Here is a 57,671-nt window from a genome sequence, read left to right as displayed (position 1 = left end):
TAGGCGCTTTTAAAAATCGAAACGGTAGACTTTGTTACAGAAGCTGCTTATTGCTAATAAAACCTTTCTTTTGAAACATTTTTAATTTTAAAAGTCTATCTTTATGGTTACTTGCCAAATAGGATCTTAGTAGGTTGCTGAAGATTAAATTTCAAGCCACACCTGCTTGTAACCTCTATTTTTCAGAGTTTTGTTTTCTCTCCCGGTATTATTCAAAATAGCTGTAAGCTTTAACGGGCAAAACTTATGAAGGGATTAATCTGAAAGCAAACCCGTTTAAATAGGCATCATTTGGAACCTTCAACCAGTCGCTTTCCTTCAGATACAGAGGGGCGCAAGAGAAGGGGTGAGGTTCTCCTAGAATACTGAGTAATTAGCAAGATTTATATGAGTAAATTATTCACCATTTTGTAAAAAAAAACTGGCGCATTTGATACATTTTTAAAATCTTAATCAGTTTGTCTAGTTGAAGATTCTTGAGCGCTGCCTTATCGGGTCAAAATCCTCAAAATCCTTGAAGCGGAGACATTAAGAATTTTTAAAATTTCAGCCTTTCCTGGAATATATAACAGTCTTCTTTAATTTGGGAAAAACGAACCGCAGAGGACGCAGAGAGCGCAGAGGAAGAGAAGAGAGGAGCTTATCGAGGAAATAGACTCGGTAAACGACCTACACTGCATCAAGCTCGTAAATCGCTACTAGCTCTTCCTTGCCTTTCACCCGAACAAACTTATCGACTAAGCGCAGGGGGAAAGTGTCGGGGTGGCGCAGCGCTTCGACGATTGGCTTGGTGACGAGGATGGTGCTGTCGTAGTTTTTGGTGAGGCTTTCGACACGAGCGGCTACGTTTACGGCATCCCCAACAACTGTAGACTCGATACGGGAGCTAAATCCAACGGTACCCATGACGACCTCGCCTCGATGAATGCCAATACCGATGTCGATGGTTGGCAAACCTTGATGCGATCGCTCTTCATTCAATAGTTTAAGTCGCTGTCGCATTGCTAACGCTGCGTGCAGAGCGTTGTCCGTCGCTTCATCATCGAAGAGCGCCATAATCGCGTCGCCGATATACTTGTCTATGAAACCGCCGGACTTGTCAATCACTTGTCCCATGCAGGCGAGGTAGTCATTCAAAAATGAAAAGGTTTCTAAGGGCGTCATTTGTTCTGACATTGCCGTGTAGCCCCGAATATCGGCAAATAGGATCGTAATCGTGCGCGTCGAGGCAAAGCCGACTTGGATGTTCTCGATGCCGTCGGGTGCAATCACCAGAAGAAATTTCTCTGGTACGAATCGATGAAAAGACTCGATAGTTTTCTGTAGTCGGCTAAACAAACCTTGTAGCGCCGCCGACATATCATTGAACGCGATCGCTAAAGCGCCGATTTCATCTTTGCGGTAAATTTCAGCCCGATGGTGTAAATCGCCTGCGGCAATTTTGGCAGCACTCACTTGCAACCGCCGCACAGGACTACTGAGTTCTGTTGCCAACAGGTAGGAACCGAAAAGACCCAAGGAGAGAGCAAAAACCCCCACAAACAGCGCTTTTTCGACAGCGATCGCGACCGCTTGATTGACCTGCCGCAGTGACATCCCAATCCGCAACGTCCCAATTTTTTGCCCCGAAGAGTTGCGAATCGCGGCGGCAACTTCGATGGCAGTTTCACCTTGGCGTGCCCGCACTTTGCGGTTGAAAGTAATGTCGCGTAGGAGGAATGTCTCAACAACACGGGTATCGTCATATACTGCCAGCGCCGAGTCCGTTACCCACACAGGCACAATATCGGGAACATACTGTTCCTGAAGTTCGCTTTCGCTGGCGGCGACGATTTGATTTGACAAGCGCACATCGGAGATCAGAATGTAAACAAAATCTGGGTTGCGCTTCAGTAGGAGATTGAAACCGAGCCGAATCTGACCCCAATTTTGGTCTTCAAGTTCGTTCGTCCAGGTATTGGATAAGGCGATCGCTAGCTGCTGGACTTCACGCCGTTTCTGTTCGCGGTAAAGTTGTCTCTCGTTCTTTGCCCACAGCCACACTACAGAACCAACAATCGCCACAATCAAGAGTGTCGTGGCGGTCATAATTCGTGTATGAATTGAACGGAACGCGGCAACTTTCATCAGGGTTAATTGGTAATGGTTACTTGGTAATTTCTAAAAAGTTTGAAATTTTAAATTTTTAGTTTTGAACGAAAAAATCTTCTTGAAACTCAAAACTCTCAAAAGTTAAAACTTTTGAATAAAATAATTTTCTTGGAACTCAAAACTCAAAACTCAAAACTCAAAACTCAAAACTCAGATTAACCATTCGCCATTATTTACTAACCTCCAGTTGTTCCACAAAAGTGAGCCAGCGCTGATTCTCGGATCTCGCTTGACAATTGCTGGGGAAAGCCAGCGTTATCGGACCACCCATTTTGGCAGGAATCGGATTGCGTTCGTTACCCCAGTGCGTGGCAAACAAAATATCGCAGTCTCGCACCTCGTTAGCTGCCAAACGAATTGGATTCAGGGCATTGCGAGAGACGGGCGCTTTTCCCCGAATGATAACCATACGGTTTTCTGGCAGGGTAACACCGGCAGCCGCCAGAACGTCCCGCACGCGCACGCCCGTGAGCTTGACTTTACCAATCGGCCATCCAATCGGGTAGCCAACAGCTTCTTCGATGGTGACTTGTGGCAGTTGGCTGATGGTTTTGGCATCAAGCGGGGTTTCGCCAACGCGCAGTTGCACTGGCTCGGTACCGACAATCAAGTTGGTCACGTAAAATGCCCAAAAACGGTCGGGATACTTTTGCTCAAGCTGCGGGTACTCGGTGTAAGGAAATACCAGAGAAAGCGGGCCGCCTTCGCTGCGGGAAATGGGCATTCCATCGCGCTCTAAAGCAATGATAATCGGGTACGCACGCAAGTCTGCAATGCTGACGGTGGCACGGTAGGAATCGAAAGCGACAAGCGTTACTTCCTTACTATTAGTGATGCCGAACTTGTCGAGCAGTTTAGAGATAGCAACACCCCGAAAGTCAAAAATCCGATCGGGGTTGTTGCTGGTATTATGGGGCGATCGCGTCCGTATATGGGTGGTTGCGATCGCGTCTAGTTCTTGCATAGTCAACCGCACGGATTTTCCCGCCGCCGTTTTCCCCTGAATTTCTAGATTCCACTGTTGCCGCTGTCGATTGTTCGTATGAGCAGCAACCATTGCGGCGTTTTTTTGCATCGCCTCATTTCTCCACGCCTCCATCTCGGTATTCGTTGGTTTCTGATTTTGACATCCGCTCATGAAGGCAAGCAGGAAGAGGCAGCTGGAAAGAGGGAGCCGGGAAGGTTTCATATCATCTTTATAACCTTCAAGCTTGATTCTGCACCCTTCCACAAGTCTCTGTTGCTGCGATTAATGAGGAAAATATGTCGGTTCATTCCCCGGCTTCCACTTGATGTTGCAGCCGATGCTAGGCTTCTGGTCTGAGGGGATTGATTGACCGGCTAACACCGCATCAATTGCGGCTCGTAAATCGTTGCCGTTGACGGGTCGATCGTTACCAGGGCGACTATCATCTAATTGACCGCGATAAACCAAACTTTGGTTGGCATCAAAGAGGAAAAAGTCTGGGGTACAAGCAGCGGTATAAGCTTTAGCAGTTTCTTGAGTTTCGTCGTAGCACAAAGGAAAGGTGAATCCCAGCTCATTCGCCATTGCTTTGAGTGAGTTAGGGGCATCATCTGGATAGTTGCTGGCATCGTTGGCGCTAATTGCCACAATTCCAATTTCTTCTCCGACGTAATCTTTGCCAAGTTGCACGAGTTCTCCCTGGATGTGTTTCACAAAGGGGCAATGCTTGCAGATGAACATGACCAGTAATGCCTGCTTATCGGCAAAGGTGGCAAGGGAAACGGTTTGACCAGATACCACATCCGGCAATTGGAAATCTGGGGCTGTAGTGCCCAGCGCCAACATGGTTGAGGCGGTTCGCACCATTGTATGCACTCCTTAGGTTTTGGTAGACTGCGCTCCCACTTATATTGCTCTACCACTGAAAAAAAAACCAGAGTAAGTAGCGATCGCCTCCCGTTATAGTACAATTGTACTGATTGCGTCCGCATCCAAGTCGTTAGGTAGCCATCCAGCCATCGACATGACAAAACTGCAAGCCAGCCTCAAAGTAGTCCAGATGAAACGTGGCGAAGACCGCCAACCCGTAAAAGGTGATGCCAAACACAAGCGCGTTCCATCGCCAGCGATCGCCAATACTGAAAGACGACCTCGAAAGACAGGCGATTCCAGAAGGTTAATTCCGTCACTACGGGTGAAAACCTATCAGGAACTGCTACAGGAACATCTGAATGAAAAGTTAAAACACCTAGAGGCGCAAGCAACCCAAGTCAATCGGCTTTCAGCGGAGCTAGAGGCAGCAATACAGGAACTCAAGGCAATCTCAGCTCAAGTTAATACAGACTTGAAATCCCTTCGGGGTAAAGCTGACATTTGCGAGTATAAAGCAACCAGTCTCCCCTACGTCGGGCAAAAGCTTGATGGATCGTTAGTGCTGACGGCTCGATCCATCGATCTCTACAAAGCCGAACGGGAAGCTTCGTCGCTGGCACAGAAACTGCGGCGACGAACCGGAAAAAAACGCCGCTGAGAGCTTTAATCGTTTAAAGCAAATATAAGCCCCAGGCTTCCATCCTGGGGCTTATTTCAATGGCTATTGCATTTGCGATCGCTGATATTTCCCAAACCAGTTAAGAGCGATCGCGATAAACTCACGCGATCGCTCTTAACTGAAATTTAGGAAATCGTATTGCGGTTACTACAAATTCTTAGGCTTAGCGCTATTATTTGAATAATCGAAATATATCCTAAATAAATATTTAAGGATGGTTCTTCCTTATCAAAATTTATAATATTATAAGAACTTGAGTAAAGTCTAGATTTCAAGATAAAAAGTTTCTCTTTATCTTGAAGAGAGAACTTTGTTTACATTCTACTAATAAACATTTAGGGAAAAATCAACAAAGGTGTAGGTAAAGGAGTCATTATTTTATAATTAGAACTCCTAAAAAAATGCTAATTTTATTGTTAATCAGACCTTTTACGTGAAAAAAATAAACTAGAGTAAAGAAAGAAACTTTTATTCTTTTTTTCTGGCCTTATACCGAAAATCGTCAAAATTTATTAGTGAGTGACGCTGGTGAAAGAAAATAACTCAAAAGACACGCCGTTGCACGCAATGAATCCACTGAGCCGATTTTCCAACCGAGCAGAGGATTACGCCAAGTATCGACCGAACTATCCAGACGCCGCTATTGATATTATCCTGAAGGGATTAGGAAATCCTTCACAACTGGTCGCCGCAGATATTGGTGCAGGGACGGGAATTTCCTCGCGTTTGTTAGCTCAACGGGGAGTGAATGCGATCGCTATCGAGCCAAACGCCGCAATGAGAGAAGCTGCATCACCGCATTCCTTGGTAGAGTTTCGCGATGGGACAGCAGAAGTCACGAATTTACCCAACGCATCTGTTGATTTAGTGACTTGCTTCCAATCTTTCCATTGGTTTAATCCAGAACCAACATTGCTAGAATTCCGCCGCATTCTCAGGCCAAGGGGACGACTAGCGGTAGTATGGAACGATCGCGATCAAAACGATCAATTCACAGCAAATTACAGCCGCTTAGTTGAGATTGCATCAAACAATCATCCAGCAGAAAAGCGGATGGTTTCAGCTACTCCACTGCTAACCAGTCCGCATTTTCCTGATGTCCACTCCCATAGCTTTGAGTACTGGCAACAGTTAGATTTAGAGGGGCTAATTGGCAGGGTAAATAGTGTATCGTACATCCCTAAAGAAGGATCGGCATACGAGCAACTGGTGGCAGATTTGCAAGAACTGTATGCAAGCGCTTGCAATGAGCGCGGCTATGTATATTTAACCTATACCACGAATGTTTACCTTGCAGATAATGGGTAATCAGAAAGAGTAACTGTAAAGATGCGAAATTCCCTATCTTTGCAAGAATCACCCATTATCCATTACCCATTACCTATTACCCATTACCCATTACCCATTACCCATTACCCATTACCCATTACCCATTATTATCCTTTCGCCCAAGGTCCCCAAATAGCAAAAGTAATGCCAGGAGTTTGGATATTCACGAACATGGTCTGACCATCGGGCGAAAAACAGGCACCAGCGAACTCATTATCATTGATAGCATTCCGAGCAAATTGGTAGAGTTCGCCCTTTTGAGTGACGCCGACTACAAATTGCTCGTCGTCACCATCTTCACAGATGATCAAATCGCCAAAAGGAGCCACAACAATGTTATCAGGACTATCTAATACATTTACATCATTTGGTTCAACAAAAAGTTCAAGAGTGCCGCCTTCTTGTGCTGTTTTCCCAGGAACGTAGCGCCAAACTTGACCGAGTCCGGCAGCGCCACCATCTGTGCAACAAAAGTAAAATTCACCGTTGCCGTACCAGATGCCTTCCCCACGTGTAAATTGGGCTGCACCCTTACTAAAGCCTTCGACGCGGACAGTATCTGTATCCGGGTCGGGATTGTCGATGCGAACCCATTCAACTTGCATTGGTTGACGCACCGGGAAGTTAGTTTTAGTAATTGCTTGGGGCATTCCTTTAATTTTCAGAGCTTCCAAAACACCGCCTTCTACAAGTTTGCCCGGTTGATTTGGAATGAAGCGATAGAAGAGACCATTGCCTCTATCTTCAGTTTCATAAACAATTCCAGTTTTTGGATCGATTGCAACCGCTTCGTGGTTAAAACGCCCCATTGCTTTCAAAGGCACGGGAGTCACAGTTGTTTTTGCATTCGCCGGAACTTCAAAGTTATAACCGTGACGTTGGTTGACATTTCCCGTAATATTAACTGGATCGTTTGTAGCGGGAGTTGATGTATTTTCTTCAGAGCTAATCCACGAACCCCAAGGAGTCGTGCCACCTGCACAGTTGCGGTAGGTTCCTGCTAGGGAAGCAAAATGACTTTGTATTTGGCGATTCGCCCCTACAATTAGAGTTGTTGTGCCACCTTTACAGAGATTATCGTATTTGAGTCCGACAACTTGCGTGGTAGAATTCGGGCTTAATTCGTGATTGCGAATTAAGATAGTTGTGTTATTAGGACCGGGAAAAGCACCCATCCCATCGTGACCACCCGGTACTGGATTGCCATCGTTCATCATGTCTCCAGTCCGAGAGATAGCGCGATATTGAAATCCGCGTGGTAAATCCAATAAACCATTGGGATCTGGAATCAGTGGGCCATAACCTCCCCCATTTACTAATTGACCCCTGGCTGCTTTGGTATAGAGCGCTTCTAGAGGGGACATTAATACAGCACCCGCAGCACTCGCGCCTGCCAGGGTGAAGAATTGCCGCCGTGATAAAGACATGGTGTTCTCCGCGTTTATGCGTTGAACAGCTTAATTGGCGTTCATCAACCTTCGGCAAAGCTTTGATTAAGGCTTGGTTAATTTTTTATTCAGAAAATATTATTGCTTGCCTAGTTTATTCCGTTTTTACTAAAAAATTATGAACGTAGAAGTACGCTAAGAATATTCGCGAACCTTTGCGCTTAGCTTAGCGTAGCTTTGCGTTAAAACACTCATTCATCTTCAGGATTAATCGCAGAAAATAGCGCCGAATAATCCTCATCCGCTAAACCCATGTCCTGTGCCATTTCTAAAATTTGGCGAATACCTTCCAAACTGCTGACATTCAAGCCATTTAACTTAGCTTCATTGAGAAATAAGTTAGTATCTTTGAGCAGATGTTTAGTTGGGAAATTGGGATTTTCATAATTCCTATCTAACATCCGCTGCAATTTCTTATCAAAAGTGGGAGCAAAAAGGGCGCTTTCCCGTAAGATTTGCATAAACAGCTCAACGTCGGCACCTTGACGTTGAACAAAACCTAAACTAAGGGCAAAAGCACTGGTAAGGGAAGCGATTAATTGATTTAATGCTAATTTGACAGCAGCGGCAGCACCGACTGAGCCAATATGTAGAGGTTCAGAGCTAAAATGTTTTAGAAAATCCGACCACTGTTGAAATTGCTCATCGGAAGCACCTACCATGACAATTAATTTACCGGCTTCTGCTTCCGAAATACTGCCCAACACGGGTGCTTCAATATACTCTGCACCCGCTGCAACAATTTGGGAAGCGATCGCTTTACTTTCTGTGGGTGAGATCGTCCCCATTTGAATGACTGTGCGACCTTTTAACTCTTGTCGGGAAGCCTCTGACAACAAAATCTCATCAATTGCTGTAGCGTTTGTCAGCATCAAAATTACGCACTCAGACTCGCGAATTGCCTCTTGTGGAGAGTCGGCAATTTTAGCGCCAGCGTCCTGCAAAGGTGCTAACTTTGACTGAGTACGATTGTATGCAACTACTGGAATTTTAGCGTCTAACAGCCTTTTAGCCATCGGCTGTCCCATCAACCCAGTTCCTAAAAATCCTACTTTCACGATTGCTTTGACCTCTCTAATTCTTGTTGCTGAAGAACCTCACGCCGTCTGCAACACTCCTCAGCGTAAAGAGGGTTGGGAATGAGGCTCAGGAAAGATAACGGCGATTCAAGCGGATTTAAGAGGGATCAACCCAGGCTCGTTCGGCTGTCCAATGGCGATCGCTCGATCGATAAACTGTAACACCCTCCAAACCAGCTTGTTGCAAGAAGTCTTGCACTTCATCCAAGGTAAACGCAGCGTGGAGAGAGTCGTGAAATAACATCTTTTGATGTTTGTTGTAATTTGTACCGATACTTTCCACCAAATTATTCATTATTTCCTCGCTTGGAGGACGAATTAAATCTCGGATGAGAATAGCACCCTGCGGCTTTACCACTCGTTTCACTTCTTGCAAGAATGGCAGTGGATTGGGTAGGTGGTGAAACAGGCTATTGGAAATTACCATATCAAATTTTCCGTCTTGATAAGGTAACTTCTTGGCATCAACAAATTCCAGAATGATTTGTTTTTGCAACCCAGCTTTTTCTACATTTTCTCTACCAAGTTGCAGCATTGATTCTGCCATATCAATGCCGAAAATTTGCCATTCAGGGCGTTGCTGTGCAATTAAGATAGGAATTCGAGCGGTTCCGGTTCCGGCATCCAAAACAGTTGCATTTGTTGTTCCTAGCTCAATTGCCCGTTGAGCAAATGTCCCATTTATTTCTGTAAAGTCCATCGAGTCATATTCAACAGCTTCTTCCAAACTGTCCATGACTTCGGGTTCTAATACTCTTTGCATGGCTTAATGGCTAAGTAGATGGATCTCGTATTTGTCGGATAGATCGAGCAGACGCGGAGGCGCGTTCATGCCATAAGGCTTTATCCTTCTAGGGATAGTACCCCATCAAAGCGTTGTCAATGTTGGGTTTCGTTCCTGAATCTAAGCTACATCAAATGTTTAGGTTGATCGTGTCCACTCGCTGAATTGCTAATTGCGATCGCGCTTTCGTTTGCGTTCTTTTTCCTTCTTCTTTGCCTCGTCGAGAATTTTCTTCACTTTTGCCTTAATTTCGTTGTGTCGCGCTACTCCTTCATAGGCATAGCGGTTGTAGCCGTTAGTCTGAATTAAACTTTCTAAATAGCGAGTCCGCTCATCGGTGATCGGGTGCGTGGAAAGCCAACTGAAGATCGGGCGATCGCGATCTTGCTTGCTTAGCGTCACCATCAGATTCCGCATCCCATCCGCCGCATAGCCGGTAGCACTGAGAATACGAGTTCCGAGAATATCCGCCTGACGTTCCATGTCGCGGCTGTAGTCAAAAACAATCAGATTGGTGACGGTATTTCCAGCATAAGGAATAAATCCGGTCACGCTAGCCGTCAGATTTCCTTGCGTTACTAATTGAAACCCATGAGAGAGGACGGCATGAGATAATTCATGAGCTAATAAACCGGCTAATTCTGCCTCAGAATGGGTGCGAGCGATCGCCCCCGCATTGACAAAAACCTTCCCTCCTGGTAGAGCAAAAGCATTGAGATCGTCATCTAGAACCACAAAAAATTCATACTCAAAATCTTGGCGTCCCGCTACCGTTGCTAATTTATTTCCTATCTCCCGAACGTAATTCAACACCTCTTCATCTTCAACCAGTGGCAGTTCGCGTTTGGCTTGTTTTGCCACCGATCGACCAATCGCAGATTCTCCCCGCAGCATCAGTGCGGCGCTTTCAACGGCAGTCAGAGGGCCAAACAAACTGCCAGTGACAGCATAGGTTAAAGCACCCGTGATCGCATTAGCGATCGCATTCCCTCTCAATTCGGCGCGTAAATGCGATTGATAACGTTTTAGATTCTCTTCCGCTAGCGTTGCAAACTCCGCCGCTTCTGGATGATTCGGGTTAAGCAACGCAAATTGACGTGCTGACAGCGAAGCTTCCAACCATTTTTTATTTTGACCGTATGCTGCAATTTTTGCTTTGAGCAACATCGGTTCGGCGGGATAAAGAGTGCTTGCCCGTTCCAAAACTTGTAAAGATTTTTCTACCTGATTGTAATCTCGCAGCGCTTTTGCATACTCTACCTGACCGGGAATAAATTCAGGATACTGCTCTACTAAAAATTGCAGCGGCACAAAAATTTTGCTTTCCAGTTTTTGTTGTATACCCGCTTGAGCCTCGCGCCAATAAACTCTCCCCGCTGGTGCTAACTTATCCGCGTCAGTAATGGCTTCTTTTCGCTCAGTTTTCTCGGTTGCATTAGCAAAAGGAACTTTTGCCTCCCGGTAAAGCTTTTCAGCCGCAGCAAATTGTCCCCCCAGATAAAGCTTATCCGCTTCAATTATTTTCTCTTGCTGAGCAATTTCTTCTGGAGTTAGTTTCTCCTCCTCAGCTTTTTCGTCTGTATCGGATTCTGGTTTTGTTTCCGGCTTTTCACTTGCTTCCGGACTGGGTTCTGGTTTTGTTTCCTCAGCAGAGGGTTTGACTTCGGGGGTGCTGGTTTCTTCCGTCTTTGGCGTTGTCGGAACTGGAGTGACGATTACCGCCGGAGGTGAATCCTTTTGCGTGTTGGTATCCTCTGGTTGAGGCGTTGGGGTTTCAGTTTTCTTGGGAACTGGAGTCACGATCACCGTAGGAGGCGATGTCGGTTCTGCCAGCACTGCTGCGGGGGAGGCGGACAATAGCACAAGCGTAAAAGCCAAGGAATTCCAGACAGGTTTCATGGCAGAGGAAGATGGAAACTCTAGTTTTCTATATTATGTTTAGAGTTTACCCAACCCATCTCGCTACGACTAGAGGAGCAGTAAGGCGAGGTTGTACCATTTTACGCAGACTTATTTTAGAAACGCGATCGCATTTCCTGTATTTGCGTTTTCGTTAGCGCGATCGCATCCTAAAACAGTTCTGAGGAAATTTCGGTCATTGAGGCATAAAGTTCGTTTATCTAATTAATCTGCCGAGTTTGCGATCGCCTTGGTGCTGGCTATCTCTTGATAGAATGCCATGCTACCCATTCGTCCTCCGTTTTTCCAAATAAGCAGCAAATTCTCGACCTTTCGTCCCCAGTTCCTCGATATCCGTATCGAGCATATCTTCAACCAAATAACTAGCATCGTGGTTAACAAAGCTATTTGGTTCAAACATACTATCGGGCAAGCATTCAAATTGTGCTATCAGGGTATCGATTACAGCCGCAAAGCAATTAGAATTTTGAGAGATTATTCTTTCACCTGCATTATAGATGGATAGAAGTAAGTGTTGCCAGCGGTTAAAAGCTTGTGCATCTCCATTATTTTCGGAATTAACCAGCCAGCGCACAAAAGAAAACTGAAGTTCCCCCAAAAACGCTTCTTCATCGCCTTTATGAGTATCAAATAGAGCTAGTTCAAAGCGAGACTTGTGATGTTGTTCCATCCAGTCAGATAATTCTGCTATTGGCAGATTGACTGGTGGTTCGCTAACTATCTCTTGATGAAGTTGCGGCGGAAAATCGCTGGAATTAATATATTGGGTCAATTTCCTCCACTTTTCCCACTGTTCTTGGGGATAAGGAAAGAGTGCTGTTCCCATAGAACCGTTGATGGCTAATTGTTGATAGGTAGCGACAGATTCGGAATTGTCATCCACAAACTGTTGTAAAGTATAGTCAAAAACTTTAACAACTACCTCATCTGGATGCAGATAGCACCAAAATCCTGGATGTGTTGCCTCAGCCTGAACGCTTACATAATGAACTCCAGGCGGAACCAAAGAAAACCCCCGAAAACCTCCTTTAAGCGGATATTTAAATAAGTCAATCTGAGCAGACAACTTCGGCACATCGCGCAAGACAATTGCAGTGAAAAGACTAGCCATTAAATCCCCCACATCTGACGAGCTAGTTCGACCAAACCAGCAAATTTGTCTTCTGCTTGTTCAATATTTTGTTGCATTTCTGCCCCTACAGAATTATTGCTATCTGCTTTTGGTCGTTGAATTTCATCAAGATTAGGTTGTTCCTCGACTTTATTCTTCTCGGCTGCTTTTTTCGCTTCCTGGTTATTTTGATAGGTTTTTTCAACATCTACCCCAAACTGAAGGATCAGATTGCGGAAACCGGATACGCTATCTGCCATTACTCCAGCAACCGGATTGAGCCTACTCTGTTGCGTTTCACTATTTGCGCCTTCATCCTTGAGCGCGATCGCGATGCTACCTACCTCTGACAAATCATTAAACCGTGCCACTTGAGACGAACCTACTAAAGGAGCAGCAGATTTGAGCATACGGTCTATATATTTACCAGCTTTATATGCAGCTTTCCAAATTTCTGCTTCACTGTACTCGTGCAATACCTTAAGCGTGTCTCCTACTTGTTCTCGGAAGGAGTGGAGATATTCTTCGTCAGATAATTGAAGTTCGACTTTATTATATCTTTCACCTTTTTCATTTTTAATGTTTTTACCAATCTGCTGACCAATTACGGAGAAGTGAACTGCACCCTGAGTAAAATAGGCTTCATTGGCATAAACAATCGAGTGTGAAAGTGCTGTTTTAAGACGCACGGAGTATTGATCAATTTCTTTCTGAAGAGCTATAGTATTTTTGCTTTTGCTAGAATCTTTAAGGTCTTGCAAATACAGACGAATTGCTGCAACTTCATCCAGTTGTTCCTGGTAAATTAGGTTAGCTGCTGCCATCTTCTTCGTATCAGCAGCTTGATGCTTGGAGAGATACTGTTTACCAGCTTCGAGATTCTTCCGCAGGGTGACATAAACCTCATTAGTGCTGGTGTTTATTTGGAGAATCTTCTCCTGAAGTAAACACTGATACTCGTTGTAGTAACCTTCAGCTTCTGCAAAGCGTATACGGAGTTTTTGTTGCTTATGGTATGTTTCTACGTCCATCCCTTCTTGGTACTGAGCGCCTTCGTCGTATGGCTTTAAGCTATCTCCTACAATAGAGGTTTGATATTGTTCCCATTCTTCTTGGGTCATGTGGATTCGCATCTTTAAGATCGACCACATATCTTGATCGGCAGCAAACTTAGTAAAGACATCACCTTTTAGCTCGACTTCCTGTTGCGGAATAATTTTTGCGGTATTCTCGTTTTCGTTCTTATCAAGCGTGAATGGCTTCTTTTCCATGAAGTCTTGAGCATAGACGTTGACATCAAAGACTGTGCCAGGTTCGTTAGGCCATTTGAGTTCTGTCTTGAACAGTTGATTGAACAGCGTGACGGCTGCGATTGAGCCTGCACCTTTGAGATTGACATCAATGTCAGAAGTTAGTGTCTCGCTACCCGCACTCGACCACTTCAGGCGATCTTCCGGTTCTAAGTTCTCGAATTCACCAGTTGCGAGTTCATTATCTCGTATATGTGTTAGAAGCTTGTTAGTCTCCGTCTGACGCAGTTTGATGAAACTCTCCAGCATTAGCTTTTTGAACCAAGGCTGCTTTCTCGAAATCTCTGCTTTCTCCTTGCCTTTCCATTTACCCTCTACCAAGTAATCTCTCACAAGAAACCAGTTTGAGTAGAAATCATTCTTTAATATCTCTTTGGCTTTTTCCTGACTAATGTTAACGTCCTGCTCGCTATTCACCGCGTTCCAAAGGTCATCCGGCGTGCGCTGAATTAACCTACCTTGCACTGCTCCGAATAGCGTACCGCCACTCTGCTGTACCACATGAGTTAACTCGTGGGCAATTAACTCTTGTCCCTCCCGATTTCCAGGTTCGTAAGCTCCCTGACGAAAGAAGATATCTTGTCCTGTAGTAAAAGCTTTCGCTTGAATTGATTGATTGAGCTGGTCAGATTGAGAATCGGTGTGGACTTTAACGCTACTAAAATCAGCTCCAAACGCCCCTTCCATCGGTACACGGATGCTATCTGCCAGTGGCTGTCCGCTACCCCGCGCCCCTTGAATTGAGGCTTCCACATCTTGCGTAACCGTTCCTCCGCTGGCTTGCAGACGCTGCACCATTGGCTTCATCTGAAGTTCGTCTTCCTCAGGAGGCATCTCTTGCCGCTGGACTGGGTTACTCTGACCTGACGACTGAGGAGAGGGCGCATTTATCTGCTGCACTACCTGCGCTGCCATCTGGTCAGCTTCCTGCTCGTATTTATCTCCTGGCTGCCCTATCGTAAGCTTCGTCTGAACCGACAGTTTTTCCTCGCCTTCGTCTTCCAACTCTTGCTGGCGCTGGATAGCCTCCGCCTCGGCTGACATCTGGATATTGTCTTCAACAGTGGACTCAGACTCAGATTGTAGTGCTTCTGCCCGCTCCTGCATTGGCTCAGCCGAATTCAAACTTCTCATCAAAGGATGAACGTAGTCTGCTGGCAAGGGGGTGTAGCTGGGCATTTGCGACTCTGACTGATGCTCGTCAACAGGTTGTTTTGCCTGCACGGTCATTGGAGGTGGGGCAAAGCGAGAGGCTTTCGCCTGGGTTTGCGGAGTCCAAGAGGAAGATTTTTGCACTCTTTTGTAGGTCATATTGAGCCTCTCGTGCCAGCGTGGGAAATTTTTAAGCCTTTAGATCATATCTTTGCTTAAATCGTCAAGGACGCATGGGAATAAATTTTAATAAAATAGATACTCCTCTAGATAGATAAAATCTGTAAATTAGGCGATTTCGGGTAAAGGTGGAAAAATCAATGGATATAGCAGCCACTTCTAACTGGCACAAAGCCAACCCTCACTATGTGATGACCGCAGTGGCAGGGATACATCGAGCATTAGAGACCTAATAGTTACAGCTTCTTTCCATCTTTCCCGGAGAATTACTGAGAAGTATGAAAAAATAAAAATCGTAAATTTGCTGTTGTGCTTTGATAGCCAAGCTGGTTCTAAAAGCCTTTTTCCCTTATCCCGAAACTTTAGCCAAACGACTAAAGTCGCGACTATACAAACAAAGCCTGCCTACGCAGGCTGCTATGAAAAGGAGCGGAACCACACAAACAAAGCTTGCCTACGCGGGCTGTCATGAAAAGGGGCTTAGAATAACCGAATTTGCTACAAAATAAATTAATGATTTTTTAAGCTTAAATACTTAACTTTACGATTTTAATTTGCCACTAAATATATTCATCAATCCAGAGAAATTTGAAGGTGTTTAGTTCTAGAGGCTAAATCCGTAATTTCCTCATGGCGGTTTGAAGTCAGAAAACTAATGAATATCACAACCACCGACCGCTGGTATAAAAGCAATTCCCACTATCTGATGACCGCAGTAGCGGGAGTGCATCGGAAATTAGAGCAGTACATCGATCGCCAGCAGAATCGAGCCGTTGAAGCAGTTGCGGACGAGCAATTGAATTTAGATGCGATCGCTGCCTCTATGTCAACCCCCTCAGCATTAGAGCAACTCTGCACTACCTTCAACCTGTCTCCCTTCGAGCGCAATATTTTGCTGTTGTGCGTCGGTATGGCAATTTTTCCTAATTTCTCAGCCCTGTGCGCTAACGCTCAAGGAAATCGGGAAATGGCTTATCCGACCTTTGGTTTAGCTTTGGAAGTGTTTCCCCAAAGTCATTGGAGTGCTTTTACCCCCCAAGCACCTCTGCGTCACTGGCAATTACTGCAAGTCGGTACAGGTCAAGTCATTACCTTCTGTTCTTTGCAGATTGATGAGAGCGTGCTGCACTATCTCTTTGGCGAACCGTATCAGGACGATCGCCTGATGAGTCTAATTCAGCCCTTGCCTGTAGAAGCGTATTGCCATACACCCCTACAACCGTCCCACCAGCAGTTAGCAGACAGGCTAGCAGCTATCTTGTCTGAAGCGGGAAATTCTTCTACTTTCTCTATCCCGCAACTGTGTGGTTTAGACGTAGGCGACAAATGGGCAATCGCTGTCGCTGCCTGCGCCCTCATGGGGCATCCCTTAAAACTCATATCCGCCCATCGCTTACCAACCGATCCGGACGACCTGATTCATCTGTTCCGACGCTGGGAACGCGAAGTCGCTTTGACAGGTAGTGTTCTGTTGCTGGATTGCGATCGCTTCAATGCAGGTGATTCAGTCCGAGAAACCGCAATTTTGCAGCTCATTCAAGGCACCACGACCCCACTAATGATTACTACAGAAGAACGGCTGCATTCACCACAACGCCCCCTAATTGCCTTCGACGTTCCCAAACTTACCCGCAGCGAACAACTTGCTATCTGGAAAACTAATCTAGGCTCAGTCGCTGCTGAACTAAACGGACACGTAGAGGAGCTAGTCTCTCAATTCAATCTCAGCAGTCCCGCCATTCAATCTGCCTGCGAACAATTAAAAATTAAAAGTGAAAAATTAGAAATTGAAGTAGATTCTCCAATTCAAAATCAGTTATGGGATTTCTGTCGCGTCCAAGCACGTCCACGCCTAGATGATTTAGCTCAACGCATTGATTCAAATTCTACTTGGGACGACTTGGTGCTGCCAGAAGCACAACGCCAGATTCTGCGCGATATCTCCGCTCATCTTCGGCAACGTGCTAAAGTTTACGAAGTCTGGGGATTTGCTGGTAAGAGCAGTCGGGGTTTAGGTATCAGCGCCTTATTCGCAGGGGCTTCCGGTACAGGTAAAACAATGGCAGCAGATGTACTGGCGAAGGAATTGCGGTTAGACCTGTATCGCATCGACTTGAGTGCAGTCGTTAGTAAATATATTGGAGAAACCGAAAAGAACTTGCGGCGGATATTTGATACTGCTGAAGCAGGCGGTGCTATTTTGCTATTCGATGAAGCTGACGCTTTATTTGGGAAACGCACTGAGGTGAAAGATAGCCACGACCGCCACGCTAACGTCGAAGTTAGCTATTTGCTACAGCGGATGGAAGCTTATCAGGGTTTGGCGATTTTGACGACTAACTTGAAAGGTTCGTTAGACCAAGCTTTCCTACGCCGCATCCGATTTATTGTGCAGTTTCCCTTCCCCGATGCCAGCCAACGGGCAGAAATTTGGCAGCGTATCTTCCCCAAAAAGACCCCGACTGAAGGGCTAGATATGAGCAAGCTGGCAAAGCTGAATGTAGCGGGAGGAAATATCCGCAATATTTCCTTGAATGCCGCTTTTCTAGCAGCCAATGCCGGAGAGCCAGTGATGATGAAACATATTCTACAAGCGACCAAAAGTGAATATGTCAAGTTAGAGCGATCGCTCACTGATGTAGAAATTAAAGGTTGGCTCTGATCTGTTTAAGTTGAAGTGCCGATTCCTTACAGGTAGGAATGTCGATTGTGAATTTAGAAACCTGAGTTAAATCGGGACTCCAACGAGAGTGCTGGGAGGAGGTCAATGACTCAACCAAGCGATCGCACCTCGAATCCAATCTTCTGCATTCGTGCTTTTCGCTAACAGGGCATCTTGTCTGACAACTGCGATCGCCTGGGCAACTTCACTATTGCTATATCCCAAAGCCAGTAGTGTCATCTCCACATCTTCTAAAATCGCGGCGGAAGGGCCAGTAGTCGTGCTAGTTACCCCTGCCGAGTGACGCCATTCTGCCAGTTTAGTTTTCAGTTCCAGCGCCAGACGTTCGGCGGTTTTGCTACCAATGCCAGGAGTTTTCGCTAAGGTGCGAGTGTTGCCTGTAACGATTGCTTGAACTAAATCTGATAGCCCTAAGGTGTCTAAGAGGGCGATCGCGCCTCTGGCACCAATCCCGCTGACGCTGACGAGGGCGCGAAATAAATCCCGCTCCGCAGCGGAGCCAAAGCCATATAGGAGGACTTGATCTTCTCGAACTTGTTGGTGTGTAAAAACTTGCACCATTTCTCCCGCCGCCGGTAGCTCAGCCTCCAGGCGCGGCGGGATATGCAGTTCGTACCCAATCTGATTAACTTCCAGAATCAGGATGACGCGATTGGCGGTGCTTTTCTGGATGCCAGCTACCGTCCCTTTGAGATAGCCGATCATGCAAAGATGTTGAGGATGTAGGATAAGTTCATTCTAAAAAGCCGAAATGCTTCAGACCTTCTAGAATACCTCCAGCGCAATCCGCTTTTGCTAAATAGCGATTAATCGAAGGATTGGCGTAATGCCACTTTAGGAGTTCTGGCTGGGCATTCCCGACAATGATTCCTCGTTCCTCGCCGGACTGAAAGAAGGCGACATCGTTGCCAGAATCACCACAAACAACGGTTTGTTCGGGAGGCATCTGAAATTGCTGTCGCAGAAACGTGGTTGCAGTTCCTTTATTGCCACCGCGAGGTAGGATGTCCAAGTCTTTGCCACTGCTATAGACCAACTTGACATCTAGCTTGCGTTCTTCCAACAAATCTTCTAGCTGAGGGAGAACTTCAACGGCGGCTTCCTCGGCGAGGAAGTAGCTAACTTTAAAGGGGCGTTGTTCGGATGGCGGTTGGGGAACGAGGTCAGAAAAATGAGCGGTTGTGGCGACGATCAAATCGCGATCCCAGTTGTGAGAAAGTTGCTCTACCCAAGCTGGATCTGGTGTATCGCTGCCATCTCGGTAAATTTCCGTCCCAACAGAGAGAACGAGGACATCGGGTTCTAATAGCTCCTGTTCGGTCTTCAGTTCTTGGTAGAGGACGGGGGAACGACCTGTTACATAAACAATCTTTGTCCCGTATTGTTGCCGATGCTGGCTCAGGTGGCGCTTGAGTTCTTCTAGAGCCTCGTCATCGCCTACTAAGGTATTGTCTAAATCGGTCAAGAAGAGAAATGGCTTCACGTTGCTCATTGCTTGGGATTTGGCTACTGGATTATTTTCCTATATGGGAGTTCATTAGGGGGATAGAGAGCGATCGCTTCCCATCACTCCTTAGCGACAATTGAAGATAAAAAAAACCTGGGAGCGTTTTGATAACTCCCAGGCGGATTACTTGAGGTGACATGATGACGAGAATGGGAGGGAATTAATTCTAGATCAGACCCCAGAAGTGCAGGAAGCCTTGACCTGAGAAGATTTCAATCAGCGCAGCGGCTAAAAAGCCAATCATCGCTAGACGCCCGTTCCAAATTTCTGCTTGAGGAGTGAAGCCGTATCTCCAAGCGTTACGATCGTCCATGACGGGAGTGGTTACTTTCTGTGTCTCTTGCATGGTGGGAACTCCGGGTTTATCGCTACGTTTGTTAAGCAATGTTTAGCTTATGTAACTAAATGTAACGATAAGAAGCTAGGGTGGTCTCTATCTGAGGTTAGAGCTATGAGCGATCGCACCGAAAGCTTGAACCGAAAGCTTGAGAGGAATCGCGCGATCGCGTTTTTGCTTTCACTATCTTTCTTTATCACCTGAGAAAAACCGATTCTGCTCAATTCAAGCAATTCTGTATTGAAGTGGATACGCGACAAGTCCGTTCACCCGCAGAATTGCCTTCAGAAATCCCTCTAATTCCTCTCCCCCATGACATTTTTCCGCAAAGCCACGTCCTGGTTGCCTCAGCTAAATTCCCAAGTTTGGATTCTTGCCGCTGGTCGATTCTTATCAGGGATTGGCACTGGGTTTACTTTGTTTTACGCCCCGATTTTTTTTGTCAATCAAGTGGGACTCTCCGCCACGCAAGTCGGGATTGGCTTAGGCAGCGCCTCCATTTCTGGCGTAGTTGGGCGTATTTTGGGCGGTTCGTTTGCAGATTCGCAGTTTTGGGGACGCAGACACACCCTGTTACTCTCAGCAGCGGTTTCGGCAGTTGCTTCCCTGGTCTTGGCGATTAGCAACAATTTTCACATTTTCGTGGTTGGTAACTTGCTCATGGGCATGGGCATCGGTTTATATTGGCCTGCCACAGAAGCCGTAGTAGCAGATTTGACACAGGGAGAGCAGCGCAATGAAGCTTATGCCCTAACGCGACTCGCAGACAATTTGGGGATGGGCATCGGAATTGTATTGGGAGGTGTATTAATTGGCACGACGGGGGCTTATCGAGAGCTATTTGTGCTTGATGCGATTTCATTTGTGGTGTTCTTTGGGGTCGTCTATGCAGCGATCGCAGAAACTTACAACCCAGGAGAACGCCAACAACAAGCATTCAGCAGTTGGGCAACGGCACTGCGCGATCGCAGTCTGTTGATTTTTTGCTTAGTGAACATCATCTTCACCACCTATATCTCGCAAACCCAAAGTACAATGCCCCTGTACTTCAGCAATTTCTTGCGTGTAGAAGAATCTGGAAAAGGATTTTCCCCCACAACCATTAGTGCTTTATTTACCTGGCACCTTGTCTTAGCCATTCTCTTACAGCTGCCAGTTGTCAGAATATTTAAACGCTTGAGCCATCCCTACGCCTTGTGCATTTCCGCCCTATTTTGGGGATTAGGATTTAGCTTAATTTGGTTTACAGGAGTCGCGGCATCAAGTCAGTTAGTGTGGGCAATTTTAGCAATGGGAGTGTTTGCGATCGCCCTCGTCTCCTACACTCCCTCAGCATCTTCTCTCATTACAGTCTTAGCCCCCGAATCTCAACGTGGCGTATATTTTTCAATCAATTCTCTTTGTTGGGCAATCGGCTATTTCATTGGCCCTACAGTGGGTGGCTGGGCATTAGATCAACCGCCCGCTGTGGCGCATGGTTTGTGGCTAGGCTTCGCGTTAAGCGTAGCCATCACCATTGCCATTTTGCAGTACCTGAATCGAATTTTGTCTCGCTAATAGAAAGCCGCCTTAGACCGCCATTTTTCATAAAATTTTAACCCTTACGTCAACATAATCAAAATTATCAATAGGAGATTACTGATACTAAATGTAGTTGGGAAAAACCAGCGAGAATTGTTTTGAACCATGAATCCTTTTTTTTCTTTTCCTGTTGTACTCAGGTAATGTACCAGGATCACTATAAAGAGAGATAGGAACACAAAGACATAACACAAAAAAATGAATCCATCTATAAACGTTAAATATGCCACCCGTGGCAAGGCATCATTCACTGTAAAGCTAAATGCAATTACAGAAAGCATACTTGTAATGCTTATCGACACCTGTGTGCCAAATTCTTTTGGTTCAATCCAAAATACCATCCACGAAATGATTGTTAGGAGTAACAGTGGAATACCTACTTTCCAGATATAAAAGCCATAGTTTCGTTTAATATTAATTTCAAAGATCAATCGAGAATAGTAAGTGTTCTCAGGATCGAATTTTTTCTGTTCTACTCGTGTGGTTACTCCTTGAATGTACCATTCTGCCAAGGAAACGTAGCTGTCTTTACTGAGTCCACTTAACGAATTCTGTGAAACTAATTTCACTTTGTTGATATCATATTTAAAAGATTCAAGTAGAATATTGACTTTTTGAGAATCGAATGGGAATCTTTTTAAATCTAACCCAGAGGACAAATTTATTTTAAAAGTTTCTTGATAATGAACGGTGCCATTTGTTTCTACACGAACATCATTGTTAGTTTGTTCGCGAAATTCTTTAGAGTTAATAATTTCTAGACCGGGTTGCCAGATATCTTCAATATTATAATATTTTGTGTTTTCTTCATCCTTTTTTGGTTTAAATGCCAAGCGTGGATCTTTCCAAGTAGCAAATAGGTAGCCAACTATCTCAGAGCTTTCGTTAGCTTGATCGATATTAGCGAAGTTAGTAATATAAATACCAATTGAGACTTCAGTCGGCTTTTTTTGATTAGGCGGTGTTTTTAGTAACTCAGGTGCAGTTTCCAGATTATTTGAGGAATCCTGCGCTTTAACCTGGGGAGAATGTACAAGTAGCAAAAGATAGGTGAAGGCTAAGAAACTTGTGAATCGTTTAATCCGGTTACACTTTTTATTCATCAATCGCCACTTGTGGTAGTTTTGCGGGAATATCTCATTTTTGCAGAAAACTACACTTCTACAATTCAACTAAAGTCGAAGCGAACCGAAGGTCGTCCTTTGAGGACATCGCCCTTGTTTACCGCACATTCTTTATGCTCGTGAAATAATCTATTTTGACAGTACCTATTGCAGTAAACAAGCAAAACGCTTTGAGATAGATTTGCTTGTTGCTAGTTCTGTGAACAATCGTTGTTTTTGCGCCAACAATGGCTAGGCTATATCGGTCGCCAATCAATTATCGACGGCGTTCCTGCAACTTGCGATAAACATCTCTAACATCAACATGATGGTGAGCTAAAGCAACCAGGGTGTGATAGAACAAATCAGCAACCTCACCCGCGATCGCGTCCTTGTCGTCATCCTTGCAAGCCATCACCACTTCAGCAGATTCTTCGCCAACTTTTTTCAAAATCTTGTTATCTCCACCGGCAAATAGCTTGCTGGTGTAAGAACTTTCGCTAGGATTATCTCGGCGATCGCAAATCGTCGCAAACAAATCCGACAAGGTATCTGCGGGAGGCGGCGCTTTTTCCCCATCTACTTGATGAAAACAGCTGCGTTCTCCGGTGTGACAGGCAATTTCTCCCACCTGTTCCACAGTAACCAGCAGCGCATCGCTATCGCAGTCATAACGGAGACTTCGCACATTTTGTAAATGCCCCGAAGTCGCACCTTTATGCCACAACTCCCCACGAGAACGGCTCCAATACCAAGCTTGTCCCGTTTCCAGCGTTTTCTGTAACGACTCCCGATTCATCCAAGCCATCATCAAGACCGTACCATCCAGATAATCTTGCGCGATCGCTGGCACCAGTCCCTGCTCGTTGTAGCGGATTCGATCGACAGGGATGGATTGGCTTAAAGCAGAGGGTTCAGCAGCTGGCATTTTCAGTACAAATGACTCACTTGTACAAGATATCACTCCTCACCACCAACTGCTCAGCACCCGTTCTAGATGCCTCAGATATTCTTCCGGGTTGTTCGCTAAAGTGAATAAGAGGTTGCAAGAAGCAGTTCCAGGCATTTGCCAAAGATGCTATTTAAGCTGGCTAACCAGGCTGGCTGATTGACTTCTGACAGCGTAAATGAGAACCTTGTGAGCCTTGAAGTCCTCTGTCTACCATCGAAGCTACCATTGAACCGTCGAACTGAATCGCTGAATCGAACTACCAAGTTGAATGCTACCCGATCGGAACTCCTAGGCTGCCTTCCAGAAACAAGAGCAAACACTCACAGGTAAATTCTGATTCGTTTGGTAGGACATGATTGGCATTACCCTCAGTAGGATAATTGAACAGCGTAATCTCTGCGATCGCAGCTTTCGCCTATCTTGAGGCAGAGATTTTATCATCAAAACGAGGAGATAACATTGATTACTTCTACAAATTTGAAAACCACCAAGTCAGAAGAAATATTCGCCGCTGCTCAACATTTGATGCCAGGAGGTGTCAGTTCACCAGTCCGGGCGTTTAAATCGGTGGGAGGACAACCCATCGTCTTTGACCACGTCAAAGGTGCCTATATCTGGGATGTCGATGGCAACCAATATATCGACTACGTTGGCACCTGGGGACCCGCGATTTGCGGTCATGCCCATCCAGAAGTGATTAGTGCCTTGCACGAAGCCCTGGAAAAAGGCACCAGCTTTGGTGCCCCCTCCGTGTTGGAAAATGTGCTGGCAGAGATGGTGATTGACGCCGTACCCAGCATTGAAATGGTGCGCTTTGTCAACTCCGGAACCGAGGCGTGCATGGCAGTTCTGCGCCTGATGCGAGCTTTCACCGGACGCGACAAGTTAATTAAATTTGAAGGCTGCTATCACGGTCACGCCGATATGTTCCTGGTGAAAGCTGGCTCCGGCGTCGCTACCCTCGGCTTGCCGGATTCTCCAGGCGTTCCCAAGACGACAACCAGCAACACGCTCACCGCCCCCTACAATGACCTGGAAGCCGTCAAAGCTTTATTTGACGCAAACCCCGACCAGATTGCTGGGGTGATTCTAGAGCCAGTGGTGGGCAATGCTGGCTTTATTACGCCGGACGCGGGTTTCCTGGAAGGCTTGCGAATGATTACGCAAGAAAATGGCGCGTTACTCGTATTTGACGAAGTCATGACCGGATTCCGGATTGCCTACGGTGGGGCACAGGAGAGATTTGGCATCACGCCTGACTTGACAACGCTGGGTAAAGTAATCGGCGGTGGCTTGCCGGTGGGTGCTTACGGTGGACGCCGCGATATTATGTCGATGATTGCTCCAGCCGGGCCAGTGTATCAAGCCGGGACGCTTTCGGGGAATCCTCTGGCGATGACTGCCGGAATCAAAACGCTGGAATTGCTGCGAAAACCAGGCAGCTACGAGCAGTTAGACAAGATGACAAAGAAGCTCAGTGATGGCTTGCTGCAAATTGCTAAGGAAACAGGTCATGCGGCTTGCGGCGGTAGCATTAGCGCGATGTTTGGCTTGTTCTTCACTCAAGGGCCAGTCCATAACTACGAAGATGCTAAAAAGTCTGACTCGAACAAGTTTAGCCGCTTCCATCGCGGAATGTTAGAGCGGGGTGTGTATCTGGCACCTTCTCAGTTTGAGGCTGGATTTACTTCTCTGGCGCACACAGATGAAGATATTGACCGCACTTTGGCAGCAGCGAGAGAAGTAATGTCTGGGCTGTAAGTTAGTCTCGCTACGCTTTTATCCCGCCAGGAACTTAAGTTCCTGGCTAATCGCTCAAGCCCGTTTTAACGGACTGGGAAAATTAAATTTGAGTTGGATAAACCTGAATTTTGCGATTAGCCAGGAACTTGATTTTCATCAGCCATGCACGTTAGCGCTATATAGAGCGCCAGGGAAAAGTAAGCGCAGAGATCCAAGACTTAATAAATGAATTAGGATTGCTATCTAGACAGTAATTTAAAACGCGAGAAAACCTAATGTCTGCATAGTTTACGCTATCGCTTATCCATCTAAAAATACTTAATTCTGCCTACTTATAGGCGATCTAAATTGAGATAGAATACGAGACCACCCTCAGGTGCGTGGATAATTTGTTCAATAGCGACGGGTAAATCTTCGGGTTGATAAAAAGCTGGGATTTTCTCAAATTTTTCTTCTGATACTTCTAATATTTTAGGCATTTCAGAGACGGGAATGCCTAATTTTTCTTTTTGCTTGATGGTGCAAACAATTAGATAGTGGTAGTCTGTTTCGTGGGATTTTAGAAATAGCGCTGATAGATCGATAAGCGCGATCGCTTCCTGTTCGTATTCCATTAACCGGCGACCGTTGATTAGGGCAGCGTGGGGTGTAAAGGCTTTGAGAACGCGCTGAACTCGGTCAATTGCGATCGCGTACTGTTCGCTTCCCATCTGAAACGAAACCAGTTTTCGCTTGGAAACACGAGTTGAGACGAGAGCTTTAGTCCGAAATCGGCGATTCATAAGTTCTTCAATGTTTAATTAATTTAGCGATCGCTTCTAATAACTGAACTTCGTTGTAAGGTTTAGTAAAGTATTGAATCGCTCCTAACTCTAATGCCATCTGACGGTGTTTGAACCCACTCCGGGAAGTCAACATGGCAACGGGAATCGAGGCAAATTGAGGCTGGGATTTTAGATTTCGCAACAGTTCAAATCCGTCCATCCGGGGCATTTCAATATCGGCAATGATTAAATCGCAGTTTAAGCCTTCCTCTAATTTAGATAAAGCGTCTTGACCATCTTTGGCTTGCGCGACTCGGTAACGGGCGCGAATTAGCGTTAGCGAGAGTAACTGCCGAATCGTGTAAGAGTCATCGACGACCAAAATTTGGGGTTGAGAACTTCCTGTCGGGGCAAGGAGTGGCGTGCTATGTCGTGTCCCTAAATCTGATTTATTATCAACTGAAATTGTGGTGCCGCTTTGAGTATAAAATTGCCCGATTAGATCGTCCACATCTAAAATCGTTACGACCTGACCATCTCCCATAATCGTGCAACCAACAATCCCCCGAGGCTTTGAGAGGGGAAGCGGTAGGGCTTTTACCACGACTTCTTGTTGACCGATGAGACGTTCCACGACTACAGCGAGAACACCTTCACTGGAAGCTAAAACCATCACCGGGATATAGTCCTGGGCAATGGGGTCGGGAGAGGGGCCGTCGGGATGAGGGATACTATAGTGAAGTAATTCTTGCAAACGCACTAGGCGGATAAATTCTTCTCGCCACCACAACATGGTCTGCGTCCCAGCCATTTGAATCTGATGCCCTTGAATGTGGAGAATTTCCTCTACGGCGTCTAGAGGGATTGCTACCGTATTGCGATCTGCTTTAACCATTAAGGCGTCGCTGATCGATAGCATGAGTGGTAATTTCAGGATAAAGCTAGTACCTTTGCCCGGTCGTGAATCTACTTTGACCGTCCCCCGTACCTGCCGCAGATTGGTGCGAACCACATCCAGCCCCACCCCCCGACCAGAAAGTTCCGTGACCTCTCTGGTGGTGCTGAAACCAGGCCAGAAGAGGAATTCGTAGAGGTCGGCAATCGACAGTTCGTCAGCTTGTTCGGCTGCCACAAAGCCGCCTGCCACGACTTTGGCGCGGATGGCTTCCGGGTCAATTCCTCGTCCATCATCGGTAATGGTAATGATGGTTTGTCCGCCTTGGTGAAAGGCTTCAATTTCGATTTGACCGCTGGGGGGTTTCCCCAGGGCGAGGCGGGCTTGGGGAGTTTCGATGCCGTGATCGAAGGCATTTCGCACCAGATGCACTAGGGGGTCGCGCAGGGCGTCTAGCAGGCTTTCATCAATGGTGGTGTCTCGTCCCAGGAGGAGAAGATTGACTTCTTTGTTGTGCAGGCGACACAGATCCCGCAAAGCGCGAGGGAGGTGATCAACCGCCCGACTGAAGGGGACGACTCGCAGTTGCATGACACGCGATCGCAACTGGTCGGTAATGCGGCGGAGTTGATCGGTGCTGCGTTCAAATTTCACCGCGATTTCGTCAACTTTGGTTCCCGAAAGCGCGATCGCTTCGGTCGTTTCAATTACAGATTGAGCGGTAGAGTGAAATTCTGTATATTGATCTAATTCTAATAAGTCGAAAGTCGAAGGCAAAGATTTAGTAAAGGCATTTGTGGTTTTTGCGCGATCGCTTTTGCTATTTTCAGTGCTAAGGCGGTCATACTCTTCTCGCAGCTGAGTTCCAAATTGATTTAAAGCTACAATACTCTTCCGAATGCGCTTCGCTTCAGTGCGTAATTGAGCTTCTTGTAGTTCCAAATTTGTCCGGTTAATCACTAATTCGCCCACCAAATTCACTAATTCGCTTAAGCGTTCTAGATCTACGCGAATCGTCGGGCGTTGCCAACCTGTGGGGGAAGAAACAGGTGAGGATTGAGGGCTGAGTGAGGGCTGAGGGCTGAGTGAGGACTGAGGACTGAGGACTGAGGACTGAGGACTGAGTGAGGACGGAGGGCTGAGGAGAGAGGCTGGAGTTGAGGAATCCTCAACTGGTAATTCTGGAGTAGAGATGGCTGGTTCCTCAGTCCTGAGTCCTGTCACCTCAGTCCTATTACTGAAGGGTATCGAGGAATTATCAACTGGTGATTCTGGAGTGGAGAGTATTGCTTCCTCACTCCTCAGTCCTAACTCCTCAGTCCTCAGTCCTTTTAGCTCAGTTCCATTCAAGGGCTGTATAGTAATGGCTTCTCCCTGCAATAGCTGAGTGCGGGCAGATTGCAAGTTTTGGGCAATTTCCCATCCCTGTTTTTGGAGGAGTTCTACACTCAGATGGGGGGTGTCAATCAAAGTTCTCAAATACTCAACAATTTGCCCAAATTCTGCCAGTTGCAGCATCCCAGCTACCCCTGAAAGTTGGTAATAAACTTGGTTAAGCGTCGCTATTGTTTGCTCTAAAGTTTCTGGTTTAACTTGAGAAAGTTCCGTCTCCAAATGGTTAAAAACCGGAAGTAAATCTTGTTCAAAAATTCTTTTAATAGTTTGCAGGTTTGCCCGATTGTTAAGGCTAGAGCCATTACTGGAAGCAGCGGGCTTAGCATACTGATTTTCTAGCTGGGCTAGAATTTGGGCGATCGCTTCCACTTCAGCTACAGAGGTTGCCTGCATTGTTGCTCCATTATCCTTGCCTTCCGGCTGACAGACTTGGTTGGCGATGGTTCTCAGGAGATCGACCCCTTGCAGCAAAGCGGTAATCGTCGTTGGATTGATTTGGGATAAATCAGCGCGATCGCGCAGAATTGCAAAGCTATCTTCCAGGCAATGAGCCGCTGTCGATAAGGTTTCAAAACCAAACATCAAAGCCGAACCTTTTATCGAGTGGGCAGCTCGAAATAGGTTTTGAACCGCTTGCGATCGCGCTTCAACTTCACTGCTGCTTTCTATCAATAAAAGATTGGCTTCTAGGGATTGCAGGAATTCTTGAGTTTCAGTTACAAAGATACCTATTAGCTCATTGAAATCATCCGAATTCATACTTTTTTCCTTTAAATAAGTCAGCCTTTAGACGTGACTTTGGATTTTATTTAATTCATCCCCATCTTTGTGACAATGCTACCTATCAAATATGCTAATTATTGCTTAATTGTTAGTTAAAAAACTTGCCTGGTGTAAACATAAATCGGAATGGTATTAAATAAAAAAAAGAAGTTATTAATTTTAATTACTCCATTTGATTTGTCTGGCATTTTTCTGTTTCCCTCCGGCACCCCTCGCCAAAAAGCGATAAGGGGTGCTGGAGTGAGGTTCTGAATCCTTGACTGCTTATTGCGAGCGGAAGTTTGTCACTGAACTTTGGAGTTTATTCACGACAACAGCTAACCCACCAAGTGAATTCGTTACGTCTTCCGCTTTTTGGGCAGTGTTGGTAGAAATAACGTTCACCTGCTTCACACTGCCTGCAATTTCTTCTGCCGAAATTGTCTGTTTTTGAGCAGCACGAGTAATGTTTTGTACCAAAGCATTAATTTCGCGGCTGACTTCAATAATCGCAATCAGATTCGTCTTGGCAGCTGCGGCAATGTGCGTTCCTTCAACAACTTGTTGAGTACCGGATTCCATTGCCCTCATCACCCGACTAATTTCATCTTGAATTGTTTTCACAATCTCTGATATTTCTTCGGTTGCTGAGGCAGAGCGTTCTGCGAGCTTGCGAACTTCCTCCGCTACGACTGCGAAGCCTTGCCCTTGTTCTCCGGCGCGTGCTGCCTCAATTGTGGCATTTAATGCCAGCAAGTTTGTTTGAGAAGCAATTTGAGAAATAGATGTTACAATTTTGCCAATTTGTTGCGACCCTTCGCCTAGACGTTTCATCATTTTTGAAGTTTCGGCAATCGTTTGGCGGAGTTCGTTAATTCCATCAACTGTACGGTCTACAGCTTGTCCTCCCATTTCTGCTGTGGTAGCGGCTTGCTGTGCCACTTGTTCGGCTCGTTTTGCAGCATCTGAAACATCTTTAATCGAGTTGAGCATCCGCTCAATTTGTTTTAAGGTGGACTCAATTTGCAAGGCTTGGGTGCGAGCTTGCTGTGCTAGTTCGTTAGTATTACCAATCGATGCAGTTGTGGCTTGATTGGCTTGGGCCGCTGCATCTTGGATATTAATGACTACTTTCCGTAAAGAGGTGACAAGGTAGTTGAAAGAGTCTGCTAATGCTCCTAAGATGTCATTGGTGACTTGAGCTTTAACCGTTAAATCTCCCTTGGCTGCACCCTTAATTTCACCCAAAAGCTTGACGACTTGTTGAGTTAGAGAATCTGCCTCAACTTTTCGCTCTTCTGCTAATTTGATAAGTCTATCAGCCGCTTCTTTTTGCTGGGTAATGTCGAAGCGAATCCCGATATATTTGATGATATTGCCATTAGTGTCAAAGATTGGGGACACTGTAGTGTCAACCCAATACAAAGAACCATCTTTGCGCTTATTTTTGATTTCTCCTTTCCACACACCGCCCCGATAAACTGTAGCCCAAAAGTCTTGGAAAAAGGATTTCGGGTGGTAGCCAGAGTTAACGATGCGATGGTTTTGCCCCATTAGTTCTTCCTGGGTGTATCCAGAGATTTGGCAGAACCGCTCGTTAGCATAGGTAATGGTTCCTTTTAAGTCGGTTTCGCTGACAATCGCCGATTCATCAAGGGCATTTTGCCGGTTTTTCAGTTCTTGCAGCAGGCGTTCCTGCTCCTTCGCGAGTTGTTGTAAACGTTCTTGGGCTTGCTTGTCGCTGGTGATGTTGCGACAAACAATCGCCCCGCCTTTGAGGACACCGTTGTCGTCTTTCAGCGGTCTACCGTTAATTTTTGCCCACAAACCTTCTGGTATACCAGCATGACGGGTAAACATCTCTACGTCGTCAACAGCTTCGCCTCGGATTGCCTTTGTCATCGGTAAATCTGCGGTTGGGTAAACGGTCACGGTATCGGGCAAAAACAAGCCATACTGCGTTGACCATCGATCGGGGGGGGCATCTCCTGAACCCAATCCGAACATTTTCTCCGCAGCGGGGTTGAACAGTAAAAACTTTCCGGTTTCATCGGCGACGATGACTGCCTCACCCATGCTGTTGAGTACCAATTGCAAGATACTGGTTTGCTGCCGAAGTTCAGCCGAGGAACGAGCCAAATCTGCTGCTGTTCGCTGTAAATCTGCTTCCGCTTGTTTGCGATCGCTAATGTCGGTGCAGACGCCAACCCACTCGCGGATACTACCATCTTCTGCTAAGACGGGAATCCCGCGAACCCAGAAGTATCCATAGCTGCCATCTGCGGCTCGGATACGATACTCAACCTGATAGAGACTCTTCGTTTCAAGGGCTTTATTCCAAATACGAGCAGTGGGATCGCGATCTTCTGGATGCACGGCGTCCATCCATCCCCAGCCTTTCACTTGTTCCTTGCTTTGACCTGTAAGCGCTCTCCAAGCTGGCATATCAACCACTTGTCCTTGGGCGTCTGTCGCCCAGACTATCTGCGAGGTGGCGGCGATCAATGAGCGATACCTTTCCTCGTTCTGACGGATGGTTTCCTCAGCAGCTTTGCGCTCAGTAATGTCATTGTTGATTTCTAGGATTGCTTTGGGCTGACCGGATTCCTCCCGTTGCAATGTCCAGCGACTCGCTACAACGATCTGTGTCCCATCGCGCTTGGTGTGGATGAGTTCTCCTTCCCAACGTCCATCCCGCAGACACGCGGCTTTAATTTCCTCGACGGGTTGGGGAAAGATGGTTTTTAAAAATGCGTGGATGTATTGTCCTACGGTTTCTTCCTTTGTCCAGCCGTAGAGCCTTTCTGCGCCTTGATTCCAGTAAGCGATGCGATCGTCGAGATCCCGAAGCATTATGGTGTCATTGGCTAAATCCAGCATCTGCACCTGTTGCTGCAATGCTTCTTCTGTCCGCTTGCGATCGCTAATGTCGGTGGAAATCCCGCAGAGGGCGTAAGTAGTTCCTGTCGAATTCCTTAAGAGAAACTTCGTGGAAAGGTAGGTGTGGAGTCCATCGTCTTGAGGTGCAACCTCTTCCATTTCTAAAGAAGTTCCGGTTTCAAATACCTGGCGATCGTTGGCACCATAAGCATCAGCGATTTCTTTCGAGAAGAAATCGTAGTCAGTCTTGCCAATAACCTGCTCTTTGGTCGTGTGGAAGAGGCGTTCATACTGGCGATTGACCAGAATGTAACGACCTTCCAAGTCTTTGAGATAGATGACAGCGGTGTAATTGTCGATGATTGCCTCTAGGCGTTCTTGACTTTCCCTGAGTGCAGCTTCTGCCTGCTTGCTGGAGGTGATGTCGCGGGCAATGCAGTACATCACTTGATTTTCAGTCGCCGCATTCGCAGTCCACGCTAACCATCGGTAGGAGCCATCTTTACACCTGTAGCGATTTTCAAAATACAGTACCTGCGAACCAACAGTCAGTTTTTCGGCTTCGGCTAAGCTCTTGTCTCGGTCATCTGGATGGATAAACTCAATAAACGGTTGAGCCAAAAGTTCCTCGACCGCGAAGCCCAGGATTCTTGTCCATGAAGGATTGAGGCGCTTAAAGGTGCCGTCAAATCCGATAATACACAGCAGGTCAAGAGAGAGAGTAAAGAAGCGATCGCGTTCTTGATTCGCTTCCGTTAATTCTGCCGTGCGCTCATCAATGCGTTGTTCGAGTTCTTGATTCAGGGTGCGAAGTTCCGTTTCTGCGCGCTGGCGTTTGATATCAATGCCATTCAGGTTTCGAGAATTCCACCAAATCAGAACGGCAAAAACAATAATATTCAAGCTACCTAAAACCGAGATGGCGATCTCGGTTTCCAAAGACTTCGCCCGGTACCCGGCTAAGATTATCCAACCTAAAAGTGGCGGAATTCCAAGTACAGCCGGTGACATCCGCCTCGCCATCATACCCCCTGCATTCTGACTGGTGACAACTGCCATCACCCCTCGATCTGGACGAGCAAACAGAATGCCGGTGCTAAGAAGCGCAAATCCCACTGCTGCGTGCAAGGCCATTTGGGTGTAAGAGCTAATCCCATAAAGGGATTTCACACCATAAAGGTAGCCCAGTACCCCCAGCAAGGCGACTGAGAATGCCGCTAAGCTAAGAATTTGAGCGGCTTGATAATTAATATAGGGGCCGAGAAACAGCAGTAGAGCCACCCCCAACATCAAAAAATTAAGGGCAGTATTGGGAGCCATCCGACCAGGGGAGGAAGTGCCAAAGGTGTCTGACGACGCCTTGAACAGAAGTTGGTCAATGCCGAAATCCCACCCCAGAACATACTGCATCAGCGTGAGCAAACCGACGACCATAACGATCCCGGCAAACCATTGTCCCCAGCGGCGCTTCGACTCGTCAGCGGGATAACGGTGCCACAACCACAACGATGTACCGCTGAGGATAAAACACACCGCTGCGTTTGCTTTCATCGTTACCAGACCTGGCAAGATGCTTTTCAGGATGGGAATGTTAAACATCCAACCTAGTAGTACCGCACAACCGATTGCAATGACTGCTATAGTGGCTTTTTTAGAAAAGGATTGAAGTGTCCCGATGAGGTCGGAAGACTGAGGCACCTCTATCGGCTGATATGAACTTTCCATCTTATGGCTCCGGCAATCTATGATTTACCAGCGATCCGAATGCGCGATCGCTTCTACATCCACAATCATGAGTAAGCGTCCCTGACAGTCATATAAGCCTCGCAAAAAAGGAGCCAGTTCCTCACTCACCTCTGCTGCCGAGACAATTTGATCGGGATCGAGAGATAGCACACCCTCGACATGAGAAACTGCTAATCCCATCCGCATCGATGGGAGATTGATATCGCGCGGGTCGGGCGCTTCTACGACTAAAATCCGACTCCGAGCTTCGTGACTTTCCACAGGGTCGGCACCCATGAACCGACCAAAATCTGCTACTGCCAGAATTTCCCCTCGCAGATTGGTTAAACCCAATAAAAAAGGAAGCGTATTCGGAACAGCGGTAATGGTTTGATCGCCCAAAACCAGCACTTCTCTGACTGCCGTTAGTTCGACTGCAAACAGGCTCTTGTCTTGACCAAAGAGAACGAATTGGCGAGGCATAAACAATTAAAAATGTAAAATTAAAAATTATAATTATTGATTAATTTTTAATTTTTAATTTTTAATTCTTAGAGAAGGCGTCGCACCAGATTAATAAACTGTTTCGCCTCAAGTGGCTTACTTACATAAGCATCGGCTCCCAGCTCGATTCCCCAAGCTTTATCAATCTCTGTATTTTTTTGCGTACAAAACACGACAGGTAAGTGTTTAGTTTCCTCGTTCTCTCGTAACTCCCGCACCACTTCAAATCCGTTCATTCGTGGCATGACCACATCCAATATCACGAGGTCGGGTGGCTTCTCCTGGATGCGAGCGATCGCTTCCTCTCCATCACTCGCTCTCACCACTTCCATCCCCGCTTCTTGTAAAATTCGGCAAATCATCTCTAGTTCAGTCGGCACATCATCGACGACTAATACTCTCGACATCGCAACCCTCACAAGTATTTATTGTTAACTCGATTCTATCTGAGTCTATTCCCGCTCAAAAAGCCTCAGTATTTTCACCGAAACATCTTTTAATATTGTTCTCATTTACTGAAAAATAAACCTTGCCAAAGTTCGTTTCCGTCCCAAGAAATTTAGCTGTATTGTTAAATATTTGTTGCTTCAATTTACATCTGGCACCAGAGCCGGTTCAAATAGAATTCGCAGCGATGCAAACTAAGCTTTTCTGCACCAAATCACGTTAAATCAAGAGTTTAAAACCCGCATCTCATCTGGTTCTTGTATGCCTAGATGTGATTTGAATCACCGACTTAAAAATAATCCAAACTCGTAGTTAAATATCCCATCACATCTATTGAATGCTGAAAACTTAATTAAGTTATCAGCTTGATACCCTTAAAATTATAAAACACATAAATAAAATTGCAGGATTTCGCCAACCCTGATTTTTAAACTCCTTAATTCAAAGTAAAGTTTTTTAGACTTTCAAAAACAAACTTTACGATTTTCAAATAATTTTGATTCACTTTTTTGATGCAAATAAAAAGAAAGGCACTTTTTCTAAAAATTTTGATGCTTTACAGTTTGTGCAAAAGAGGCAGCAGGCTGCTTAAGCTGGCGATAAACTTTACCACTTTTGCTAGAAGAGGGAGTATGAGGAACGGGTAGCTGTCGCCAGAGGAGGACAGGGATACTGAGGACACCTAAAATCATCACCACTCCAGCCGTTATTCAGACAAACAGACGATTTGCCTGATAATCGCTACGCTCAATTTGCCAAAAAACCTGGTTGTAGCGCCATGCAGCAAAGGCAATTAGGACAATGCCAGCAACCACCAGACTGATGCCAAGGCTCTGGGAACTGATGAACGAGTGAGAAGTGCTATCCTGACCTGTGACGGCGGTTTGCAGTTGCTGTAGAAATAAACCAAAGCGAGCTAAAGCAAACCCAAATCCAATCAATGCAATCGAGGTACGCAACCAAGCGAGAAATGTCCGCTCATTGGCTTGATGCTCTCGCTGGCGGTCGATTTTTGGTTGTTTATCCATTTCTCCTCTGGCTCAGACATTAGCAGGTTCTAGTCTTAATTTCAGCAGCTTTCCCAATTTCAGAGGCTCCAGTATTTTTCTAAAAAAGCAATATCCTATTGGACACGGGTAATCTTGATCCCCCAATTCGCAACCGCCTCATTTAATTGCTGCAATAAAGTTTGAGCGATTTCGCTTCTAGAATGAACCGCTTGCTCTAGCTTAATTCGACCAATTTCAGAGCGCAGGATAGAGATAACCAAGTTTTTTAACGCTATCTCAATATTTTCAACAGTGTAATAAGTGCGTTCTAAATTTAGGATGCGCCAATACACAATTGCATCGACTTCCAGGGACACATTATCTTTCGCGATCGCTGGCTGGCGCTCAATTTTCAAAACCTGTTCGCGGGTCGTATTCTGATAGACAATCGTATCAAGCCAAGGCAAGATAAAGTGGATACCTGGTTTCAGAGTTCGATGGTATCGACCCAAGCGCTCTACTAAGGCTTCATTACTTTGACGGATAATTTTGACAGAGTATCCCAGCACGTAACCAATGATGACTGCACCAAGAGCAGCAAGGAATAACTTCATCTGTATTGTCTTGCTGGGATATTTTCACAAAGCAATTGGGCTTTTATTTTTAGAATGATGTTAACTCAAGGGCACTGTTCACCTTAAGTTTTAACCACTCCAAAAATGCAGAGAATAACCAAAATTTTGCGTATTTTTGCAAAACCTCCGCGTTATTTGCGTTTAAAAACCGTTTAGCGATAGTTATTAAATTGCAAAGCAACCGGATAATCTTCCTGCTTCAAGCGTTGAATTACCAGTTGCAAGTCATCTTTGGATTTAGCAGAAACTCGCACGGCATCACCTTGAATTGAGGGTTGCACTTTTTTAATTTCGTCCCGAATTAGTTTGGTGATTTGTTTAGCGATTTCCTGGCTGAGTCCTTTACGCAGTTTGATTTCCTGCCGAATGCGACTACCACCCGCTGATTCAGGTTTGCCATAATCAAAGATTTTCAAGCTAAGGTTGCGCTTGGCGGATTTAATTTGCAGGATGGTATGAACAGCATCCAAGGTAAATTCGCTATCGGTGCTAATTGTAATAACGTCGTCGCCTAATTCGAGGGTAGTTTTAGTGTCTTTGAGGTCGAAGCGGCTTTTTATTTCCCGCTCAGTTTGGTCTACGGCATTGACCAATTCTTGCCGGTCAAAATCGCTGACAATATCAAAAGAGTATGTAGAAGCCATAAAGAATCGTTAGTGGTTGGCTAAATTGATATTAGAAAAATCGCTAATTGCTATTGGCAGAAAGGAGGCTGAGGGCAAATAAGGTGCTACTGCTCAGAGTACCGATGCCGAACATTAGCGATCGCGCGATTGGGACATTGAGAATATAAAAAACGGAGTATAATGACCGGGCAACAACGAAGGCGATCGCAGCGATCGCTGCCAAGGGCGAATCTACACCTGTCACATAAGCCATCAGGGCTGCCGCCGCAAATATCATAAATGCTTCAAACGAGTTTTGGTGCGCCCAAGTAGCTCGTTGTCCGTAGGGAGGCAGCTTATCAAACATGGCTCGCGGAGCCGCCGTGTCATACCCCACAGTCACACGGGCGTAACCCACCACCAAAAAGGGGATATAAATCAGAACAGCGGCTGCGGCAATGCAGTCGAGCAGAATAGCAGGTACTGGGATCATAGCTTTATTGTAGAGACGCCAGCGGTAGCGCTCTTAATGCATCGCGTCTTTTTAATCAAAGTAGAACAGAGTCACCACTTTGCGTTGTTCTTCCGCATCCTGACAAGTTTTGAGCAGGGTGTGGCTGTCGTGAAACGCAAAACAGATTAGCTGCTGACACCGAGAAACTATCTCTTGATTGCATAGAGCGCTGGCTTCAGCCAGCGATAAATTGTCGTTTTCGGGATTTTCTACCAAATGCATTACCTGTTCCAACTGCTCCCGCGATTCCCGTGGCTGACGCTCTAAGCTTTGGGGCAAAATTACAGTCAGCAGGCTAGAATCGGCTCGCATCGCCCCTCGGATGGCGGCAAAATTGGTTCCGGTAGCACCAGAGGTGATGAGTCGATTCCCGGTTAAAACCAAGGCATAGCTCATCATCTCAATGAGATTTTGATGGGTGATCGGAACGTGACGCGACCCCAGCAGGGCAATCCGTTTGGAACCTGTTTGCTGGATAGTCGCCAGTTCTTGCGCTAAGGCATCAAGCTTAGGAATGTCAATGGATTGGCTCAATGACGATTTCTGTCTGAACAACCTCGCTATTTTATCAGACCCGGATGACAACAGCGATGGAGTTTCTGCATCTTAGTTGCCGAGTTCTAAGTTCCATTGCTTAGCGAGAATTATTTGCACTTTTATAAAAAGCTATGCTATATTTATAAATCGTCGGACGGACGCATAGCTCAGTTGGTTAGAGCACCACGTTGACATCGTGGGGGTCACTGGTTCGAATCCAGTTGTGTCCATTATTTTTTTTGGTGCCGCTATAGGTGGCTGTCATTTAAAGTTTGATTTTGCCGGAGCGGCAAAATCAAACTTTAAATGACACTTACCTTGGATAACGCTCCACGATTCCCAAAACAGGCTTTACTTCCGACTCTGCAACCTTCGGAACTAAAAATCCTCCCGCATAAATCTGGGGATTCATGGCTGCAATTTGGGTATAAGATTGGCGAACCTGAGCATTCACTGCAACAGTTTTGACATCGTACATTTGCATACCCATATTCGGGTATACGCCAAGACCGATAATCAGCACCAGAAAGCAAGCAGCAATAAACACTTCACGAGGTCTGGCATCGATAAATGCTGCATCGATAGGTAAGCTACAGTTTGTACCAAAGCAAACCGGCTCCTGATTTCCCTGATTCTGCAAATCTGCATCCATAATGTCGCAGGTCGGTGCAATGTCGCAGGTCGGTACTTCACCAGAATTGTAAAATACCTGTCGCAGCATCGATAGCAGATAAATCGGCGTCAGGATAACACCCACGGCAGCTAGGAAGACAGTCACGGTGCGGAAAGTTGAGCTGTAGATATCGCTCGTTGTCACACCGACGAAAACCGACAGTTCGCTAGCAAAGCCGCTCATTCCCGGTAGAGCCACTGATGCCATCACACCCATTGTAAACAGGGCAAACACAGTGGGCATTGCCTGAGCAATCCCGCCCATTTCTTTCATCGACATGGTGTGAGTGCGATCGTAAGTCACCCCGGCTAAAAAGAATAGTAATGATGCAATCAAACCGTGAGAAATCATTTGCAGCATTGCGCCGTTGATTCCCAAGTCGGTGAAGGACGCAATCCCCAATAGGACAAATCCCATGTGAGAAACCGACGAATAGGCGAGGCGACGCTTCATATTCGTCTGGGCAAAGGAATTAAAGGCACCGTAGATAATATTGACAACACCCAGAATTGCTAAAACAGGTGCAAAGTAAACGTGTGCATCAGGCAGAAGCCCTAAATTGAGGCGAATCAACCCGTATCCGCCCATCTTCAGCAGGACGCCTGCGAGTACCATTGATACGGGAGAAGATGCCTCGCCGTGTGCATCCGGTAGCCAGGTGTGCAGGGGGAAAACAGCTAACTTGACACCAAAGGCAATGAGCAATCCTGCATACAGCAGCAGTTCTAAAGCCAGCGGGTAATCTTTTAAGCCGAGTTCGACCATATCGAAGGTCAGATTGTCGCCGTAGAATGCCATTGCCAAACCAGCAACCAGAATAAAGATGGAAGCGGCGGCGGTATATAGTAAGAACTTCATCGCGGCGTACTGACGCTTCTGACCACCCCAAATCGAGACGAGTAGGTAGACGGGAATTAGTTCGACTTCCCACATAATGAACAGCAGCAGCACGTCCTGGGCGACGAATACCCCTACCTGTGCCGAATACAGCACTAGCATCAGGAAATAGAAGAGGTGGGGTTTGAGATTGACTTGCCACGCTGCAAACATGGAGAGTGTCGTCACTAATCCTGCCAGAAGCACCAGCGGGGCTGAAACTCCATCGATGGAAACTGCCCAGTTCAAGCCTAAATGAGGCACCCAGGAATATTTCTCTACGAGCTGAAAAGTCGCGCTGCTTGGATCGTAATGCTTCCAAAAGACGTAGCACATCAATATAAAGTCTGCGATCCCCACGCCGAGTGCATACCAGCGCACTCGCGTGCCGTCTTTATCCGGCAGAAAAGGGATCAGCAGTGCAGCAACGAGTGGGAACAGGACAATCGCGCTAAGCCAAGGAAATTGATCCTCAATCATGGCAGTAGGAAAAAATACTTATTTCTGTATGTGATTATCTTATTAAACTTTGTAAACACTTAGTCATAAATCTTTCTTGCAGATCACTATAGACGGATCTCTAGGTACAGGCTGAGCGACTTGAGCCTATGGTATAGGGTGGCAGCAGATTCAACGCGATCGCTCTTTTCTCGTGGAGTCTAACTGGGAAGATGCAATCGCCTTCGCCCCATTTCTAATCCACAAAATGCTGCTTTTGTCAAGCGCATCCAAGAAGAATGGGAAGTGTGAAAAGAAATTCTAGATGGCGGAGAATTTGAAGAGTTTGAAGCAAATTTTAGGACGTTGTATGGAAGCACAAGAAATTCTAGATTGGTTGGCTCCCTGGCGGGATGCTCACAAGCATTCGGCATGGAAACCAATTGTAGAAGAGGGAGATGGGAGAGTCGATGATTCTAAGTTTTCTGGGATACCTTGGCTAGCTGAAAATGAACCCTACCCTAGCTGCGGGACTTGTCAGGCATTAATGCCGCTATTTTTGCAACTCGATCTCAATAAACTGCCAGAAGAACTATCAAGTCGATTTGGTAGCGGATTGCTGCAAATGTTTTACTGTACCGACTGCGACAGCTATATGCCGTTAGAAAATACCAAGCTAGTTCGCCTTGTACAGCCAACGGTTCATCCTCAATCTTTGCAAGGTGAAAACTATCCTTCGTTTCCGGCTAAGACGATTGTAGGATGGACGCAACTGGATGACTACCCTAGCCCTGAAGAGCATGACGAACTGGGACTAATTTTCAATTACGACTTTTCAGCTAATACAGTACGAATTGAGTGTCCGTTAGCGGGGTTAGCTACTGAAGATTTACCAATGGATTCTGCCCCTGAAGCTGAAGAGGTAACGACTGCCCTGCCTGGTGATAAACTGGCTGGCTATCCAGACTGGATTCAAGGTATAGAGTATCCTGAGTGTCCTCAATGTAACCGCAGAATGGAGCTTGTTTTCCAGATTGATTCTGAAGACAATCTACCCTATATGTTTGGCGATGTGGGTTGTGGACACATTACCCAATGCCCAGAACACAAAGAGGTATTAACCTTTGGGTGGGCTTGTTCGTGATTACTGAATACTGAGCCAATGAAGTTAGAATTATTTTTTGATAACTGTTGAGCAACGTGCCAAATGCGATCGCTTGGCTTAGCCGCTAGACAAGAAGTCTATTGATGTTAGGATTTAGCGCAAATTTTCAAAAAAGGTATTTAAGAATAAATGGTCTTGCTACTTGATAGAGCAGAGCCAGGATAAACGGGATAACGATTGGGAGAGCCACGATTAGTCCCCATTTGCCAAATCGAAGCTCTTGATTCTCGGATTTTAGGAGTGCAATCACTGCTGCGACTCCCATGAGTATCCAAATACAACCAAAGATAATGAAGAGAGTATATGCTGAGTCTTGCATTTTTTCCCTACTAGCGAAAGTAGTCTAGTTTTAGGTTAGCTTGACCTATTTGTGCCGTTAACTTCCTTTAGTTGGGTTATTCTGATTGACTAAAGTTGGTTATCGTCATTTAGCCGACAGCGCCCCTGCATCTCGCATTCAATGCGCTTCTGGCGCTTGCTAACAATCGTGGCTAAATTGGGTCGTCCAGTGAGTGCAAGACGCCAATCAGCCCAAATTTCATAGAGCATATCCGCAATAGAACCGATAATCGGCAATTTAGTCACCGCATAGATCCACCCCATCCCCAGAATCTCATAGACGCGGCGGAAGACTTCCACATTCTTGACGACCGTGCCATCAGGAAGCACGGCATGAATTCGCCCCATCGCCGTTTCAAAATCAACACCGCCATGCGCTTCTGGGGTATAGCGATCGCTTGCAATGTCCACAAACGCTACCAAACCTCGACCCGCATCCCGTCTCCTCAAAAAATTGACTTCTCGCACGCACAAGGGACATTCACCGTCATACAGCAACTCTATTTGCCATGATGGTGAAGAAGACTGAGGTGGAGTAGAAACTTCAAGCGATTCGGGGAACGGAGTCTTAGAAGAGGACATAGGTGGTTCTCAATTAACGGATTCCTCACATGAGGAGAACAAGCACACCTTAATATTGTAAAGAAACTTAAAGATATGAGCTTTCTTCTGGGATGTGCAGTTTGGGGTTATAAAGGCTGGATCGGCGACCTTTTTCCGGCTGGAAGTCGTTCTAAAGATTTTCTGCGCTTATACAGTCAGCGTTTCACGACCGTTGAAGGAAATACGACTTTCTATGCTGTACCTGACGCCGATACCGTAGCGCGTTGGGCACAAGAAACACCAGCAGGGTTTAAATTTTGCCTGAAGTTGCCTCGGACTGTGACGCACAATCGCTTGCTACAACCGTCGATTCCAGAGGCATTAAAGTTTTTAGAACAGATGCAAGGTTTAGGCGTTGGTGCAGCATCTTCAGAGGAGAGTCGCCTTGGCCCCATTTTTGCCCAATTGCCTCCTAACTATCCCCCGGCATATTTGGATGACTTAACCGCTTTTTTGGAAGCATGGCCTCGCAATGAAGCGCCTTTAGCGCTGGAAGTTCGTCATTCCGACTGGTTCAAAGAACCCCACAGCAGCCATCTGACGGCGCTTTTACAGCAGTTGGGTGTGGGACGGGTACTGCTGGATACTCGCCCGGTTTACACGGCATCGGCGAATCCTCAAGAGTATCCAGAATCGCGAAAACCCAACGTGCCTGTGCAACCGATTGTCACCGCTTCCTTTAGCTTAATCCGGTTTATCAGCCATCCAGAGCTGTCGGTGAATCAGCCTTTTATGGAAGAGTGGGTGAGTTTGCTAGATGGGTGGTTGCGTCAGGGGACAAAGATTTACTTCTTTGTCCATTGTCCTCTAGAAGAGCGATCGCCCGGAAATGCCCGTCACTTTCAGCAGTTGCTGGAACAACATAACGCACCCGTTCCACCCCTTCCCTGGAATGCGATTGAGTCGCCACCTACCCAGCTAAGTCTCTTTTGAAAGTGTTGTTTTGAAAGAATTATATCTACCGATTCCTCGGTCTAACGATTGGAACTTGTTTAGGAGGAACAATGGTTACATCGGTCGAACGAACTCTAGAAGCAGTAAGCTTCTGATAAAATAACCCTGCTGATTGCGGAGTCGGAAATGGGCCAACTTGGATGCCATCGACTCGATTATTCGTGTCTCTCCAGTAACAAGAGCGAACTTGGATACTTGGGTATTCTCTAGTTATCCGTTGCAGAACAGTTCGATTAGAATTTTTAACTCGAACTAACCATTTTCCGGCAAAAGAAGGACAGTTTGTTGCATTTGCTTGAGCGCTAGCAAAGCGGTGTTGGTCTAAGCACAATGTTTGGATGCCAGAAAACGAAAAACCCAGGACGATGGCTAGAGTGAATTTGGCGCGATTGTTCATAAAAGATGAATTTACCCTCTAGAAGTTAAAGAACGGCGGAATATATCTTTGGCAATCAAATACATACTGGAAACGGTTAGTAGAATTTGACCAAACTGTAAAATTGGATCGAGTCGCCATCCCTGAAAAAACAGAATCAACCCGCACAGTAAATAAACTGAAGCCAGAACACTATCTTGAATTAGATTTTCAACCCGAAAAGGTCTGCGAAGCAATATTCCTAAAGATATAAGGAATAGGCCAAACAGTGTCAGTACAATCCCAAGAATGCTGGCTGAGTTGATACCGAAGTTAACCATAGTAGTCCTATTTGATTGGCGATTAAAACTTTTCTAACGAACCGCGAAGACGCAAAGAGCGCGAAGGAAAGAAAAAAAGAGAGAGTTTAGAAATGATTTAGAATTGCTATATTTTTGTCATCAATAAATTTTCATGACTATTGTTTTTATAATCTACAAAATTTCCACCGTTCCCTGCTGACCATCAATTCGTACTCGCTGACCATCTTGTAATAACTGAGTGGCATTGTGGATGTCCATCACCGCTGGGATGCCATACTCGCGGGCAACAATCGCACCGTGAGAAAGACGCCCTCCCACTTCTGCAATTAACCCACCCACGCGAGACAGCAGCGCCGCCCAACCAGAATCCGTGTAAGGCACGACTAAAATCGTGTCGCGGTCAATATCTGGAATTGCTTGTAAACTGCGGAGAACTTTGACTTTCCCTTCTACTTGCCCTGGACTGGCACCAATGCCTTGCAATTGCTTTTGACTGATTTGCCGGTTGGCGGTGTTGAAATATGTAGAAGGTGGCGCATTACCGTAGACTAAAGGCGACGCACTCGCCATCTGACTATCTTGTTCCAGTTGAGATCGCCTTTGTTTCACTAACTGTGGTACTCGGTCAATTAATTGTTGGTCAGATTGTTGAATGATTTGCCTAATTTCGTGAAATTCTAAGAAGAAAATATCTCCTGACTGAGATAGTAAACCTGAGTTCAACCAAAGCTTTTCTAACGCTACAAAATTCCAACGCACTTCTGCCAATAAGCGACTATAGATATCTGTCACCTTACCCTTCAAATTGAGCCGTCGCTGCACCAACTCAACTTTCCTTCCCCGATTTTCTTTGTGTTCTCTGCGCTTGGAGTGTTCTATTTCCCCAAAAAACTGCGTCAGCAATTCCCGAACCGCATGAGGATCTTCCTTCCAAGTGGGAACCGCAATATCTGTTGCTACATCGCTCAAGTATCCATAACGGTCAAGCCATCGCTCGAACTGTTCTAGAATACTTTGCCCATCTGGCATTTCAGCCAGCATAGTAAATAAAGAGGATGAATTTTCAGGTGATAGTAGCGAATGAGGAAGTAACTTCCGAGCATCCAGTGCGATATCTTCGAGCGATCGCAATGAAGCAACTTCCGGAGTTTGGCTGTTATCTAATTGTGAATCCTTTATCTTTAATAACGCTTGCCGCAACGCAAAGCTCAAGGGAGCGAGAATACTGTAATACGTCGCCCGTTTCAGCACTTCTAGCAAAGTATCTATCCGTTCCAGCAGCGCCGCAGGTTGACTGGTAGAGACAAGAGCGATCGCGTCTGACTTTTGAGTGGAAGCATCCAGTCCCGCATCTAAATAAGCAGATTGCCGTTCCAAGATGGGGATGAATAAGCGCCGTTCATCCCGCGCAAAATCCTTTTCTAAACTCAATTCGCGCCCCAATAATCGCAGTAACCCCGGCACATTTCGCAGCGTAGAAGCCAGAGGAGGTTTTGAGAACTTAGCACCTCTGGTTAAAAACTCTAAACTTTCCGGAGGTAAACCCATACGACGGAAAGTTTGTCCTAACAAGGTTGCATTAAAGTAGGCGCGAGAGGCGTGCAACGTCGCCATTTCATTAAAATCTAACCCAGCGGCTTCTTTGCCCAAAACTAAAGTAAAAATTTCTCCCCAAACACCGCAAGTCAGAGGACGATTAATCGACCACGTCAGCGGACGAATTAACCCCGGAATCACCTCAGCAGCAATCTTGCGCGTCCAGATGGGTTGCAGTGTGGTAATCGCCCGCGATTGCAACAACCACAGGGTTTGCCCGTCGTAACTCCATTCAACATCTTGGGGAATGCCGTGATACTGACTTTCTAACTGCCGCGCTAAGTAAGCGACTTGCTGAATCAACGCCGGAGGGACATCGCCGCTACCTTCCACGGGTAAAGACGCGACATCCTGCGCCTGGAGATCGTCCACAAACACCCGATATTGCTCTGGCGTCACTTGTCCGGATACAATCCGCACCGCGTCTCCCGGTAATGCCTCAATCACGACTGCATTACCTTGCTGGGCAATCGGATCTCGGCTAAAAGCAACGCCTGAAAAGACTCCCCGGACTTGTGTTTGAATCAACACCGACATCGAAGCTTCTGGGAGATTGCGATCGCGCCGATAAGTCTTTGCCGCCGGGTTATCGTAAGAAGCAAGAACGCGAGTAATCGCCTCCTCCAACGCTTCTGCACTCGTAACATTCAAAATCGTCGCGTATTGTCCCGCCGCCGAAGACTGTTCCGAATCTTCCCCCACAGCAGAAGAACGCACCGCGAGGGGTTGTTGTTCGGAAGCTTGGAGAAACTCAATCATCATCCCTGGATCGTCTCCAGGCGTCAGCACCCAGCCCATCGGCACCGGATAACCCCAGCGTTTGAGCTGAGATAACGTTGCGGCTTTTTGTCCAACCTTGCTGGCTTCTAGCGCTTGATTGAGAGAAACAATCGCTTTATCACCTCGGAAAAAACGAAACACAGCTTTATTCCCAGTTTGTGCTTGTTCGGATGGAAGGTCTAAATCATCGGGGATTTTCTGATAAATCCAGGCGATGATCCCACTGAGAGCGATCGCGGCGACAACTTGCGCTGTTGAGTGATTGGGCAATAGCGCCATGAATACGGGCAACAAAATTAAAACCAAAATGCGCCCCTGTTTCCTCTCCCGCACCAGTGTAAAACTAACTCCCCCAATTACAAATACTAAGACTGCCACCAACGGAGCATGAACGACCATACCCCAAACAACATTGGTGGTGCCAGCACCCCGCCCCATCCAATAACGCCCCAGCACCAGCGCAATCAGCGCGATTAACTCCCATTCGGGGTTCGTCGAAAAGAAACTACGCGCCAATAAAACGGCAGCAATCCCCTTAGAAGCTTCCGACAGCACCGCCAAAATACCCGCAAGCCTTCCCCCGTGGTAAAAAGCAGCAGAGACGGACACATTGCCCGTGCCGAGTCTTGCCAGTCGCCGCCCAGTGAGGGCGCGAACAATCCAAGCAATGAGAGGCAATCCGCCCAAGAGAGGACAGACAATAAAAATGAGGAGAGCGCCCCAAACTTGAGTCAGAGTCATGGCTGGGAGTAGCAGTACCAACACATGAATTGTAGTAATGTTTCTCAACGCAAAGAGTAACAGAAGTTCACAAAGTTGTAGAAATGCCCATTTATCGCGTCTCTCCTTTGCGCCCCTTTGCGCTTACCTTTGCGTACCTTTGCGTTAAAAATCTAAATTTATGTCATCTTCCCGAATTGTCACTTACAGCCCCGCTTACACAGTTGTGCCCACCTACGAGTGTTTTAATCGCTGTAGTTACTGCAACTTTCGCACCGATCCTGGTAAAAGTCCTTGGCTCACCCTATCAGAGGCTGAGAGAATCTTGCGATCGCTTGCCTCTCAAAACGTCTGCGAAATCCTCATCCTCAGCGGCGAAGTGCATCCCCATTCCTCACGCCGTCAGGCATGGTTTCAGCACATTTATGACCTTTGCGAACTAGCCCTATCAATGGGATTTCTCCCCCACACCAATGCAGGGCCATTGAGTTTTGAGGAAATGCAAAAGCTGAAGGAGGTTAATGTTTCGATGGGGCTAATGTTAGAACAGCTAACACCGCAGCTATTGCAAACCGTTCACAAACACGCTCCCAGCAAAGTCCCAGAATTACGTTTGCAACAGTTAGAGTGGGCAGGAGAATTGCGGATTCCCTTTACAACCGGATTGCTCTTAGGAATTGGAGAAACCGAGCAAGATTGGTGGGAAACACTGGAAGCGATCGCGCTTCTCCACCAACGCTACAATCACATTCAAGAAGTCATCCTCCAACCCCACAGTCCCGGCACTCAACAAACCTTTGACGCCCCACCTTTTGACCCCCATCAGTTACCAGAAGTCATTGCCAAAGCCCGTCAAATTCTCCCCCCAGACATTACTATCCAAATCCCCCCCAATTTAGTTCCAGATTCGAGTTGGTTACTCGCCTGTGTAGAAGCTGGCGCGAGAGATTTAGGAGGGATTGGCCCAAAAGATGAAGTAAATCCGGATTATCCTCATCCTCAGTATCATCAATTAAAAGAAATTTTAGAACCTGCGGGTTGGGAATTAGCGCCGCGATTGCCCGTTTATCCTCAGTATGATGATTGGTTATCAGATAGGTTGCAAAGTGCCGTCAATCAATGGCGGAGTGCTACGTTCTTAGAAGAGAGCATTAAATAGAAGTGATCGCGTCCTCACTCACCCTAAAGCGCGATCGCGCACTCTATCTATGCATGGATAACATCCAAAATTTATCTTTAGATAATTATTTTACATCGTTAAACAATGGTAATTCTAAAAAATATATAATCTAATGCAGTATTTAGTCGGCTTACTAGTTTTTTCAAGTATCGCTTACTTTTTAATCGTAGATACAACTATTTTTTATAATGATCTAAAAATAAATAGTAACCGAAATCAATTACTAGTAGATTTTGGGAGGCTTTTGATTTTAGCAGCAATGGCAGGAATTGGATATAAGGTTGCTTCAGAAACTTTTCAACAACCGAATGATTCGATAATCTTTCTAACCAGAGGCATAATCATAGCTTTTATAATACGTTTAGTTCGTTCAATCAGCTAGCTCTTTGGCTCCATCAGTAGATTGAATAACAAAATTAATGGTTGAATTAGCCAGTAAATATAGCACTTATCGCTTGAGTCAAGTACACTCAGGCCTAACCCCCAACCGACTTCCCGGAATCGGGAAGAAGGCTAAATTTCAAAGCCTCTCTCCTTGTAGGAGAGAGGTTTGGAGAGAGGTCATGCAGCGTAGCTCAGTTGCTTAGAAAGCATATAAAGTGCCATCAAAAGTTTTGATTTTCTAAGTTGGGCTAATGGCAAACGAGTCACTGGTGAAAGGTAGATAAGTGTAATGTGCGACGCAAAACGCTGTGTGTCGCATTCCCACTCACCGCAAAGTGCGATCGCTCCCATTCATCCCCTCGACGACTAACCGCATTTTTGTACAATAGATTCACTCATTCAGAAGCTAAGTTTCTAGAGTAAAAATACCTATGCGTAGATTAGGGCGCTACGAGCAAGCGATCGCTAGTATCGATCAAGCACTGGGAGTTGACTCCAGCGACCACAAAATCTGGTACAACCGAGGCGAAGCGCTAGCGAACTTAGGTCGCTATCAAGAAGCACTGGTCTGCTTCGAGCGAACTGTAGAAATTGCACCATCAGACCACGCTGCTTGGGTATTTCGAGGCGTTGTGCTAATTCACTTAAACCGCTATGAAGAAGCCCTCTCTAGCTGCGACAAGGCGCTAGAAATTGCACCAGAAGATAAAGAAGCTTGGACATTCCGAGGTGCAGCGCTGCATGGGTTGGGACGCTATAAAGAAACTTACGCTAGCTACGACAAAGCTTTGGGAAACCCAAAGACACCACTATGGCGAAAACTTATTCAGAAATGGGTAATGGGTAATCGGTAATGGGTAATTGTCCATTCGTAATTGCCGCTTTCCAGAGTCCCTTTGCCCGCTCCTTTTCATCAGGGATGAAGTCGGTAAAATAGAGTTATCGAATTCAGGAGCCAGTTTACTGGCATAAAACCCCTATCGAGACTATCTACGGCAATCTTCAAGGTCTTAAGTCCAGCCATCTGAAGCAGCTACAGCGACTGTATCATCAGCGGCTACCGGGCGATTGTCTGACAACGCCAGAATTTGCCCAGAGGCTGGCAGCAATCAGCACGGAAATTAACCAGCCAATGTGCGCCTACATCAATCGCCGGGGACAGGTGATTCGGGTAGGAGTGGGAACCCCCAGGCAAACGCAGATTCCCCCTCTAGAATTACCTCGCTACGGTGCAGAACGACTGAGCGGCATTCGCTGCATCGCCACCCAGTTAAAGCCAGAAGCACCTAATGAAGCCGCCTTAACTGCAATGGCAATGCAACGTCTGGATGCGCTAGTGGTGATATCCCTCACTGGGACAGGTTTTGAGCGTCGTGGCGGCGGAGCTACAGGTTATATTAAAGAAACTTATATTGCTCACCTAGTTCCTCACCCCGAAACTCCCTGGAGTTTGTCGCCGCCGATGAGCCTAGATGTGCTGGCGAACCAGGACTTTCTGGAACTGGTCGATGGACTAGAAGCCGAGTTCCAACGGGAATTTGTTGCTCGGCAAGTAGACATCGACCACGACCGGGTGCTGCTGGTCGGGTTGATGACGGGTGACAGGACGCCTCAGCAGTTCCAAGACGGATTGCAAGAATTAGCGCGGTTAGTGGATACGGCTGGCGGACAAGTATTGGAGACAATGCAGCAGAAGCGCCCCCGTCCCCATCCTCAGACAGTCGTGGGTGAAGGAAAAGTACAAGAAATTGCCCTCACCGCCCAGACTCTCGGAGTGAACCTAATCGTCTTTGACCGCGACCTTTCACCCGCACAAGTCCGCAACCTGGAAGTGCAAACTGGCATCCGGGTGGTAGACCGCACTGAGGTGATTTTGGATATCTTTGCCCAACGCGCCCAATCCGGTGCTGGTAAGTTGCAGGTAGAACTGGCTCAGTTGGAATATATGCTGCCCCGCCTGACAGGTCGAGGTCAAGCGATGTCCCGACTAGGCGGCGGTATTGGCACTAGAGGGCCAGGGGAAACAAAATTGGAAACCGAACGCCGTGCGATCGCGCGCCGCATTGCCCGACTGCAACAGGAAGTGAACCAGCTGCAAGCACACCGTTCGCGGCTGCGACTTTCGCGGCAACATCAGGAAGTTCCTTCTCTGGCTTTAGTTGGCTATACGAATGCTGGGAAGTCAACCCTATTGAATGTACTGACAAATGCCGAAGTTTACACGGCTGACCAACTATTTGCGACTCTCGACCCCACCACGCGACGCTTAACGATTCCTGACGCTGTGACGGCTGAACCTCAGCAGATTGTGCTGACAGATACGGTGGGATTTATTCACGAGTTGCCGCCTTCTTTGGTAGATGCCTTTCGCGCCACTTTAGAAGAAGTGACGGAAGCTGACGCGCTGCTTCATGTCGTGGATTTATCTCATCCGGCGTGGCAAAGTCAGATTCGTTCTGTGATGAGTATCTTGTCGGAAATGCCTATAACACCCGGCCCAGTGCTGGTTGTGTTTAATAAAATCGACGAAGTTGATGGCGATACGTTGGTTCTGGCACAGGAAGAATTTCCGCAAGCGGTGTTTATTTCAGCGAGTCAGCGCCTTGGCTTAGAAACCTTGCGTCAGCGCATGAGTCAACTGGTTCAGTATGCAGTTGCACAGGAGTAAATCACTTAAAAATAACTTCTCCGAAAAGTGAAAACTTACGTAATTCTCCGTTAGCTCTGTTTTCTAGCGGAGAATTACATATTTTCTTTTTGAAGTTTTGATAAAGCAAGCCCCTATATTCTTAAAGAGTCAGTAAAAACCACTACCGTACTCTAGACACTATCTACCGAAATCACTTACACATATATTTACACACCATAAAAATGTCTACGGCTAGTTAGATAAATCAGGCAAAAATACAGGAAGTCAATATAATGGCAAAAATCCTCTCAAAACTAAATATCGGATTACCTGTTTTATCTGCTGTTGGTAGCCGTTCTGTTTCGATTTTCGCTTCGGTTGTAGTTGCCGCAGGAATTGCCACCGCATCTTCTACCTTCTCCCCTGCTAGCGCCTTCACAATCACTACAAAGACAGGAGCCGATAGTACAGCGGGAAATCCAGCCGGTCAACAACTGTACGATGTTGGTATTACTAAAAATGACATTGGTAATTCCTTTTTAGTTGACTGGTTCCTCGCCAGCGGTACTAAAAACACGGATGGTAAAAGCACTCCGGTAGATTTAAGCGCTACAGGTATCTTTAAGGTGCTTGACTTCACGCAAAATCTGCTATCTTTGGAAGTCAAAATCACTAATACAACCTCTGCTAATTTCCAGGCAGCGATACTCAGTACTGGGTTTAGCGTAACTCCTGATGCAACTTCTGTGTCATTGATTAAACCAGGAAGCGTTTTTGACAATGCTGAGGTTCAAAAGGCTGAGGTTCAAACTGTTAAGCCCAATAAATCTGGTAAGTCTGGTAAGCCGCCTGATAATTCTAGTAATCAGCAGTTTCCTGGGGGCTTTAAAGACATTGATGTTTGCATCTACGCAGCAAATGGTTGCAATGGTGGCGATGTTAAAAATGGTCTACAATCAGGCGGTAAGTCTGATACGATTAAGGTCAACATTACCGGAAATTTTGGCGTAAATTACGCTGCTACTTTAGATTCTTTTCCCATCAAGTTTCAAACTCAGGATGGAAGTTACGAGCTAGCTGGCAAGCCCAAGCCTAAGCCACCAAAGCCTGTGCCTGAGCCTGGTACAGCAATGGCTTTAGGATTGGTTGCTGCTGGTGCTGCTAGAGCGTTAAAGCGGAAAAATGTAGTGCAGCCATAATTCGCTTTTTGTTGAAGATTGAGGATTCCTTAATCTTCATATATACACTCGGAACCTCACCCCCAACCCCTCTCCGTTCACGGAGAGGGGAGAATATTGAACCCAGTGGTGTTTACGGGAGGGCAGGGATAGGGTTAAACCGTACTCTATTCAATAGAGAATGGCTATAAATGGAAATTTAATCCCCACTCCTGCAAGCTATTAATCCCCGCGGCATAGGTCAGGTTGTATTGCAAAGGTGTCACGGTGATGTAATTTTTGCGAATCGCCTGAACATCCGTTTCTATATGACTGGGTAACAGGGGATTTTCTGGTTGTTCTACCTCCTCCAAAGCCTCACCTGCTAACCAATAATAAGTTTTGCCACGAGGATCTACTCGCTTTTGAAAGATATCAAAATAGCGACGAATTCCTTGGCGAGTCAGAGCAACACCAGCAATCTCTTCCCACTTCACAGGCGGCACATTGACGTTGAGCAACATTGCCTCTGGTAGCGGCTGCTTCGATAACTGAGAAAGCAGAATTGTGGCAAACCGGGCAGCGGGTTGAAATTCTCTTAAAGTGTAACTGGTCAGGCTAAAAGCAATGCTGGGAATTCCTTCAATCACGCCTTCCATCGCCGCCGAAACTGTGCCGGAGTAGAGAATATCGGTGCCGAGATTAGAACCGTGGTTAATGCCAGAAAGGACAAAATCCGGAGGGGCATCGAGCAAAGCACCTAGCGCCAGTTTCACGCAGTCGGAGGGGGTTCCCGAACAAGACCAAGCTTTAACTGTGGGATGAAAAATCGAGTCAACGACTTCGGCGCGAATGGGGTCGTGGAGGGTAAGACCGTGACCAGTGGCTGACCGTTCTCGGTCGGGACAAACTACGGTGACATCGTGACCGGCTTCTGCGAGAGCATTGGCGAGGGTGCGAATGCCCAGAGCGAAGATGCCATCATCGTTGCTGATTAGCAATTTCATCAATTCAATCAAGGGGTGCTATCGAGGAGTTCACTCTATTGTGGATGAATTTGCATCGCAGTCTGTAGCAGCTTGTGGCAGATGGATGAGTCAAAATCACGCTAAACTCAAGCTTACTGCCACTAAAAATGACCCTCTCTAAAATGACCACGATGCTCAACGAGCTTGAGGCTCAATTAGCCGCGCTCAAACAGGAAGCAACTCAAGCGATCGCTGCCGCCGATACCCTGGAACGCCTAGAGGAACTCAGAGTCGGCTATCTGGGCAAGAAAGGGCAGCTCTCGAAGGTACTAGGGGGTTTAGGCAAGTTAGACGCAAGCGATCGCCCCCGCATTGGCGCTTTAGCAAACGAAGTTAAAGAAGCGCTACAACAAGACTTGGATCGCAAGCGGACAAACTTACAGGAAGCACAGATCCAAGCAAAGCTGGAGTCAGAAACCCTGGATGTCACGATGCCGGGAGTTTATCGTCCCCTCGGTCGCAAGCACCCCCTCAACAGCACGATCGACCGGGTTGTAGATATCTTTGTCGGACTCGGCTACACGGTCGCCAACGGCCCGGAAATGGAGACAGACTACTACAACTTCGAGGCGCTGAACACTCCCGCCGACCACCCCGCCCGCGATATGCAGGATACTTTCTACCTGCCGGATGGTAATCTGCTGCGGACTCATACTTCTTCGGTGCAGATTCGCTACATGGAAGAAAATGAGCCGCCGATTCGGATTGTTGCACCCGGACGCTGTTACCGTCGGGATACCGTCGATGCGACCCATTCGGCAGTCTTCCATCAGATCGAAATTTTGGCAGTAGATGAAGGACTGACTTTCACTGACCTCAAGGGCACGATTAAAGTGTTTTTGGAGGAGATGTTCGGCGCAGAGTTGCCAATTCGCTTCCGGACGAGTTATTTCCCCTTCACTGAGCCTTCTGCGGAAGTGGATGTGCAGTGGCAAGGGAGATGGCTAGAAGTGATGGGCTGCGGGATGGTCGATCCCAATGTTCTCAAGAAAGTAGGTTACGACCCAGAAGTTTATACTGGCTTTGCTGCTGGCTTTGGTGCTGAGCGCTTTGCGATGGTACTGCATCAAATTGATGATGTGCGCCGGATGTACAGCAGCGATTTGCGCTTTTTGCGGCAGTTTTAAGTAGAGGGAACCTCACTCTCAACCCTTCTCCGCAGGCGGAGAGGGGGCTATTTCCTTGGGTGATATGGGGTGCTATTTTTTCGCCTCCCTAAAGAGCAGGTAGGGGTTGGAGGTGATGCTTCCGGTCATACCGCATCCTAAGGTTCAATACTCCCTCCCATCAATATTCTCCCCTCTCCGTGGAGGTCGAGGGGCTGGGGTGAGGTTCCGAGTGTATATATTTCACTAAGAGTGAGAACCCCCGGATAAGTTTTAGAGATTTTCCCGACCTAATATTTTCCCGGATGAAGGGATCTAACTGTGTTAAAAAGAATTAAGTCGCTGCACCTGTAAGAGCGATCGCTAATCAGCCAAGTATCGAAAGAAGTATTCTTTTAAATGCGGTTGAATCCAAACCTAGGGAAAAATTTGGCTTTAGTGCCGCTAGCGATCGCGAGTATCTTTTGTGGAGCTTGTACAGATCAGCCAACAGACAAGCAACTGGAAACATGGCGAACGGAAGCGATCGCTCTCAATGCCCAGAAGGTAAAAGCCAATTCCCAAGAGCCACAGGAAACTGAATGGAATCTAGAGATTGGGGGGCAAATTGCTCAGAGGGAATCTGTGCAATTGAATTGGCAACAGCTACAAGCATTGGCAACCGAGCGTGTAAAAACCACAGATCCGAATTTTGTACTCAACCCAAAAGAGATTTTTGACTTTCACGGCATTCGTGTCTCTAGCCTCTTAAAACAGTTAGCGATCGCCTCCGATGTCAGGGATGTTACCTTTGTCTGCTTTGATGGCTACCAAGTGACAATTGCCGTCAAGGATTTGCTTGCCTACCCGATTACATTAGCGATCGCCAGAAATGGCAAACCAATTCCTCGCGCTCAAGGCGGCCCAATTTATTTAATATTTCCGTATAGACGATACCCAGAATTGAAACAGAAGTATAACGAATTATCTTGGGCATTTTACGTTAGCCACATGATAATTGGTACTGAACCCGTAAGATTACGTGTAGGAAAGCGCGAACTAGATTTAGCGACTCTTGACAAACTGCCCCAAGTCACAATTTCGGACAATGTTGGGTATAGAATGGGCTGGCCTACTGGCAAAGTCAAACTTCACGGAGTGCGCGTGCGCGATGTTTTAGCCTTCGCGGGTGTTCAGTTGCCCGTTAATGGCGAAATTGTGGTTCAAGGGAAGGCACCCATTTCCCGTGACCCCTCTAATCCAGTCCGCTTGGCAGCCGCCGACCTGCGCGACTGCGACATTTTGCTGGCAACTAGATGGGGCGATAACCAAGAATCTATCCCCGCAAAAATGGGTGGCCCATTGACACTCGCTTTTGGTTCTAAGTGTCAAGATAGGGAAGAGAAATCTTTCTCTTTGAGCAAACAGAGATGGGTGACATTCGTGGTTGAAATTTTGTCCAATTTTTGATAGAAATTAATACACAACTATCACAACCAAATTTCCAGAAGATATCAACTGTTTTTAAGGATTTTATATGAGCAAACCATTAGATGAAACTCTTTCAACAGAACTGTCTAAACGCATTAAAAGCAAAGCGAAAACTCCTTTTGATAATGCCTATAAAGCAGCCTTGTTAACTGAAGGGTGTATGTATGTTCAAGGTTTTTTAGTTTGGGATGACCAGCCATACAAACCAATTGAGCATGGTTGGCTGGAGCTGGATAATTGTATTGTCGATCCAACTCTGCCACATTTCAATAAAAATCCTCAAGAACTCTACTACTTTCCGGCACAACGTTTAACCATAAAAAAACTGATTGCAGCGGTAGAAGAAGCTCAGGAAGATTATCCAGAAGATGACGCACTACCTGTTTATGATGCTTTACCGCATGAGTATTACGGCAATGTGATGATGGGTGGGAAAAACTATTCGGAGGCATATAACGAGGCTCAAGCTAAGTGCAAAGAGTTGAATAAACCCAAAAAGAAGACTAACTTAGAGAGCGAACCTACTTGAGTCTAGAAAGAATAACTTATTAACAGTCATCAGACACCAAGAATATCAGTGTCTCAAACCGACCTACCAATTTTAAAACTTAAACCGGATGCTAGATGACGCTAGTGGGATGTAATAAAAATGAGAATCACGAGCGAGCGATAAAGCACCATGAAAGTGTTTGCTTTCCACTCAATCCGCACCCAGATTATGACTGCGACAACGCTGTTGATAGTCACGCTAGTTGGCTCAATCGTTTGGGTTTGGGCAGAGACCGAGAGTAACCTCTACCGCCAGCAGCAGAAGAGTCAAGCAAAGTCCTTAGTCAAGCTATCAGCTTATGCCTTAGCGAACGAACTTTCTGAAGATAACTGGAGTCAAATCCGCGTGGATCTGGATTTGCTGATGAAAGAAAATCAGGATTTCCTATACATTCTCGTCTCTGACGTTCGGAAAAAAAATCAGATCCTCGCGTCGTCTCCTAGCGATTTCCAAAACCAGTACATTCCAGATATTGTGCCAGTAAAAGTGACGAATGCCGCCCTAGATTTATCGCAAAAGTCTTCTGCTGTAGAAACATTTGCTTTGCGGGATATCAAGTTTTTGGAGAGCATACGCGCGAAGCGTGGCGAACGAATTATAGAGGTAAGTTCGGATGTCCAAATGGTATCTGGTGAAAAAATCGGCACGTTGCGGATTGGGATGTCGCTACGACAAATTAACCGCGCTGTTGTCTATGCGGTAAATCAGGCGTTACTGGTGGGTACGGTGGGACTTTTCGTTGGTTTAGTGTATGCGTATATTTTGGCAAAGCGGTTGAGCGATCCAGTGCAGCGTTTGCAGGTAAGTGCTGCCAGAATTGCTGCTGGGGATTTGCATCATCGTGCGGAAATTAACTTGTCTGATGAAATTGGTGCTTTAGCAAAGTCTTTTAACGAGATGTCAGTCGCATTGCAGACATCGTTTAGTAAGTTACAGAAAACTTTGAAATCGTTTGAACATTTCGTACCGGACAAATTTCTTGCAGTTATTGCACCAGAGGGAATTGAAAACATTCAGGTGGGTGTATCGGCAACGCGAACGATGACGATTTTGTTTTGCGATATCCGAGGTTACAGCTCAATGGCGGAACAAATGACGCCACAGCAAACATTTTCGTTTTTGAATGATTTCTTGGAATGCATGGGATTGCCGATTGAAGAGAGTGGTGGCTTTATTGACAAATATATTGGCGATGCAATCATGGCATTGTTCGATGATGAAGGAACTGATTCCGCTGTGCGTGCAGCAATTTTGATGCAACAGACGCTTTCCCGCTTCAATGAGGCGCGGATGCAAAAAGGTTTACCAGCGATCGCTATCGGTATTGGTATCCATCGCGGTGAGGTAGTGATGGGTACTGTGGGATTTACTTCCCGTATTGACTCTACAGTGGTTGGCGATTCAGTGAATCTAGCTTCTCGCCTTGAGGGTTTAACGAAGCAATATAACTGTAATATTTTGGTAACAGAGTCAGTAATGAATAGTTTGTATTATCCCGAATCGTTCTCCTTGGAATTAGTAGATAAATCGGTAAAGGTGAAGGGGAAAGACGAAGCGATCGCTATTTACGAAGTCAAGATATAAATGATTTAAAATTAATCCTTTTATAATTAAGCTTTTAAGAACGAAAAACAACGCCAGCAGTTCAGAACCCGGACTTCTTAAAGAAGTCCGGGTTCTCGGTTGTACAAGTTATCGCTCTTTTGTCACTTTAGGGAGAGGATAATAGGCTAAAACGGGTTCAAAGCCAGAATTTACCTATGACAGAACCACGTCCAGCCCAAGCCACCGTGAAATTTGTGGA

44 protein-coding genes, 1 tRNA gene and 1 pseudogene are annotated in these 57,671 nt (G+C 46.3%); 16 read left to right on the top strand and 30 right to left on the bottom strand.

The window, feature by feature from the left end:
• Positions 1-669 precede the first annotated feature (669 nt).
• The 3 genes from NDI44_RS23250 to NDI44_RS23240 form a co-directional block, all read right to left on the bottom strand.
• Complete coding sequence (locus NDI44_RS23250; RefSeq protein ID WP_199305025.1) at positions 670-2,088, bottom strand: adenylate/guanylate cyclase domain-containing protein; 1,419 nt, start codon at positions 2,086-2,088, stop codon at positions 670-672.
• 232 nt (positions 2,089-2,320) lie between these two features.
• Positions 2,321-3,289: a molybdopterin-dependent oxidoreductase gene (locus NDI44_RS23245; protein ID WP_242037205.1), complete on the bottom strand. Its 969-nt coding sequence runs from the start codon at positions 3,287-3,289 to the stop codon at positions 2,321-2,323.
• A 111-nt stretch (positions 3,290-3,400) separates the two neighbouring features.
• On the bottom strand, positions 3,401-3,985 hold the full coding sequence (locus NDI44_RS23240; RefSeq protein WP_190415868.1) for a thioredoxin family protein: 585 nt from the start codon (positions 3,983-3,985) through the stop codon (positions 3,401-3,403).
• Between the two features lie 157 nt (positions 3,986-4,142).
• Here NDI44_RS23240 and NDI44_RS23235 point away from each other — a divergent pair, with 157 nt between their 5' ends.
• Positions 4,143-4,649 carry a hypothetical protein gene (locus tag NDI44_RS23235; RefSeq protein ID WP_190415866.1) on the top strand — a complete coding sequence of 169 codons (507 nt, stop codon included), beginning with the start codon at positions 4,143-4,145 and terminating at the stop codon, positions 4,647-4,649.
• A gap of 588 nt (positions 4,650-5,237) precedes the next feature.
• The gene (locus tag NDI44_RS23230) at positions 5,238-5,978 is read left to right on the top strand and encodes a class I SAM-dependent methyltransferase (RefSeq protein ID WP_190415903.1); all 741 of its coding nucleotides are present in this window, start codon (positions 5,238-5,240) and stop codon (positions 5,976-5,978) included.
• Positions 5,979-6,106: 128 nt separating this feature from the next.
• Here NDI44_RS23230 and NDI44_RS23225 read toward each other — a convergent pair whose 3' ends face one another.
• The 6 genes from NDI44_RS23225 to NDI44_RS23200 all read right to left on the bottom strand — a co-directional run bounded on the left by NDI44_RS23225 (position 6,107) and on the right by NDI44_RS23200 (position 14,962).
• Positions 6,107-7,426, bottom strand: coding sequence for an alkaline phosphatase PhoX (locus NDI44_RS23225; RefSeq protein ID WP_190415864.1), 1,320 nt, complete (start codon positions 7,424-7,426; stop codon positions 6,107-6,109).
• A gap of 212 nt (positions 7,427-7,638) precedes the next feature.
• Positions 7,639-8,505: an NAD(P)-binding domain-containing protein gene (locus tag NDI44_RS23220; RefSeq protein WP_190415862.1), complete on the bottom strand. Its 867-nt coding sequence runs from the start codon at positions 8,503-8,505 to the stop codon at positions 7,639-7,641.
• Between the two features lie 118 nt (positions 8,506-8,623).
• Positions 8,624-9,289, bottom strand: a complete 666-nt coding sequence (locus NDI44_RS23215) for a class I SAM-dependent methyltransferase (RefSeq protein WP_190415860.1) — start codon at positions 9,287-9,289, stop codon at positions 8,624-8,626.
• 189 nt (positions 9,290-9,478) lie between these two features.
• Positions 9,479-11,209 (bottom strand): M48 family metallopeptidase, encoded by a 1,731-nt coding sequence (locus tag NDI44_RS23210; protein ID WP_190415858.1) that lies wholly within the window; start codon positions 11,207-11,209, stop codon positions 9,479-9,481.
• A gap of 283 nt (positions 11,210-11,492) precedes the next feature.
• Entirely contained in the window at positions 11,493-12,341 is an 849-nt protein-coding gene (locus tag NDI44_RS23205) for an AAR2 pre-mRNA splicing protein (protein ID WP_190415856.1), read from the bottom strand.
• Positions 12,341-14,962 (bottom strand): DUF4157 domain-containing protein, encoded by a 2,622-nt coding sequence (locus tag NDI44_RS23200; RefSeq protein ID WP_199305018.1) that lies wholly within the window; start codon positions 14,960-14,962, stop codon positions 12,341-12,343. Before NDI44_RS23200 ends, NDI44_RS23205 begins: the two co-directional genes overlap by 1 nt.
• Positions 14,963-15,638: 676 nt before the next feature.
• Between NDI44_RS23200 and NDI44_RS23195 the strand changes: the two genes are divergently transcribed.
• Complete coding sequence (locus NDI44_RS23195) at positions 15,639-17,645, top strand: AAA family ATPase (RefSeq protein ID WP_190415854.1); 2,007 nt, start codon at positions 15,639-15,641, stop codon at positions 17,643-17,645.
• A 102-nt stretch (positions 17,646-17,747) separates the two neighbouring features.
• Here NDI44_RS23195 and ruvA read toward each other — a convergent pair whose 3' ends face one another.
• The 3 genes from ruvA to NDI44_RS23180 all read right to left on the bottom strand — a co-directional run bounded on the left by ruvA (position 17,748) and on the right by NDI44_RS23180 (position 19,519).
• The gene (ruvA, locus tag NDI44_RS23190; protein ID WP_190415852.1) at positions 17,748-18,371 is read right to left on the bottom strand and encodes a Holliday junction branch migration protein RuvA; all 624 of its coding nucleotides are present in this window, start codon (positions 18,369-18,371) and stop codon (positions 17,748-17,750) included.
• Positions 18,372-18,399: 28 nt separating this feature from the next.
• Entirely contained in the window at positions 18,400-19,149 is a 750-nt protein-coding gene (locus NDI44_RS23185; RefSeq protein ID WP_190415900.1) for a sucrose-phosphate phosphatase, read from the bottom strand.
• 190 nt (positions 19,150-19,339) lie between these two features.
• Positions 19,340-19,519 (bottom strand): chlorophyll a/b-binding protein, encoded by a 180-nt coding sequence (locus NDI44_RS23180; protein WP_190415851.1) that lies wholly within the window; start codon positions 19,517-19,519, stop codon positions 19,340-19,342.
• Between the two features lie 303 nt (positions 19,520-19,822).
• Here NDI44_RS23180 and NDI44_RS23175 point away from each other — a divergent pair, with 303 nt between their 5' ends.
• Positions 19,823-21,067 (top strand): MFS transporter, encoded by a 1,245-nt coding sequence (locus NDI44_RS23175; RefSeq protein ID WP_190415849.1) that lies wholly within the window; start codon positions 19,823-19,825, stop codon positions 21,065-21,067.
• A gap of 44 nt (positions 21,068-21,111) precedes the next feature.
• Here the strand turns inward: NDI44_RS23175 and NDI44_RS23170 are convergent, their stop codons facing one another.
• Positions 21,112-22,194 (bottom strand): hypothetical protein, encoded by a 1,083-nt coding sequence (locus NDI44_RS23170; RefSeq protein ID WP_190415847.1) that lies wholly within the window; start codon positions 22,192-22,194, stop codon positions 21,112-21,114.
• A gap of 277 nt (positions 22,195-22,471) precedes the next feature.
• Complete coding sequence (gene hisIE, locus NDI44_RS23165) at positions 22,472-23,122, bottom strand: bifunctional phosphoribosyl-AMP cyclohydrolase/phosphoribosyl-ATP diphosphatase HisIE (protein WP_190415845.1); 651 nt, start codon at positions 23,120-23,122, stop codon at positions 22,472-22,474.
• Positions 23,123-23,608: 486 nt separating this feature from the next.
• Between hisIE and hemL the strand changes: the two genes are divergently transcribed.
• A complete protein-coding gene (gene hemL / locus NDI44_RS23160) occupies positions 23,609-24,907 on the top strand; it encodes a glutamate-1-semialdehyde 2,1-aminomutase (protein ID WP_190415898.1) in 1,299 nt (432 codons plus the stop codon).
• Positions 24,908-25,221: 314 nt separating this feature from the next.
• Here hemL and NDI44_RS23155 read toward each other — a convergent pair whose 3' ends face one another.
• From NDI44_RS23155 to NDI44_RS23110, 10 genes and pseudogenes are all read right to left on the bottom strand, one after another.
• Positions 25,222-25,671 (bottom strand): chemotaxis protein CheW, encoded by a 450-nt coding sequence (locus tag NDI44_RS23155; RefSeq protein ID WP_190415843.1) that lies wholly within the window; start codon positions 25,669-25,671, stop codon positions 25,222-25,224.
• Between the two features lie 7 nt (positions 25,672-25,678).
• Entirely contained in the window at positions 25,679-28,702 is a 3,024-nt protein-coding gene (locus NDI44_RS23150; RefSeq protein ID WP_190415841.1) for a hybrid sensor histidine kinase/response regulator, read from the bottom strand.
• Positions 28,703-28,990: 288 nt separating this feature from the next.
• Entirely contained in the window at positions 28,991-33,310 is a 4,320-nt protein-coding gene (locus NDI44_RS23145) for a PAS domain S-box protein (RefSeq protein ID WP_190415839.1), read from the bottom strand.
• A gap of 24 nt (positions 33,311-33,334) precedes the next feature.
• Positions 33,335-33,793: a chemotaxis protein CheW gene (locus NDI44_RS23140; protein ID WP_190415837.1), complete on the bottom strand. Its 459-nt coding sequence runs from the start codon at positions 33,791-33,793 to the stop codon at positions 33,335-33,337.
• A gap of 68 nt (positions 33,794-33,861) precedes the next feature.
• Positions 33,862-34,221 carry a response regulator gene (locus NDI44_RS23135; protein WP_190415835.1) on the bottom strand — a complete coding sequence of 120 codons (360 nt, stop codon included), beginning with the start codon at positions 34,219-34,221 and terminating at the stop codon, positions 33,862-33,864.
• A 579-nt stretch (positions 34,222-34,800) separates the two neighbouring features.
• Positions 34,801-35,289: pseudogene (locus NDI44_RS23130) on the bottom strand (DUF202 domain-containing protein).
• 95 nt (positions 35,290-35,384) lie between these two features.
• Positions 35,385-35,864, bottom strand: a complete 480-nt coding sequence (locus NDI44_RS23125) for a paraslipin (RefSeq protein ID WP_190415834.1) — start codon at positions 35,862-35,864, stop codon at positions 35,385-35,387.
• Between the two features lie 173 nt (positions 35,865-36,037).
• Positions 36,038-36,529 carry a YajQ family cyclic di-GMP-binding protein gene (locus NDI44_RS23120; RefSeq protein WP_190415832.1) on the bottom strand — a complete coding sequence of 164 codons (492 nt, stop codon included), beginning with the start codon at positions 36,527-36,529 and terminating at the stop codon, positions 36,038-36,040.
• A gap of 43 nt (positions 36,530-36,572) precedes the next feature.
• On the bottom strand, positions 36,573-36,983 hold the full coding sequence (locus tag NDI44_RS23115; RefSeq protein WP_190415830.1) for an MAPEG family protein: 411 nt from the start codon (positions 36,981-36,983) through the stop codon (positions 36,573-36,575).
• A gap of 51 nt (positions 36,984-37,034) precedes the next feature.
• Entirely contained in the window at positions 37,035-37,538 is a 504-nt protein-coding gene (locus NDI44_RS23110) for a DNA recombination-mediator protein A (protein ID WP_190415828.1), read from the bottom strand.
• 159 nt (positions 37,539-37,697) lie between these two features.
• On the opposite strand from NDI44_RS23110, the gene NDI44_RS23105 reads away from it, so the two are divergent.
• Positions 37,698-37,771, top strand: a tRNA-Val gene (locus NDI44_RS23105).
• Positions 37,772-37,854: 83 nt separating this feature from the next.
• On the opposite strand, the gene NDI44_RS23100 is transcribed toward NDI44_RS23105, so the two are convergent.
• On the bottom strand, positions 37,855-39,570 hold the full coding sequence (locus tag NDI44_RS23100; RefSeq protein WP_190415827.1) for an NAD(P)H-quinone oxidoreductase subunit 4: 1,716 nt from the start codon (positions 39,568-39,570) through the stop codon (positions 37,855-37,857).
• A 283-nt stretch (positions 39,571-39,853) separates the two neighbouring features.
• On the opposite strand from NDI44_RS23100, the gene NDI44_RS23095 reads away from it, so the two are divergent.
• Complete coding sequence (locus tag NDI44_RS23095; RefSeq protein WP_190415825.1) at positions 39,854-40,672, top strand: DUF1963 domain-containing protein; 819 nt, start codon at positions 39,854-39,856, stop codon at positions 40,670-40,672.
• Positions 40,673-41,101: 429 nt separating this feature from the next.
• On the opposite strand, the gene NDI44_RS23090 is transcribed toward NDI44_RS23095, so the two are convergent.
• Positions 41,102-41,614, bottom strand: coding sequence for a DUF393 domain-containing protein (locus NDI44_RS23090; protein WP_190415823.1), 513 nt, complete (start codon positions 41,612-41,614; stop codon positions 41,102-41,104).
• 75 nt (positions 41,615-41,689) lie between these two features.
• Here NDI44_RS23090 and NDI44_RS23085 point away from each other — a divergent pair, with 75 nt between their 5' ends.
• On the top strand, positions 41,690-42,568 hold the full coding sequence (locus tag NDI44_RS23085; RefSeq protein WP_190415821.1) for a DUF72 domain-containing protein: 879 nt from the start codon (positions 41,690-41,692) through the stop codon (positions 42,566-42,568).
• 25 nt (positions 42,569-42,593) lie between these two features.
• Here the strand turns inward: NDI44_RS23085 and NDI44_RS23080 are convergent, their stop codons facing one another.
• The 3 genes from NDI44_RS23080 to NDI44_RS23070 form a co-directional block, all read right to left on the bottom strand.
• Positions 42,594-42,986, bottom strand: a complete 393-nt coding sequence (locus NDI44_RS23080; protein WP_190415819.1) for a hypothetical protein — start codon at positions 42,984-42,986, stop codon at positions 42,594-42,596.
• Positions 42,987-42,997: 11 nt separating this feature from the next.
• Positions 42,998-43,285, bottom strand: coding sequence for a Ycf66 family protein (locus tag NDI44_RS23075; RefSeq protein WP_190415816.1), 288 nt, complete (start codon positions 43,283-43,285; stop codon positions 42,998-43,000).
• Positions 43,286-43,438: 153 nt separating this feature from the next.
• Positions 43,439-46,384, bottom strand: a complete 2,946-nt coding sequence (locus NDI44_RS23070) for a glycerol-3-phosphate acyltransferase (protein WP_190415896.1) — start codon at positions 46,382-46,384, stop codon at positions 43,439-43,441.
• A 160-nt stretch (positions 46,385-46,544) separates the two neighbouring features.
• Between NDI44_RS23070 and cofG the strand changes: the two genes are divergently transcribed.
• The 4 genes from cofG (at position 46,545) to NDI44_RS23050 (ending at position 51,755) form a co-directional block, all read left to right on the top strand.
• A complete protein-coding gene (gene cofG / locus NDI44_RS23065; RefSeq protein ID WP_190415815.1) occupies positions 46,545-47,522 on the top strand; it encodes a 7,8-didemethyl-8-hydroxy-5-deazariboflavin synthase subunit CofG in 978 nt (325 codons plus the stop codon).
• 836 nt (positions 47,523-48,358) lie between these two features.
• Positions 48,359-48,781, top strand: a complete 423-nt coding sequence (locus NDI44_RS23060) for a tetratricopeptide repeat protein (protein ID WP_190415813.1) — start codon at positions 48,359-48,361, stop codon at positions 48,779-48,781.
• A gap of 125 nt (positions 48,782-48,906) precedes the next feature.
• Positions 48,907-50,595 carry a GTPase HflX gene (gene hflX, locus NDI44_RS23055; protein WP_190415895.1) on the top strand — a complete coding sequence of 563 codons (1,689 nt, stop codon included), beginning with the start codon at positions 48,907-48,909 and terminating at the stop codon, positions 50,593-50,595.
• A gap of 254 nt (positions 50,596-50,849) precedes the next feature.
• Entirely contained in the window at positions 50,850-51,755 is a 906-nt protein-coding gene (locus tag NDI44_RS23050) for a cistern family PEP-CTERM protein (protein ID WP_190415811.1), read from the top strand.
• A 164-nt stretch (positions 51,756-51,919) separates the two neighbouring features.
• Here NDI44_RS23050 and surE read toward each other — a convergent pair whose 3' ends face one another.
• Positions 51,920-52,720 (bottom strand): 5'/3'-nucleotidase SurE, encoded by an 801-nt coding sequence (surE, locus tag NDI44_RS23045; RefSeq protein ID WP_190415809.1) that lies wholly within the window; start codon positions 52,718-52,720, stop codon positions 51,920-51,922.
• A 152-nt stretch (positions 52,721-52,872) separates the two neighbouring features.
• Between surE and pheS the strand changes: the two genes are divergently transcribed.
• From pheS to NDI44_RS23025, 4 genes are all read left to right on the top strand, one after another.
• Positions 52,873-53,868: a phenylalanine--tRNA ligase subunit alpha gene (gene pheS / locus NDI44_RS23040; RefSeq protein WP_190415893.1), complete on the top strand. Its 996-nt coding sequence runs from the start codon at positions 52,873-52,875 to the stop codon at positions 53,866-53,868.
• Between the two features lie 378 nt (positions 53,869-54,246).
• Positions 54,247-55,296, top strand: a complete 1,050-nt coding sequence (locus NDI44_RS23035; protein ID WP_190415808.1) for a molybdopterin-dependent oxidoreductase — start codon at positions 54,247-54,249, stop codon at positions 55,294-55,296.
• A 67-nt stretch (positions 55,297-55,363) separates the two neighbouring features.
• Positions 55,364-55,846 carry a hypothetical protein gene (locus NDI44_RS23030; RefSeq protein ID WP_190415806.1) on the top strand — a complete coding sequence of 161 codons (483 nt, stop codon included), beginning with the start codon at positions 55,364-55,366 and terminating at the stop codon, positions 55,844-55,846.
• Between the two features lie 150 nt (positions 55,847-55,996).
• Positions 55,997-57,451: an adenylate/guanylate cyclase domain-containing protein gene (locus tag NDI44_RS23025; protein ID WP_190415804.1), complete on the top strand. Its 1,455-nt coding sequence runs from the start codon at positions 55,997-55,999 to the stop codon at positions 57,449-57,451.
• Positions 57,452-57,671 lie beyond the last annotated feature (220 nt).

It is taken from the genome of Trichocoleus sp. DQ-A3, assembly GCF_039961975.1.
In the GTDB taxonomy this organism is placed as follows: Bacteria; Cyanobacteriota; Cyanobacteriia; order Cyanobacteriales; family FACHB-T130; genus FACHB-T130.
The sequence above is the reverse complement of the archived record's forward strand: the minus strand, read 5'-3'. Positions and strand labels throughout refer to the sequence as shown.

Coding starts and splice junctions, on each gene's coding strand:
- NDI44_RS23250 (WP_199305025.1), bottom strand. CDS start 2,088: ATGACCGCCACGACACTCTTGATTGTGGCGATTGTTGGTTCTGTAGTG.
- NDI44_RS23245 (WP_242037205.1), bottom strand. CDS start 3,289: ATGAGCGGATGTCAAAATCAGAAACCAACGAATACCGAGATGGAGGCG.
- NDI44_RS23240 (WP_190415868.1), bottom strand. CDS start 3,985: ATGGTGCGAACCGCCTCAACCATGTTGGCGCTGGGCACTACAGCCCCA.
- NDI44_RS23235 (WP_190415866.1), top strand. CDS start 4,143: ATGACAAAACTGCAAGCCAGCCTCAAAGTAGTCCAGATGAAACGTGGC.
- NDI44_RS23230 (WP_190415903.1), top strand. CDS start 5,238: ATGAATCCACTGAGCCGATTTTCCAACCGAGCAGAGGATTACGCCAAG.
- NDI44_RS23225 (WP_190415864.1), bottom strand. CDS start 7,426: ATGTCTTTATCACGGCGGCAATTCTTCACCCTGGCAGGCGCGAGTGCT.
- NDI44_RS23215 (WP_190415860.1), bottom strand. CDS start 9,289: ATGCAAAGAGTATTAGAACCCGAAGTCATGGACAGTTTGGAAGAAGCT.
- NDI44_RS23210 (WP_190415858.1), bottom strand. CDS start 11,209: ATGAAACCTGTCTGGAATTCCTTGGCTTTTACGCTTGTGCTATTGTCC.
- NDI44_RS23205 (WP_190415856.1), bottom strand. CDS start 12,341: ATGGCTAGTCTTTTCACTGCAATTGTCTTGCGCGATGTGCCGAAGTTG.
- NDI44_RS23200 (WP_199305018.1), bottom strand. CDS start 14,962: ATGACCTACAAAAGAGTGCAAAAATCTTCCTCTTGGACTCCGCAAACC.
- NDI44_RS23195 (WP_190415854.1), top strand. CDS start 15,639: ATGAATATCACAACCACCGACCGCTGGTATAAAAGCAATTCCCACTAT.
- ruvA (WP_190415852.1), bottom strand. CDS start 18,371: ATGATCGGCTATCTCAAAGGGACGGTAGCTGGCATCCAGAAAAGCACC.
- NDI44_RS23180 (WP_190415851.1), bottom strand. CDS start 19,519: ATGCAAGAGACACAGAAAGTAACCACTCCCGTCATGGACGATCGTAAC.
- NDI44_RS23175 (WP_190415849.1), top strand. CDS start 19,823: ATGACATTTTTCCGCAAAGCCACGTCCTGGTTGCCTCAGCTAAATTCC.
- NDI44_RS23170 (WP_190415847.1), bottom strand. CDS start 22,194: ATGAATAAAAAGTGTAACCGGATTAAACGATTCACAAGTTTCTTAGCC.
- hisIE (WP_190415845.1), bottom strand. CDS start 23,122: ATGCCAGCTGCTGAACCCTCTGCTTTAAGCCAATCCATCCCTGTCGAT.
- NDI44_RS23155 (WP_190415843.1), bottom strand. CDS start 25,671: ATGAATCGCCGATTTCGGACTAAAGCTCTCGTCTCAACTCGTGTTTCC.
- NDI44_RS23150 (WP_190415841.1), bottom strand. CDS start 28,702: ATGAATTCGGATGATTTCAATGAGCTAATAGGTATCTTTGTAACTGAA.
- NDI44_RS23145 (WP_190415839.1), bottom strand. CDS start 33,310: ATGGAAAGTTCATATCAGCCGATAGAGGTGCCTCAGTCTTCCGACCTC.
- NDI44_RS23140 (WP_190415837.1), bottom strand. CDS start 33,793: ATGCCTCGCCAATTCGTTCTCTTTGGTCAAGACAAGAGCCTGTTTGCA.
- NDI44_RS23135 (WP_190415835.1), bottom strand. CDS start 34,221: ATGTCGAGAGTATTAGTCGTCGATGATGTGCCGACTGAACTAGAGATG.
- NDI44_RS23125 (WP_190415834.1), bottom strand. CDS start 35,864: ATGAAGTTATTCCTTGCTGCTCTTGGTGCAGTCATCATTGGTTACGTG.
- NDI44_RS23120 (WP_190415832.1), bottom strand. CDS start 36,529: ATGGCTTCTACATACTCTTTTGATATTGTCAGCGATTTTGACCGGCAA.
- NDI44_RS23115 (WP_190415830.1), bottom strand. CDS start 36,983: ATGATCCCAGTACCTGCTATTCTGCTCGACTGCATTGCCGCAGCCGCT.
- NDI44_RS23100 (WP_190415827.1), bottom strand. CDS start 39,570: ATGATTGAGGATCAATTTCCTTGGCTTAGCGCGATTGTCCTGTTCCCA.
- NDI44_RS23095 (WP_190415825.1), top strand. CDS start 39,854: ATGGCGGAGAATTTGAAGAGTTTGAAGCAAATTTTAGGACGTTGTATG.
- NDI44_RS23090 (WP_190415823.1), bottom strand. CDS start 41,614: ATGTCCTCTTCTAAGACTCCGTTCCCCGAATCGCTTGAAGTTTCTACT.
- NDI44_RS23085 (WP_190415821.1), top strand. CDS start 41,690: ATGAGCTTTCTTCTGGGATGTGCAGTTTGGGGTTATAAAGGCTGGATC.
- NDI44_RS23080 (WP_190415819.1), bottom strand. CDS start 42,986: ATGAACAATCGCGCCAAATTCACTCTAGCCATCGTCCTGGGTTTTTCG.
- NDI44_RS23075 (WP_190415816.1), bottom strand. CDS start 43,285: ATGGTTAACTTCGGTATCAACTCAGCCAGCATTCTTGGGATTGTACTG.
- NDI44_RS23070 (WP_190415896.1), bottom strand. CDS start 46,384: ATGACTCTGACTCAAGTTTGGGGCGCTCTCCTCATTTTTATTGTCTGT.
- cofG (WP_190415815.1), top strand. CDS start 46,545: ATGTCATCTTCCCGAATTGTCACTTACAGCCCCGCTTACACAGTTGTG.
- NDI44_RS23060 (WP_190415813.1), top strand. CDS start 48,359: ATGCGTAGATTAGGGCGCTACGAGCAAGCGATCGCTAGTATCGATCAA.
- NDI44_RS23050 (WP_190415811.1), top strand. CDS start 50,850: ATGGCAAAAATCCTCTCAAAACTAAATATCGGATTACCTGTTTTATCT.
- surE (WP_190415809.1), bottom strand. CDS start 52,720: ATGAAATTGCTAATCAGCAACGATGATGGCATCTTCGCTCTGGGCATT.
- pheS (WP_190415893.1), top strand. CDS start 52,873: ATGCTCAACGAGCTTGAGGCTCAATTAGCCGCGCTCAAACAGGAAGCA.
- NDI44_RS23035 (WP_190415808.1), top strand. CDS start 54,247: ATGCGGTTGAATCCAAACCTAGGGAAAAATTTGGCTTTAGTGCCGCTA.
- NDI44_RS23030 (WP_190415806.1), top strand. CDS start 55,364: ATGAGCAAACCATTAGATGAAACTCTTTCAACAGAACTGTCTAAACGC.
- NDI44_RS23025 (WP_190415804.1), top strand. CDS start 55,997: ATGAAAGTGTTTGCTTTCCACTCAATCCGCACCCAGATTATGACTGCG.